Origin of the sequence: Robertkochia aurantiaca (genome assembly GCF_020166495.1) — a bacterium.
Lineage (GTDB): Bacteria > Bacteroidota > Bacteroidia > Flavobacteriales > Flavobacteriaceae > Robertkochia > Robertkochia aurantiaca.
On record NZ_JAINZS010000003.1, the window covers coordinates 1 to 57,671 of the forward strand.

Sequence of the window (57,671 nt, forward strand, 5' to 3'; positions counted from 1 at the left end):
ACGCACCCGTGCGCCGGTCTCAAGATTAGCAAGCTAATCTCTACCCCTCGACTTGCATGTGTTAGGCCTGCCGCTAGCGTTCATCCTGAGCCAGGATCAAACTCTTCATTGTTAATCTGTCAATATGTTTCAATCTCTAACTAACAATAACAAAAGAAATTGTACTCAAAATGAATTTGCTTAAATTTTTGTTTTGATTCTTTTCATCTCTGAAAAAAATCGCTGCTGTCAACAATATATCAATGAACTTGTTATTCTCTTTTTTCTAACCCGATCTTTCGACCGGCGCTTCGTTCTTAAAGCGGGTGCAAAAGTACACCCTTTTTTCAATTCCGCAAGTCTTTTTTGAAACTTTTTTTCAAACTTTCTTTCCAAGAAATCCGGTCATCTGTTTAAGAACTTTCGCTCCCCGTTTGTCCCCTGACTGCCCGTGACAGCTGTGGTGGAAAGCGGCTGCAAAACTACAACCATTTTTGATTCCTGCAAGTACTTTTTGAAAAAAAATTAAACCCTTTTATAAAGGCTCTTCTAACTCGCTATTTGAATGAACGTTCCGCTCTAAACCGCCGGCTCAAGGCCAGCCCTGTTGCTCAAAGCGGGTGCAAATATAGAACTTGTTTTTCGGTTTTTCCAAAGGGTTTTGAAACTTTTTTTCACCCACTTCTTCAAAGCGCTGGAAATGACCGATAAAGAGCGTTTGAAAAAATGAAATCCCAACCTGAAAGTCAAATCAGACAGAATTAGGGGTGTGCAGTCATATATATATTGTACACCAAAAGTCTTCCTATTATCTTTGCAAACCGAAAACCTTTAGAATAGATGATAAAGATAACCCTACCCGACGGCTCGGTAAAGGAGTTCGAGAAGAACACCACACCCATGGACGTGGCAAAAAGCATCAGTGAAGGCCTGGCCCGCAATGTGATCTCGGCCAGCTACAACGGTAAGAAAGTAGAAGCCTCCACTCCGCTGACCACCGACGGGAAACTCGTATTATATACATGGAGAGACGATGAAGGCAAAAAGGCCTTCTGGCACTCTACCTCTCACATAATGGCCCAGGCGCTCGAAGAATTGTACCCGGGCATCAAACTTACCATCGGTCCGGCTATCGATAATGGGTTTTATTACGACGTCGACTTCGGAGAACACAGCATATCTGAAAAAGACTTCCCGAAGATCGAAAACCGTATGCTCGAGATCGCACGGGAGAAACACGATTTCAATTTACGCCCTGTAAGCAAGGCCGACGCTCTGGCTTTATATAAGGAACAGAACAATCCTTATAAGGTAGAGCTCATCGAAAACCTCGAAGATGGTGATATTACCTTCTGTGATCACGCCACCTTTACTGACCTTTGCCGCGGCGGTCATATTCCGAACACCGGAATCGTAAAGGCCGTGAAGCTGCTTTCAGTAGCAGGCGCCTATTGGAGGGGTGATGAGAACAAACCACAACTTACCAGGGTCTATGGCATCTCCTTTCCGAAGCAAAAGGAATTAAAGGAATACCTCCATATGCTGGAGGAGGCCAAAAAAAGAGATCACCGAAAACTGGGGAAGGAACTGGATCTTTTCACTTTTTCAGCGAAGGTGGGACAAGGACTGCCGCTTTGGCTTCCAAAAGGAGCTGCCTTGCGCGAGCGACTTGAGAACTTCCTCAAAAAAGCTCAGCAAAAAGCCGGTTATGAACAGGTGGTCTCTCCACATATAGGACAAAAAGAACTGTATGTCACTTCAGGCCACTATGCAAAATATGGAGAAGACAGCTTTCAACCTATAAAGACACCTAAAGACGAAGAGGAGTTCCTGCTTAAGCCGATGAACTGCCCGCATCACTGTGAGATCTTCAACGCCAAACCGTGGAGTTACAAGGATCTTCCAAAACGATATGCAGAATTCGGTACGGTTTACCGCTACGAACAAAGCGGAGAGCTGCACGGACTGACAAGGGTACGCGGGTTTACACAAGACGACGCACACCTTTTCTGCACCCCTGACCAGCTTGATCAGGAATTTAAAAATGTGATCGACCTGGTTCTGTATGTATTCGGGTCACTCGGATTCGAGAATTTTACCGCTCAGGTTTCATTACGTGATCCTGACAACCCTGATAAATACATCGGAAGCACCGAAAACTGGGAGAAAGCAGAACAGGCCATTATCAATGCCGCCAACGAAAAAGGACTTAATTATGTAATTGAGACCGGAGAGGCTGCCTTCTATGGCCCTAAACTCGACTTCATGGTCAAAGATGCACTGGGCCGCAGCTGGCAGTTAGGAACCATACAGGTTGACTACAACCTGCCTGAACGTTTCGATCTGACCTATACCGGCAGTGATGATAAACAACACCGCCCGGTAATGATTCACAGGGCTCCGTTTGGCAGTATGGAACGCTTTGTCGCTATCCTTCTGGAACATACGGGTGGAAACTTCCCGCTCTGGCTTATGCCTGAGCAGGCTATCATATTGTCTATCAGTGAGAAATATGAGAATTACGCTCAAAAAGTTTTAAATTTATTGGAAAATAACGATATTCGCGCCCTTGTTGACAACCGTAGTGAAACCATCGGTAAAAAGATCAGGGATGCTGAGACCAGCAAAATTCCGTACATGCTTATCGTAGGTGAGAACGAGGAAGGCAACGAAACGGTGTCGGTCAGAAAGCATGGCGAAGGAGACATAGGCACCCTGACTGTTAAGGAGTTCAGCGATTTGATAAATTCAGAAATCAATCGTACCTTAAAAAGGTTTTAAATAAAGTTTAATTAAAATTCGTAAGCCATAGCAATTAGAAGATTTAATAAAAGAGTACAACGAGAGAACAAGAATCCCCATCGAATCAACACAGACATCAGAGTTCCGGAAGTACGACTCGTCGGTGACAATGTAGAGATGGATGTATACCCGACCAAGGTCGCCCAAAGCAAAGCCAACGAATTAGGGCTTGATCTGGTGGAGATCTCTCCGAATGCGAAACCTCCTGTTTGTAAGATCATGGACTATAAAAAGTTCCTGTACGAACAGAAGAAAAGAGACAAGGCCCTGAAGGCCAAAGCCTCAAAAGTGACTGTTAAAGAGATCCGTTTCGGACCAAACACAGACGATCACGACTACGAATTCAAGAAAAAACACGCTGAGAAGTTTCTTAAAGACGGCGCAAAGCTGAAAGCTTATGTGTTCTTTAAAGGAAGGTCGATCGTGTATAAAGATAAGGGAGAGATCTTGTTACTCCGCCTGGCTTCTGAACTGGAAGATCTTGGTAAGGTAGAACAGATGCCCAAACTGGAAGGAAAGCGTATGACCATGTTCATCGCTCCCAAGAAAACGAAATAAGCCTGCAGTTCACTGTAGCCGACAATAAAGCGGAATAAATATTTAATCTTAGGAATTATGCCTAAACAAAAAACGAAATCCAGTGCCAAGAAGCGTTTTAAGCTGACCGGTACCGGTAAAATCAAAAGAAAGCACGCTTATAAGAGTCACATTCTTACTAAGAAGTCTAAAAAGCGTAAGCTTAAGTTGACTCATACTACCTTAGTTGATAAGGCAGATGAGCAAAACATCAAAGAGCAATTGTGCCTTAAATAATTGCCTCTTTCGGTTCTTTAAAATTGTTAAACCCTGGAGTCAGGCTCAATAAAGTATCTTAAAAGATCGCCTGCTACAAAAAACATGTAAATTATGCCAAGATCAGTAAATTCAGTTGCTTCAAGAGCTCGTAGAAAAAGAGTGATGAAGCAAGCAAAAGGCTACTACGGTAGAAGAAAAAACGTTTGGACCGTTGCTAAGAACGCGGTTGAAAAAGCGATGCAGTACTCGTACAGAGACCGCAGAAACAAAAAACGCACCTTCCGCGCTCTGTGGATCACTCGTATCAATGCGGGTGCCCGTCTGCACGGCCTTTCTTATTCTCAGTTCATGGGGAAACTCAAAGCCAATGATATCGAACTGAACCGTAAGGTTCTGGCCGACCTGGCGATGAATCACCCTGACGCTTTCAAAGCGATCGTAGAAAAAGTAAAATAAACGTTTAATCATATATTCCGCTTTAAAAACCGGTTCTGAAAAGAACCGGTTTTTTTATATCTGATGAAATAACAAGGCCTTAACAGCAATCCCTTCTTCCATTGCTATCTTTGCCTGAAAACAATTGCCTATGAACCTGGAAAATGTAAAACTCGTTGTCAGCGATATGGACGGCACCCTGCTGAACAATCAGGGAGAAGTGAGTAAAGAATTCTTCGAACTCTTTCAAAGACTGGAAGACCGGGGCATTCATTTCGCGGCTGCCAGCGGACGGCAATATCACAGCATCGTTAATAAATTAAGCGCCATAAAAGACCGAATCACCGTGATCGCTGAAAACGGGGGGATCGCGCGCCAGGGAAATGAGGAATTGCTTATCACACCCCTCCCTTCACAGTATATCGCTGATGTGATTCCTGTACTTCGGAAAGTTGAGGGAGCTTTTCCGGTATTGTGTGGCAAAGATTCGGCATATATTGAAACCAGAGATGAAACCTTTATCAATATGTTTCGTGAGTATTACTCAGAATTTAAAGTTGTCGATGAACTGACCCGGGTCAATCATGACGAGTTTCTCAAGATCGCGGTATATCACTTTGACGGATCAGAACAACACCTCTACCCTCTTTTAAGCCATCTCGAAAAGGAATTACAGGTAAAGATCTCGGGAGCTCACTGGCTCGACCTGTCCCATCCAGATGCCAATAAAGGTTTTGCCCTGGAAAAGCTGCAGAACAAAATGGGATTGAGCAAAGAAGAAACCATGGTATTCGGCGACTACAATAACGATCTCGAAATGCTCGACCGGGCCTATTTCAGCTACGCCATGGAAAATGCTCACCCGAACGTCAAGAAACGCGCCCGCTTCAACACCGGCAGCAACGAACACCGCGGTGTGGAAAGCATTTTGGAAAAACTACTCAGATCCTAAAACCACCTACCGTTCACAGGTATTAGAAAATACCTCCGGACCTCCGCAATATTCTTTAGGATAAACACTCCGGACCGATAAGCTGATACCGGGACCTCTTTGAATTAGGGCTTCATCAGGGTTGGACTTTCCTTAAAAAAGATTATCTGTTAGATCTCCTTTTCTAAATTTTTATACAACTTGTCAATATGTTTAATAACATTTGTGAATCTTAGCACAGATCGATCATAAAGTAAAATGCCAGATGAGTTTATAATGATCACCTCTACAACACTACGTCTTACATGTTGCCCTCCAGGCATCAACTTCGTTGAAAAATAAAGAAGCATCAAATTCTTATCAGCCAAGTCTATAGCTCTCTTAACTGATGCAGGCATAAGGCTTTCACCGCTCTTAAACGCATCCAAAATGCGCTTCACATCTTTTGTAAATGAGGTATCTGCTGTAACAAATTTCCCGGCAATTCTGTATTTTTCACCTTCTACTTCAAAAAGGGAATCCAGACGGGCGCTTATAGTTTGCTCATATTTATTGCGCCTTAATTTCCTTTTCCATTCTTTATCGTAGATATACACAGGTTCGGTAAAAACGAAAGTGTCATCTGCATGTAATTGATTTGGAACAATCGCTTCATCATACGATTTACAGCTGCTTAAAACACAGCCAAAAAGAAGGAGAAAGAGTAATGATTTTTGCATAACGGGATTTGGAATGGTATTGCCCACTATCGATTTAAGATGATTTAGGTTCTCGATAAATTTATATGATTTTCTGACAAGCACAACATCTCCCACCTGCCATGAGAAATTCAACTGGATTTAACTTTCAACATATTCGCCCTGCAGAGTCAACACCAGATTCCTGGATCCCCCGTTATCGCGGTGTTCACACAAATAAATACCCTGCCATGTTCCCAGGTTCAAATTTCCGGAAGTGACCGGCAACAGTAGCGAGCTCCCCATTAAGGATGCTTTGATATGAGCCGGCATATCATCAGGACCTTCATAAGTATGCCGGTAATACGAGGCATTTTCAGGCACCATCACATTAAAATGTCGTTCAAAATCACCTCTTACGGTTGCATCTGCATTTTCATTAACCGTAAGACTCGCGGAAGTATGCTTGATAAAGATTTGCAATTGTCCGATTTTGACATCTCTTAATTCTGGCAGGGCTGAAACAACCTCATCGGTAATGAGATGAAAGCCTCTGCTTTGAGGTTTCAGTCTTATTTCCCTTTGAAAAATCTTCATTATCAAAAATTAAATAAGTTTTTAACCTGAAGAAGATCAGGTCTTCTGTTTTTTACGTTCCGCCGCAGGAAAGAGTACATTATTCAGAATCAGACGATAGCCGGGAGAGGTGGGGTGCAGTTCCAGTTCGGTTTTCGGGTCACCCACACGGTGCTGATAATCTTCAGGATCATGACCCCCGTAAAAAGTAAAAAATCCTTTCCCTTTGATACCGTGTATATACCTGGCTTCGCCATTTACTTTATTTTCGGCCAGTACCATTATCTGAGGTTTTAGAGTGTTCGGATCATAAGCGGTAGTCTGCCCCATAAACCCTTTCACCAGCGCCGTATGATTCTGACATAACATGGTAGGCACGGGATCCCATTTAGCAGAGAATTCCATAAGGGTAAAATAATCTGTATCGGGGGTGACCATTGGCCTTTTGGAAGTCATATCTATAGAGGAGAACTCGTAGGCCATCGGATTTCTTTCCAGGATATAGTCGGTAAAAGCAAACGTTCTGGAATAGTCGATCTTTGACTGATAGTTGGGATCAGCAGGATCACCATCGAACATAGGCTCGCATATATCAACACCTTCTGCAGAAAGTGCTATATCAAAACTGTCTGTGGCCGAACACATGGCAAACATAAAACCTCCGCCGATGACATAATCCCGAATCTTAAGCGCCACGGCCAGCTTTTCCTGTGAAACCTTCTCATATCCCAATTCTGCAGCCAGAGATTCGGCCTCCTTCTTATCGCGTATATACCAGGGCGTGGCACGATAGGCGCCGTAAAATTTCCCGAACTGACCGGTAAAATCCTCATGATGTAAATGCAGCCAGTCATACAGCAACAGTTCATCTCCAAGCACCTCCTTATCATATATGACCTCGTACGGGATCTCTGCATAGGTCAGTACCATGGTCACTGCGTCATCCCAGGGTTGATTGCCTTTTGGAGAATAAACGGCAATCTTGGGTGCCTTTTCCAGTACAACCGCATCCTGATTTTGTGACGGACTACTGATCTCCTGCAATAAGGCTTCGGTTTTTGCATCGCTCAGGACCTCAAAGGAAACTCCCCTGATCTGACATTCCCTTCTGATCAGTTCTGAATCTTCCATCAGGAAAGCGCCTCCCCTGTAATTTAGCAGCCATTTAACCTTTTGATTTTTATCAAGTACCCAGTAGGTGATACCATAGGCCTTGAGATGATTTTCCTGAGTCTCTGCATCCATCGGAAGGAGAATGTAAGAAGCTTTCGAAATCTGAGCAGCGAACAGAAGAAACAGGATGAACAACACAGACACCCTACTGTCACTCCAACCTGAAAACAGAAAACGCCACAACCTCCTGAGCGGAGATGTGGCGCTTTTATCATAAAATATCTTGTTTTTAAAAAGGTACGTCGTCGTCATTAAAATCATTGTTCATCGAACTGCCAAAAGCCTCATCTGCGCTTGGCAAATCCTTGGTGGTGAAAGGGTTCTCCTCACCGGCATTCATTTTTGACTGAAATTCGAACGGCGAGTCGAACTCATCTAAGTTATCAAATTTACCGAGTTGCCCAATGAATTTTAACCTAATATTCTCAAGTCCCCCGTTACGGTGTTTGGCCACGATAAATTCTGCCTGTCCGGCGGTAGGAGATCTTTCTTCATCATCCCATTCATCGATCTTGTAATATTCAGGCCTGTAAATAAACGATACAATATCGGCATCCTGTTCGATCGCCCCTGACTCCCTGAGGTCAGACAGCAATGGTCGCTTACTTCCGCCACGGGTCTCCACCGCCCTTGATAACTGGGAAAGGGCAATAACCGGAACGTTCAGCTCTTTAGCGAGAGCTTTCAGGTTTCTCGAAATGGTTGAAATCTCCTGCTCCCGGTTTCCTCCCTTTTGGGTACCCCCGGCGGTCATCAACTGAAGGTAATCGATCACGATCAGCCTGATTCCATGCTGGGAGGCAAGACGCCGGGCCTTTGCCCTGAGGTCAAAGATCGAAAGCGAAGGGGTATCATCTATAAACAGTGGAGCTGTTTCCAGGTTCTTCACCTTAACGTTCAATTGCTCCCATTCATGCTTTTCCAGCTTACCGGTTCTGAGCTTTTCAGAAGACAAGCCGGTTTCTGAGGAGATCAGACGAGTGATCAGCTGAACGGAGCTCATCTCCAGTGAAAAGAAGGCTACCGGAATATTTGAATTCACAGCAATATTCCTGGCCATCGAAAGCGTTAAAGCTGTCTTACCCATACCAGGACGAGCCGCAACGATGATCAGGTCACTGGGCTGCCATCCGGAGGTAAGCTTATCAAGCTTGTCAAAACCGGAAGGAATCCCGCTCAATCCTTCCTTATTGGAAATCTCTTCGATCTTTTTCTTGGCCTGCATTACCAGGCTCTGAGCTGTTTCAGAAGATTTTTTAATATTGCCCTGGGTTACCTCATACAATTTCGCTTCAGCATTATCCAGCAAATCGAATACGTCGGTGGTTTCATCATAAGCATCTTCAATGATCTCACTGGAGATCTTGATCAGGCTGCGCTGAATAAATTTCTGAAGAATAATTCGGGCATGGTATTCGATGTGTGCAGATGACGAAACCTTTTTGGTGAGTTGAATCAGGTAAAAATCACCCCCGGCCGCCTCGAGCTTCTGGTTCTTCTTCAGACGATCTGAAACCGTTAGCAGGTCGATAGGTTCTGAAGACTCGAACAACTGAATGATCGCCTCATATATATGCTTGTGCGATTCCTTATAAAACACATCGGGATGCAGAATGTCGATCACCTCATCAACACCCTTTTTATCGATCATCATTGCCCCTAATACCGCCTCTTCAAGATCCAGTGCCTGAGGTGGCACCTTCCCCTTCTCAAGGTGTATCAGGTTTGATTTATCGATCTTTAGTCCGGGTACAGGGTTTATACTTTTCATAGCTGCGAATCTAAGTAATTGTATACGAAGTCAATACATTACTTTGTTAACGTTGTTTCAACAAATACGATGTTGATAACTTTCGATATTTGTTAATAAAGGTAAAAAAAACCGAAGCATCAACTTCGGTTTTCATAAACTATTGATTTACAGAGCTCTTACTCACTGTATACGCCCATATCTGCGTATTTTTCCATACGGTTGGCAACGAGCTTTTCTGGTGATAACTTTTTAAGTTCCTCGTAAGTTTTCATGATCTCCTTCTCTACCGTTCTAAAGGTAAGTTCACGGTTGGCATGAGCACCTCCGAGAGGTTCTTTTACGATATCATCGACCAGGTGCAGCTTTTTCATATCCTTTGCAGTAAGCTTGAGCGCGTCTGCCGCCTGCTCCTTATATTCCCAGCTACGCCAGAGAATAGAAGAACAGGATTCAGGAGAGATCACAGAATACCAGGTATTCTCCAGCATCAAAACTTTATCACCCACTCCAATCCCGAGAGCTCCTCCTGAAGCACCTTCACCGATGATCAATACGATGATCGGCACTTTAAGGCGTGTCATTTCCAAAATATTACGGGCGATCGCTTCTCCTTGTCCGCGTTCCTCAGCCTCAATTCCGGGATAAGCACCGGGGGTATCGATCAGGGAAACTACAGGAATACCGAATTTTTCGGCCATTTTCATAAGACGTAAGGCCTTGCGATATCCTTCGGGATTTGCCATTCCGAAATTACGGTACTGACGGGTCTTGGTATTATATCCCTTTTGCTGCCCGATGAACATAAAGGTCTGATCGCCGATCTTTCCAAGTCCGCCGATCATGGCTTTGTCATCTTTCACGTTGCGGTCACCATGCAGTTCCAGCCAGCTGTCACCACAAATAGCCTTTATATAATCGAGGGTATAGGGACGTGAAGGGTGTCTTGATAGTTGCACCCGCTGCCAGGCAGTCAGGTTTTTATAGATTTCCTTTTTGGTCTTCTCCAATTTCTTTTCCAGTTGTTTACAGGTGTCGGTCACATCGACATCACTTTCTTTCCCAAGAACGACACACTTGTCTAACTGTTCTTCTAATTCTTTGATGGGTAACTCAAAATCCAGGTATTCCATGCGTTTGATTTTTGTTACTTAAACAGGCTACAAATATAAAATATTATACTAATCGACCCCTTTCAGAGCTCTTTTTCTTTTACCCCGGTTTTTTAATATCCCGTTACTTATCACCGTGGCAAAAATAACCAGCGCCCCAAGATAGAATTGCCCGTCCATCTGCTCCTTGTCACCAAGAATGATAAACGCCAGCATTATCCCGTAGACCGGCTCCATATTGATGGTGAGCATGACGGTGTAAGGACTGATATATTTCATGACCTTTACCGAGGCGATAAAGGCATAGGCCGTACAAAAGGTCGCCAGCAGTAAGAGGTAGGTCCAGTCTGAAGCAGAAATGCTGAAGAAGTCTCCTCCAAGCCCTCCGGTAAGCAGCAGGTAGATACTTAAAAAAATCACGCCTCCTCCCAATTCATATAAGGATATAACAGAAGGACGGTAGGCTTTTGCCAGTTTACCGTTTATAAGTGAGAAAACGGCCGACAGGAATGCTGATATCAGTGCCAGAATAATACCTTCGACATAGGCACGTTGCACATTAAAAATCATGTACAGCCCTGCGATCACGATCAAACCGAAGAATATCTCATACCAGATAACCTTTCGCTTATACCAGAAAGGCTCCAGCAAAGCCGTGAAAAATGCCCCCGTGGAAACGGTTGCAAGGGTAACCGATACATTAGACACCTTAATGGCTTTAAAAAAGGTGATCCAATGAAGAGCGATCACCACCCCGGCAAGCAGGAGGACAAAAAAAGTCTTCCTGGGCACCTTTACCCTGAACTTACTAATTCTGATATAGAAAGCAATAAAAATGGTAGCCAGGGCCATTCTGAACCATACCAGGGGAACTGCATCAACGGTGATCAGTGCACCCAGAACTGCCGTAAACCCCCAGATAAAAACTATGAAATGAAGATGGAGGTAATTTCTTAATTTATCGTTTGGCATTTTTCAACATATAAACCGCGATAAAACTGAAAATGATATTGGGTAACGATACTGCCAGTAATGGGGAAAAACTGGATCGGCTGGCGATAATAGCGAACACCTTGTCAAAAAAGATAAAGACAAAGGCAAGTGCGATACCCAGGGCGAGATTAACCCCCATGCCTCCTCGCCTTTTCATAGAGGAAACAGCAACAGCGATAATCGTGAGTATAAATGCAGAGATCGGAAGGCTCCACCTTTTATATTTCACAATCAGGTAACGGTTTATATTGGGAGAGCCTTTTTTGCGCTGTTCCTCGATAAAACGATTCAGCTCGAAAAGGTTCTTTGTTTCTGCCACATACGACACCGGCGTCAGGTCGTCGAGCTTGAATGGAAAAATGGTGTCATGTCTGCGTTTGGTGATCAGACTGTCATCATCTGTCCCCACGAATCGCTTGGTATAGGCCGCCATACGATACAGACTGTCTTCTTCCACCCATCGAATAGAACTGGCCGTTATCTTATACTCCAGTTCCGTTCCGTTAAAATGCTCCAAAGCAAAATTGAAACCCGTTTTCGTACTCGGGGTAAAACTGCTTACATAGATGTAATCATTGTCATTGATCTGAGTAAAGACCTTGTTGGTTTCCCGGTCCTTATCCCTTCCGCCCTTGAGATATTTAATCTTAAAATCATTATATCCCTCACTGGCTTCAGGTACGATGAACATTCCCATCACAAAGGTGAAGACCGCGATCAGCGAAGCACCGATCAAATAGGGCCTCAAAAAACGCCAGAAGGAAATACCCGAGCTCAGAATTGCTATGATCTCAGTATTATTAGCCAGCTTGGAGGTAAACCAGATAATGGAAAGAAAAAGGAATATCGGAAACAGAAGATTGGCAAAATAAAAGGTGAAATCTATATAGTATTGAAAGATCTCTGCCTGTGGAGCCTCATTCCTGATCATCTTATCGACCTTTTCAGAAACGTCGACCATGATCCCTATTGGAACGAAAAGCAGGATCATTGCAAAAAAAGTGATCAGATACTTCTTTAATATGTACAGGTCAATGATTTTCAACTTACAGCCTTTTATCCATTTGTTTTACCATGGTATTTTTCCATTGCAGGAAATCTCCTGCTAAGATATGTTTTCTTGCCTCCCGCACCAACCACAGGTAAAAGCCCAGGTTATGAATCGTAGCGATCTGCTTCCCCAGGTACTCATTCGCAGCGAACAAATGACGCAGATACGCTTTTGAATAATAGGTGTCTACAAAGGTGATTCCCATTTCATCGATGGGCGAAAAATCATCCTCCCATTTTTTATTCTTTATATTGATAGTACCTTCAGCCGTGAAAAGCATTCCGTTACGGGCATTCCGGGTAGGCATCACACAGTCGAACATATCAACCCCAAGTGCGATGTTCTCCAATATGTTAATCGGCGTACCCACCCCCATCAGGTACCTCGGCTTATCTTCCGGCAGAATCTCACACACAACCTCGGTCATACCGTACATCTCTTCAGCAGGCTCTCCGACAGAAAGTCCTCCGATCGCATTTCCTTCTGCCCCGGCATTGGCAATATATTCGGCAGACTGCCTTCTCAGATCTTTATAGGTAGACCCCTGTACGATCGGAAACAAGGTCTGCTCATAACCATATTTGGCCGGAGTATCAGCAAATCGCTTCATACAACGATCCAGCCATCTGTGGGTCATATGCATCGATCTTTTTGCATAGTTATAATCACAGGGGTAAGGGGTACATTCGTCAAAAGCCATGATAATATCGGCACCTATGGTACGCTGAATATCCATGACATTTTCAGGAGTAAAGACATGATACGAACCATCGATATGACTTTTGAATTTCACTCCTTCTTCCTTTATCTTCCTGTTGGCCGACAAAGAGTATACCTGATACCCTCCGCTGTCGGTGAGAATGTTGCGATCCCAGTTCATAAACTTGTGCAAACCGCCTGCGGCTTCAAGTATCTGGGTCTTGGGTCTCAGGTACAGGTGATAGGTATTCCCTAAAATAATATCGGGATTGATATCTTCTTTCAATTCGCGCTGATGCACCCCTTTTACCGAAGCTACCGTACCCACGGGCATAAAGATCGGAGTTTCAATAGCTCCGTGATCTGTGGTAATAGTACCCGCACGGGCTTTAGATAGAGGGTCACTGTGATGTAGGGTGAATTTCATCCTGCTGTTTTTCGGTTGGCAAATATAATCAACTTATGGTTGAACCCGGACCTACTATCTGATAAAACTATGGTCTGTCGCCACATAAAAAAGTCTGATTGAATGCTTTGCGGGAGAAGGCTAATCGTGTATTTTTGCCACGGATTTTAATTTTCTAAACACATGCCAGATACACAACAATTAAAAGACCTAACCGTTCAGGTTCGCCGTGACATTCTTCGAATGGTTCACGCTGTAAATTCAGGCCATCCTGGCGGTTCTCTGGGTTGTACCGAGTTTTTTGTAGCCATGTATAATGAGATCATGGAACTTAAGGATGAGTTCCATATGGATGGAAAAGACGAAGACGTCTTCATTCTTTCTAATGGTCACATCTCACCGGTATTTTACAGCGTACTAGCCCGTCGCGGATATTTCCCGGTCGAGGAACTCAAAACATTCAGAAAGATCAACTCCAGACTGCAGGGTCACCCCACCACTCACGAAGGTTTACCAGGTGTTCGAATCGCATCAGGATCTCTGGGTCAGGGAATGTCTGTGGCTCTTGGCATTGCTCTTGGAAAAAAACTGAATAATGACGATCATCTTGTTTACAGCCTTCATGGTGATGGCGAGCTGCAGGAAGGACAGAACTGGGAAGCCATCATGTTCGCAGCAGGAAACAAGGTCGATAATATAGTAGCCACGGTCGACTACAACGGTCAGCAGATCGATGGCTCAACCGATAATGTACTTCCTCTTGGAGATCTGAAAGCCAAATTCGAATCATTCGGATGGGATGTAATGGAGATCAAAGAAGGGAACGACCTCGGGGCGATCATCGAAGGAATGAAAGAAGCCAAGTCCCGAACAGGCAAAGGAAAGCCGGTGGCAGTTTTACTTCACACTGTCATGGGTAACGGAGTAGATTTCATGATGCACACTCATGCATGGCACGGAAAAGCTCCCAACGATGAACAGCTTGCAACAGCTCTGGAACAAAATCCCGAAACGCTCGGAGATTATTGATCATCGAACCCCTTTAAACCGAAAGTCACTCAGACTCCTTAAACAAAGAACATGAAGAAATACACATATACAGACAAAAAAGATACCCGTAGCGGTTTCGGAGCAGGTCTAACCGAACTTGGACGTAAAAACCCGAACGTGGTAGCCCTGTGTGCCGATCTGACCGGATCACTGAAAATGGATGAATTCGCTGAAGAGAATCCCGAAAGATTCTTCCAGGTGGGGATCGCAGAGGCCAATATGATGGGGCTTGCTGCCGGTTTAACCATAGGAGGCAAAATACCTTTCACAGGAACCTTCGCTAACTTTTCTACCGGAAGGGTATACGACCAGATCAGGCAATCGATCGCTTACTCAGACAAAAATGTAAAGATCTGCGCTTCGCATGCCGGACTCACCCTTGGGGAAGACGGAGCGACTCACCAGATACTGGAAGATATCGGGTTGATGAAGATGCTGCCGGGAATGACCGTTATCAACACCTGTGACTTCAACCAGACCAAAGCGGCAACCCTGGCCATCGCTGAGCATGAAGGGCCGGTATACCTGAGATTCGGGCGTCCTAAAGTACCTAACTTCACTCCGGAGAATCAGAACTTTGAGATTGGGAAAGCCATCATGCTTAATGAAGGTAAAGATGTGACTATCATCGCAACAGGTCACCTGGTATGGGAAGCTATCGAGGCCGGTGAGAAACTTGCCGAGCAAGGGATCGAGGCTGAGATCATTAACATTCACACCATCAAGCCGATCGACAGAGAAGCAATATTGACCTCTGCCGCAAAAACAGGATGTGTGGTTACTGCTGAAGAGCACAACTTCCTCGGTGGTCTTGGCGAAAGCGTTGCCCGCGTACTGGCAGAAGAAAGGCCCACTCCACAGGAGTTCATCGCTACTCAGGATACTTTCGGAGAAAGCGGAACCCCTGAACAACTGATGGAAAAGTATGGTCTGAACAGTGATAATATCGTAAAAGCGGCATTAAAAGCCATCGAAAGAAAATAATTCTGGCTTTTTGTTGTTTACCTTTACACGAAACAACATTAAAATCAGAATTATGAAACATTTCATCACGGCAGCCTTGCTGCTTTTCGGTTTTGCGGTTTCAGCCCAATCAGGCAGTGGCTTCGGAATTAAAGGCGGACTGAATTTCAGTTCCAACGGAACGGCCATTACCGATATAGGAGAGAACATAAGCGAAATCGGATCCGACACACAAACAGGCTTTCACCTGGGAGTTTTTGCCAAACTCGGGGGTGAGGGCCTTTTTTACTTCAGGCCGGAACTCATCTATACCAAGACCAATTCGAATTATGATTCGAACAATCTGAATGCTGATCTTTCGATCTCCAAGTTAGATGTACCTGCCCTTGTTGGTTTAAACCTGATCGGCCCTCTGCATATTTTTGCAGGTCCGAGTTTCCAGCTGATCCTGGACACCGATCTGGAAGACATTGAACTGGAAGACGCAGAGAACGATTTCACAGTAGGACTGCATTTCGGCGCAGGAGTCAATCTGGGGAAGTGGGGTGTTGACCTCAGGTATGAAAGAGGGCTCAGCAGTAATGAAGCTGAATTTGCAGGGCTTAATGAAGGAAGGGTAGACACCCGGCCGTCTCAGCTTATCCTGAGCGCAGCCTATAAATTCTTTTAATCTGCTGCGACAAACCTGAAGAATCAAAAAAGGCCCGGTGAAACACCGGGCCTTTTTTCATGTATTATTTCAGATCTATGAGGATCCGGGAACTTTCGGCCATTCAGGGTCAAGGTAATCAGGAGTACCGTCTCCGTTACTGTCGTCTACTACCCCATCACCATCTGCATCGTATTCAAATTCTGTGAGTATCCCATCACCATCGTCATCGGCATCTTCAAAATTCGCGAGTCCGTCATCATCGGTGTCATCATTTCTTGGGTTCCCGTCACCATCGACATCCTCCAGGTGCGACGGAATTCCGTCAGGTGCAGGTGTCTGGGTTGTGGGAGATGTTCTGATGAAATCCTGATCAACATCTTCCAGCGAAAAAAGAGAGGTTCGGAAGATCAGCGGACTATAGGAAGGAATACCCGGTCTGGCATCGCTGAAATAACCCAGGCCGGAAGGTATAAATACCGCACCGATCCCATAATCGTCATTCCAGTTTACGGTTCCGTCTGCATTTTCAGTAAAGCCACTGCTTACCCCCAGGTTGGGAAACAACTCTGCATAACCCCTGATTACCCCCAGGGTGGTGAAAAAGGTTTCAGTAACAGAACTGTCGAAAGAATTTCCGTTCAGCAGATTCCCAAAGTAGTTTACCACTACCCCATGACCTAACTGAGGCTTTTCTCCTATACCTTCACGGGCCACCAGAAAATACAGCGTATGATCAACACTGCGTCCATCACCGGTTCGAACCGGGATCACTTTTGTTGATACCTGCTCTATCATCGGTGTTTTACCGGCATTCGGGCCTGCTATGGTATCAAATACGATTTTATTGTCAAAATCTGCCGGGGGATTGGCAAATTCTTCATAGTTATAAAAGTGTGTACTCAGATAAGAGCGAATCTCGGCATCGTCTTCAAGGGCTACTTCAGCTGCATCTCTGATCTCGATCCTTTGCGTATCATCATCATTACTACAGGCTGTAAAAATCAGGGATCCCACTAAAATCACCCCTGCTTGCTTAAGGTTAATCATTACTCCAAATTTAAGTGCGCAAGATAGTATTTTCCTGTATTTTTGTTGGGACCCTTAACGTTTTTTTGAGTTGAACTATGCGAATAGACAAGTATTTATGGAGCGTACGTTATTACAAAACCCGAAGCAAAGCAACAGATGCCTGTAAGAAAGGTCATATCAAAGTCGGTGAACAGCCGGTAAAACCTTCGAGAGAGGTGTATCCGGGAGATCACATTCTCGTTCGAAAGAACCAGATCGATTACCAGCTGGAAGTACTCGACCTTCCTCCTAACAGGGTTGGTGCCAAACTGGTCGATATTTACAGGAAAGACAATACCCCTAAAGAAGCTTTCGAACATTCTGAACTATTAAAATACTCGAAAGAATACTACCGGAAGAAAGGTACCGGAAGACCTACCAAAAAAGACCGGAGAGATATTGACGATTACCTTGAAGACAGCGATACTCCATGAAGAATCTCAACGCTTCCTACTGGGAAAATCGCTACCAGGCACAGGATACTCCATGGGATATCGGATATGCCGCCACTCCCCTGGTGCATTTTATAGACGGCCTGCAAAACAAAGATATTAAGATCTTGATCCCGGGCGCCGGAAATGCCCATGAGGCTCTTTATTGCCGGGAAAGCGGTTTCAGGAAAACCTATGTACTTGATTTTGCATCCCGACCGCTGGAGAACCTCAAAGAAAAAGCGCCCGATTTTCCCGGGGAACAACTTATTCAAAAAGACTTTTTCGAACTTGAAGACCAATTTGACCTGATACTGGAACAAACCTTTTTCTGTGCCATCGACCCGGGAAAAAGATCGGCTTATGCTGAAAAAATGGCGTCACTGCTTACCCCGGGAGGTTGCCTGGCAGGACTGTTCTTCGAATTTCCACTTACCGAAACAGGTCCGCCATTCGGCGGTCACCGAACCGAATACGAACAATACTTCAAACCTTACTTTACCATAAAAAAGATGGAACGGTGTTATAATTCGATCGCCCCTAGAATGGGTAAGGAACTCTTTTTTATCTTTGAAAAAAAACAGGCATGACAGCTTCCAAGAATAAAATACTAGGCCACCGGGAAATAGAACATAAGATCAGGCGAATCGCCTATCAGATCTACGAGACTTTCGTAGAGGAAGATGAGATCATTATTGCCGGAATTCAGAAAGGCGGATTCGAACTGGCCAAGCAGATCATGGCTGCATTTAATGACATCTCCCCTATCAAAACCGTGTTATGCGAGGTAACCATGAATAAGGAAGATCTGTTACAAACCCCTGAGCTGTCTCTTGATGAATCTGCTTACAGAAACAAATCTGTGGTTCTGGTCGATGATGTTCTGAACTCAGGAGCTACGCTGATCTATGCCGTAAGACATTTCCTGGAAGTGCCGTTACACAAATTCAAAACAGCCGTACTTGTCGACAGAAATCATAAACGTTACCCTGTAAAGGCCGACTTTAAAGGCATTTCCCTTTCCACTTCCTTACGGGAACACGTTACTGTCGATTTCACAGAGAATGATTTTGCAGTGTACCTGAACTAATTAAGTATTTCGGTGATCTGTTGAGCTATGTCTTCGGGAGAACGCTGATCCACCCCGATCACATGAGGAGAACGCAGATAGAAAAAATTGCGTTCGAAAAGATGTTTGCGCACAAAATCGTCAAGTTCCTCCTCGCCGAGGTGACTGATCATAGGCCGCTGCTCTTTTTCATTAGCTAACCGAGCGGTCAGGGTCTCTACCGAAGCCTTCAGGTAAAAAACCTTATCGCTGTGACTCAGGATCTCTTCCATATTATTCCCAAAGCAGGGAGTTCCTCCTCCCAGCGCCAATACGATATCAGGATTATCATTCAGGGTTTTGGAAAGCACCTCCATTTCCTTTTTTCTGAACCAGATCTCACCATGGGCACTGAAGATCTCTGCAATCGAAAGTCCGGCATCTTTTTCAATGAGCGTATCGAGGTCCAGATATGCTTTTCCGGTTTTTGCGGCGATCAATTTCCCCACTGTCGATTTTCCGCTTCCCATATAACCTATTAATATCACCATGATAATTGAATCAAAATCTCTTTAATATCTTATTTTTAAGGAGGTACAAAAAAATGAAAAAAATCTATGAAAATCACCTTGAAATCTAAATAATTGGTTTTATATTTGCACCCGCCTACGAAGGGGTAGGCACTGTAAACAAAGCCCCTTCCAATGACTCGATAGCTCAGTTGGTAGAGCACAACACTTTTAATGTTGGGGTCCTGGGTTCGAGCCCCAGTCGGGTCACTAAAATATTTTCAAGCCCTATTTTATTAGGGTTTTTTCTTTATAAAGACTCGATAGCTCAGTTGGTAGAGCACAACACTTTTAATGTTGGGGTCCTGGGTTCGAGCCCCAGTCGGGTCACTGGAAGTTAAACCTGGTTTAACGCTCTTTTATAGTTTGGTATTTTGCTCACGTGGTGGAATTGGTAGACACGCCATCTTGAGGGGGTGGTGTCCGTATGGACGTGGAAGTTCGAATCTTCTCGTGAGCACAAGATCCCGGTTGCCGAAGGCAATCGGGATTTTTTGTTTCTGCCCGTCGGCAGCTTGCTGAGGTAAGGGGTGGAACAAAAAATCCCGGACAACCGCGCAGCGGTTGCGGGATCTTGGAAAGGCGAACCCTCCGATCACCGAGCAAGAATTCTGAAGGAATGCGCAGCGAGGCAATCTTTCCTTAGCAGGTTTCCGATACACCGCGCAGCGGTTGCGAAATGCAGATTGAGCTACCGGTGATCAGCTATCAGCGAACGGAAATATTTCGTTACCCAGAATTTAAATGAGGAGTCGTCTTCTCTCGCCAGCCAGATTCCACGCCTGAATCATCCGTGTCAGGATGACATCACTACTTTGACCCATTACCTAATAACCAATAACAAATCAACTAATCACTAGTTAACCGCAATACAGATTGAGCTACCGGCGATCAGCTATCAGCGAACGGAAATATTTCGTTACCCAGATTTTAAATGAGGAGTCGTCTTCTCTCGCCAGCCAGATTCCACGCCTGAATCATCCGTGTCAGGATAATATCACTACTTTGACCCGGCACCCCAATAACCAATAACCATTTAACTAATCACCAGTTAACCTTAATGCGGAGAAACCATTTCAGAAGCACCACCAATCATCTCTAAAACCGGAATACAGCTGCTCCAATACAAATAAAAAAAACCCAGACATTCAGCCCGGGTTTTTCAAATGATTCTATCTTTCCGCTTCAGGATACACTCACCTGCAGGTTCTTTAGAATATCTTCGGTCATCGCATCCAATCCGTAGTCAGGCTGCCAACCCCAGTCCAGCCTTGCAGTGGTATCATCAATACTGTCAGGCCATGAGTCGGCTATGTCCTGTCTGAAATCAGGCTTATACCGAATCTCAAAGTCGGGATGGTATTTTTTGATGCTCTCCGCGATTTCCTTGGGAGAAAAGCTGAGGGCCGCCACATTATATGAAGACCTGATACTGATATCAGCGGCCGGAGCCTGCATTAATTCCAGGGTTGCCTTTATCGCATCGGGCATATACATCATGGGTAAATACGTGTTTTCCTTTAAGAAGCATTCGAACACTTCACCTTTTAAAGCAGACCGGTAGATATCAACCGCATAGTCAGTGGTTCCTCCTCCTGCTGCCGATTTATATCCGATCAGCCCGGGATAACGCAGACTGCGCACATCCACTCCAAACTTTTTATTGTAGTATTCACACCAACGCTCTCCTGCAAGTTTGGAAATTCCGTAAACCGTGGTAGGGTCCATCACACAATGCTGCGGGGTATTCTCCATAGGTGTATGGGTCCCGAAAACCGCTATTGAGGAAGGCCAGTAGACTTTGTCCAGTTTTTTATTTTTGGCTAACTCCAGCACATTGAGCAAACTCTTCATGTTCAGATCCCAGGTAAGCAAAGGTTTTTGCTCCCCTGTAGCCGATAAGATGGCCGCTAAATGATAGATCTGGGTAATTTCGTAAGTCTCAGCAAGCTGCGCCATTTTTTCGGCATCCATTACATCGAGCACTTCAAAATTGAACCCTTCATACAGAGACGCTGCGTTTTCATTGATATCGGTAGGAATCACCTGATCATTTCCATAAAGCTCTGCCAATGCCGCAGTCAGTTCTCTACCCAATTGTCCGCCTGCACCTGTTACCAGTACCTTTGTCATTATTGTGCTAATTTGATTTTATGTTGAACCTCAATTTTTGGTATGCAAATATCCCTATTTTTTTTCAACCTGCAGAAATTTGCCGGTCCCATTCCGGCATAAACTGCTGTAATTTGCCATTTTAACCTTTCCTTGATTGTATATAATATTTAAATTGTTAATTTTGTTTAAATGTTATATGAAAAGAATGAACAATGTAAAGGTTAATTTTAGCATTAAAGACCTTGAGAATCTGACTGGTATCAAGGCTCATACCATACGAATCTGGGAAAAAAGATATAACCTTCTGTCGCCAAACCGAACAGATACGAACATTCGTTATTATTCGCTGAGCAGCCTGCAGAAATTGCTAAATATCACGCTTCTTTACAACAACGGGTATAAGATCTCCAAGATCGCAAAGATACCGGATGAAAAGATCCCGGTATTGGTCAGAGAAATCGTAGCTGAGAACAGCGTAAAAAATCACGCTATAAATGCCTTTAAACTGGCCATGATCAATTTCGATCAAAGCCTGTTCTTCAATACATATAACGGATTGTTGGCAGAAAGGTCATTCAGGGAGATTTTCTACGAAGTATTCATTCCCCTCCTGAATGAATTGGGGCTGTTATGGCAAACCGATACCATTTCACCTTCTCATGAACATTTTATTACCAGCCTGATCAAACAAAAGATCCTGATCAATACCGAAAAACTCCAGGCCGCAGAACCCACAAATCACGAGAAAAAATTTGTGTTGTTCCTGCCTGAAAACGAGATCCATGAAATTGGTTTGCTTTACCTGAATTACGAGATCATCCTCAGGGGTTATCATTCTATCTACCTGGGGCAAACCGTGCCTTTAGACAGCCTGGTAGATATCATCAAATATCATGATAAAATCACCTTCCTGTCTTATTTCACCGTAAGTCCTCCGGCTGAAGAAGTAGAGAGTTATATAGAAAATTTCAAGACTATGGTCAATAAGAACCATCAGAACGAACTCTGGATTCTAGGCAAGCAGGTGATTTCCAATGAGTTGAATAATCTGAATGGAGAAGTAAGGGTTTTCCAGTCCATCGAAGAGGTTGTTAAAGAATTATAAAAAAACCGCCTTCATAATTTTTTGTTTAACTTTTGACTATATTTGTTAAACGATGAACAAAAAAGTAATTATAATAGGCTCCGGTTTTTCTGCTCTTGCAGCTTCCTGCTATCTCGCACAACAGGGACATTCGGTACATATTTTTGAAAAGAATAATACTGTTGGAGGTCGGGCCCGGCAATTGAAAAAAGAAGGGTTCACATTCGATATCGGACCAACCTGGTACTGGATGCCTGATGTTTTTGAGCGATTTTTCGAAGACTTCGGCAAACACCCTTCAGACTACTATGCCCTTCAGAAACTGAATCCCGCCTACCAGGTATATTTTGGAAAGAACGATTCAGTTACCATAGGTGATACCCTAGATAAAATATGTGAGGCTTTTGAAGAGGAAGAAAAAGGAAGTGCTGTTAAACTGAGAAAATTCATCAGTGAAGCAGAAGACAATTACGAAATAGCCATCAAAGACCTTGTTTACAGGCCGGGGGTTTCTCCTCTTGAATTGGTTACCCCCCAAACCATCAAGAAGATCGGTGCATTTTTCAGCACAATTAAAAAGGAGGTGAGAAAAGAGTTTAACAATAAAAAACTCATTCACATCCTGGAGTTCCCAGTCTTATTTCTCGGCGCAAAACCGGGTGATACTCCTGCGTTTTACAACTTCATGAACTATGCTGACTTCGGAATGGGCACCTGGCACCCTGAAAACGGAATGTACAGCGTAGTTGAAGGCATTGCGGCCCTGGCAATAGACCTGGGCGTAAAAATCCATACGGATATGCCGGTGGAAAAAATACTCGTTGAGAACGGAAAGCTTACCGGCGTTAAAGTTAAGGGCGAAATACACCAGGCAGACATTGTCTTGAGCGGGGCCGATTATCATCATTCAGAAAGTTTGCTCGACAAGAAATACAGAGGATATTCAGAGTCTTACTGGGAAAGAAAAACCTTTGCTCCTTCTTCTCTGTTGTTTTATGTCGGATTTGATAAGAAACTTGAAAATGTAGCGCATCATACGCTCTTCTTTGATGTCGATTTTGATGCGCATGCCGAAGCGATCTATGACGATCCCAGGTGGCCTGAAGAACCTTTATTCTATGCCAGTTTCCCTTCGAAAACCGACAAAACCATCGCTCCGGAAGGTTGTGAGGCAGGAATTTTCCTGATCCCCCTGGCCCCCGGAATTACCGACACTCCCGAACTCAGAGAGCGATATTTCGAACTGATAATGAGTCGTTTTGAGAAACTAACCGAACAAAAAGTAAAAAATAACGTTATATTTAAAGAAAGCTTTTGCGTAAACGATTTCATAGAAGCCTATAATTCCTATAAAGGTAATGCCTACGGAATGGCGAATACACTACTGCAAACCGCTTTTTTACGACCAAAACTTAAAAGCAGGAAGGTAGACAACCTGTTTTTTACCGGTCAGCTTACCGTACCCGGACCAGGGGTACCACCATCACTCATTTCAGGAAAATTAGTGGCTGAGCTGATTAAAAAACATAATACCTGAACCATGAAAACTATTTTCGACCAAGTCTCTTACCAATGCAGCAGGAATGTTACCATCTCCTACAGCACCTCCTTTTCCCTTGCGGTAAAAATGCTGGCCCCTTCTATCAGGCAGGACATCTATAACATTTATGGCTTCGTTCGCTTCGCAGATGAAATAGTCGACACCTTTCACGACTTTGACAAAGCCAGCCTTTTCGACGATTTTGAGCGTCAGCTTCACGATGCGCTTGAAAACGGTATCAGTCTAAATCCGGTTTTAAACTCCTTTCAACATACGGTAAACCGCTATCAAATTGACCGTGACCTGATTGATTCCTTCATGAACAGCATGCGTCTGGATCTTAATAAAAAGGTTTATAGTACACACGAAGAATATAAGGAATATATCTACGGTTCGGCCGATGTGGTAGGCTTGATGTGCCTGCAGGTATTTGTCAAAGCCGATAAGGAAAAATACGAAGCATTGAAAGCGCCTGCCATGGCACTTGGCTCTGCTTTTCAAAAGGTGAATTTTCTCAGAGACCTGAAGGCCGATTATGATGAATTAAACAGGACTTATTTTCCCGGCACCAACCTGGATAAACTTGATGAAGCATCGAAGATCAAAATCGTAAAAGAAATCGAAGATGATTTTGCAAAGGGTTATGCCGGTATAAAGGAACTGCCTGTTGAAGCCCGTTTCGGGGTATATACGGCATACCGTTATTACAGCAAACTGCTTCAAAAACTCAAGAACACCCCTCCTTTGGAAATCAAAAATGCTCGTATAAGAGTTCCCAACTATCAAAAATTTGGACTCTTAGCAAGATCTTATGTAAATTACCGCCTGAATCTTCTGTAAGAAACCCGTAGGATGAATGCACTGCTTTGGATACTGATATTTATTATCACCTTTTGTTTCATGGAAGGCATGGCCTGGTTCACCCATAAATACATCATGCACGGATTCTTGTGGAAGCTGCACAAAGATCATCACCATAAAGACCATGATTCCTGGTTCGAACGCAATGATCTGTTTTTCATCTTCTATGCGGTAGTCAGTATGAGTCTTATCATGACCGCCTCGAATACCGGTTTCTGGTATGGTTATCCCATGGGCTTTGGTATTATGGCCTATGGCGCTGCCTATTTCATCGTTCATGATATCTTCATCCATCAACGCTTCAAATGGTTGCGCAACATCGACAATCGATATGCACGGGGCGTAAGAAGGGCTCATAAAATTCACCACAAACACTTAGGCAAGGAAGAGGGCGAAAATTTCGGGATGCTTTTCGTTCCGTTCAAGTACTTCAAAAAGTAAGTATGCCAAAAGCCGTAGTTGTAGGATCAGGAATAGCCGGAATCGCTTCCGCCTTAAGACTGAGAAAAAAAGGGTATCAGGTGATCGTATATGAGGCTAATGACTACCCCGGAGGTAAGTTACACGTACTGCATAACGGACCCTACCGATTTGACCTGGGTCCTTCGCTATTTACCTTGCCTAAGCTGGTCGATGAGCTTTTCTCACTATTCGGTAAAGACCCGAGAGATCATTTCAACTATATACGAAAAGAAACGGTTTGTCAATATTTCTGGGAAGATGGCACCACTTTTTCAGCTGCAGCAAATCCTGAAGAATTCGTCAGATCGGCAGCTGATACTTTTAATGAACAACCAGAGCACATACAAGAATACCTGGAAAGGAATCGGGAAAAGTATCGCCTCACAGCCCCATTGTTTCTTGAGCAATCTTTACACCGTCTAAACACCTATCTCAGTCTTGAGACCCTGGAAGCAATCCTTAAAATATCCCGTCTTGATATTGGAAAAAGCCTGAATCAGGTGAATGCTGAATATTTCAGCAATCCCAAACTCATACAATTATTTAACCGGTATGCCACTTATAACGGGAGTTCTCCATTCATAACACCCGGGATCATGTCTATGATACCCCATCTCGAAATGGACCTCGGCACCTACTTTCCACTCGGCGGTATGCATGAAATTACCATGAGCCTGTACAGGCTTGCTGTAGATGAAGGAGTTGAATTCCGGTTTAACAAAAAAGTTCAGCGTATTCTGCTTAATAAAAACAATTCGCAGGTTACCGGGGTGATCTCAGGAGAGGAAACCGAACCTGCAGATGTGGTGGTCAGCAATATGGATATCGTACCGACCTACAGAAAGTTATTACCTGAACTGCCATCACCTGAAAAAACCCTTCAGCAGGAACGGTCGAGTTCTGCCCTGATCTTCTATTGGGGCATTAGCCGCAGTTTTCCCGAGCTGGATCTTCACAACATTCTCTTTTCAGAAAATTACAGGGAAGAGTTTGATCATATCTTTACAAAGAAATCCCTGTATCATGACCCCACAGTATATATCAATATCAGCTCGAAAAACGAACCGGGCGATGCTCCGGAAGGTCATGAAAACTGGTTTGTTATGATCAATGCCCCGGGAGATTACGGTCAGGACTGGGATAAGATGATCGCCAATGCCAGGCAGCATGTCATTTCAAAGATCAATCGCATATTAAAGGTTTCTATTGAAGATCACATAACAAGCTCCTATACACTTGACCCCAGAGGGATTGAAAAAAATACAGCCTCCTTCCGGGGTGCTCTATACGGTGCTGCGAGTAATGATAAATTTGCTGCCTTTCTGAGACATCCTAATTTCAAGTCTTCAGTGAAAGGCTTATATTTCTGTGGTGGAAGCGTGCACCCCGGAGGCGGTATTCCCCTGAGCCTGCTCTCTGCCAAAATCGTTAATGATCTCGTACCTGAATTATGAACCTGAACCTGTTCTCCACTCTTCACAACAACAAACTGGCGATTTCTGTATTCCTGATCTGGTTGTTCCATGTTTCGGCTATCATTGGAATTCTTTCAACGCCATACATGGAATGGTTCGTAAGTCAGACCCCGGTAAATCTGGGACTGGCAACCGTTTTGTTATTCTGGTGTTTCCCTGTAAAAAACAAAAAAGAAGTACTGGTTTTTCTGTTCTGTTTTACCCTGGGAATGACCGCTGAAATATTGGGGGTCAACCTGGGTTGGTTCTTTGGCTCATATGCCTATGGCGAAAATCTCGGCCCCAAGATACTGGGAGTTCCATGGCTTATCGGTCTCAACTGGGCTATTCTAAGTTTTATTTCAGGGGTAATGGCTCAGTGGCTGAATAAATCCACCATATTAAAGATCATCACAGGTGGCATTCTTATGCTGATACTGGATCTTTTCCTGGAAGGTATTGCTCCGGTTTTTGATTACTGGCAATTCGCCGGGGGAGAACCGCCATTAAAAAATTATGTTGCCTGGCTGGTTTTAGCGATTATCATGCAATCTGTCTATCATATCAAAAATATCAGAGGTAACAGAACCTTCAGCCTGAACCTGTACCTGGCACAGTTACTTTTTTTCGTTATTTTTTTTGCGGTATATGGCCTCTAGAAAGGCAAAGGTTGGCCTCTCAGAGTTCCTTTTGAGCGGTAGGGTTGAAACCGGGAGAACAATTCCTCTTTATACCAGTCTAACTTGCGGGTATACCCAATGGCTTTCACATGTTCATGACTTTTATAAGCGAATGATCGCAAAGCGTCTTCATCAGTCCATATGCTGAAGGTTGCCATCTGAGTAACCGGCACTTCCCCAATACCCATGGTATAAAGCAATCCTTCGGCATCTACGAGGGGTTTTTGAGAGGTCGGCACATAATTCCAGAATCTTCTCAGGTACCTCTTTTTGATAGTTGCACGCGTAATAGCAGCGATATAAGGATTATCCGGACTTATATCAGCATGCGGTTTAAAGGGTATTTCTCCGTCCCATAATCCTTTTGCTTTAACATTTTTCATGTAGATGACCCCGATCTCTGCAGCTTGTTTACGATACTTTTTCATGAGAGAGGCATAATCAAAGAAAACATCTGCATACCGCTCATCATCCCAAACCTGTAACAAGGCGTAGGTATTCCAGTCAGGCCATGGATTGAAATTCTTCTTTCCGCTACCCATGAGTTTATAGAATGTACAACCGGGAACCTGCCGCAGGGAAGTATGTGCAAACTGCATCATCAAAAACGCCCATAATTTTGAAGAAGCAGAAGTGTAACTAAAAACAGTGAGGGTTGTGACCTGTTTCATCATCGTTGATTTACCAAACTGTCGAGCAAATGCTTTACCGATTCTGAATCCCATTTAGCTGAACCGGTCTTTTCAATCACAATATTTCCCTTCCTGTCGACCAGATAAGTCGCAGGTATACTTCTGGAATACAATTGACCGGGAATCTCTGTTCTGCTGAAGTAAACAGGGAGGTCGTAAGAATTATCATTCATGAAACGGCTCACCTTCTCCCTTTCATCATTGGCTACAAAAAGAAACTGCACCTTATCACCGAACTCGTTGTATAAATTCTGCAGGGCAGGCATTTCAGCGATACAAGGCGGACACCAGGTGGCCCAAAGGTTGATTAATATCACTTCCCCCTTGAGATCATGAAACTCCTGTTTTGTTCCTTCGAGCCCCACTAAAGACCACTCATAATTATTCAGCTTCTCTTGTTCTTCCGGCGATTCAACTCCGGGACTAAACGCGATAAGACGGTTTACATATACCTTAATCGTAGTACCCAGGGGGGTAAACAAAATAATGATAAGAAGGGCGATCAATGCTAGATTACCCAGTTTATCCCATTTTTTTTTCTGCATAAAAAAAGTGCATTTCCTCTTACGAAAATACACTTTTTTAGCGTGGTTCCCTGCTTTCAAACGGGGATACCTTTCGCAACCACAAGATCTTATCTAAGGCTCAATACGATTTACTGTTATCGAATTCGACAGATCAAAACAACCTTGCAGATCAGCAGCATTCATACCTGCTTCAGCACCGCTAAGCCCATCTTCAAATCGCAGATACCAGATCAGACAGACACCGGGACCGGCCTCATCAAAATTAACCCCTTCGACCGCTTCAAGTGTCGGTGGCAAACCCAGTATGTTTCCCTGATCATCAGTGATCACCCAGGTACTGTTTGATCCTGAGATCTCAGAATCGTCAAGGGTAATTCCGCTCACAAAATCAGCTTCACCATCAACGAAAAACTCAAAAGGACCGCCGGAGATTGTTCCGGCCTCGGGTTGATTTCGCTGTACATCGATCGAATTGGAAAGATCAAAGTTTCCTTCAATGTCATTCGCATTCATACCAACTTCCGCTCCACTTATCTCTCCTTCATATCTCAGATACCAAATGAGACAAAGGCCGGGGCCGGCATCGTCGAAATTCACTGCCTCCAATGCCTCCATGGTCGGGGGCAAACCCAGAATACTGCCCTGGTCATCAGTGATTACCCAGGTCGCATTCATCCCCATGGCATCAGAGCTGTTGACAGAAATTCCATTAACAAAATCCGGATCCCCATCTATACAAAAAGAAAACGGACCTCCGCTTATCGTACCGGCATTGGCAATTATATCGGTTGAATCGTCATCATTATCACAGGCCTGCAACAGGCCGAGGCACATAAGTATACCCAATGATTTTAAAAGTGTGGTTTTCATCGCTGTTTTGGTTTTAAAAGATTACAGGGGTAAATTACCTCAGCGATTTATAATTAAATGTCAGCTAGTTTACATTAAGCGGAGATTTCAGCAACCGAATTTCCTGTCTTGAAAAATCTATCATTCCCGCCTCCCTCAATTCATTCATAAGGGTGTTCAAAGTCTGACGGGAAGTTCCTATCAGTGAGGCGATATCTTTCTGGGTATAGGGATGCCTGATAAGGCGGATTCCATCATTTTCGTTTCCGTACTCTTTGAACAACTCGTCGATAAATTCCAATAAACGCGTTCTTGTATCTTTGAAAAGCAACAGCCTGAGTCTGCGCTCCAGCTTCCGGTAACGGTACCCGATAAATTTATAGATCTTCAGACTGAAGCTTTCGTCATCTCTCATCATCTGCTGCAAAGATTCAACTGAAACACTGCAAATGCGGGTATTTTTGGTTACCGATTGCGCAAACTCGTTCCTGGCTTCTCCATCCAGCAACGCCTTTTCCCCAAAAATTTCACCTCGGGTAAGTATGGCTTTCACGATCTCTTCTCCCTCCTCGGTATAATACCCGATCCTGATCTTGCCGCTTTCAACAAGATAAACCGTTCTGGCGAGATCCTTTTCAAAATAGATATAGTCGTTCTTCGAACAATCAATCATCTTGTGGCATTCACGAAAAGCGGTGTATTTATGCGGACATAGAATCTGGAAGAGGTCTACTTCCTGAAAAAACCACAGAGCACTCATTTGGAAGAATTTTTGGTTGATCGATCAGGCATTTGGTCGCGATCTGCTCCTGGCACTTACAAAAAAACTCCCGCTATTGCGGGAGTTTTTGATATATATTCAACTGACTATGAGATAGATCAGGCGTTCTGTCTCTTGATCAGGTTCAGGGCAGAACCGGCCTTAAACCAGGCTATCTGACCTTCATTGTAGGAATGATTTACCTTGATGGTATCTTTGCTTCCGTCTGCATGAACCAATTCGATGGTCAATGGTTTATCAGGAGCAAATGACTCCAGGTCAACGAAGTTAAAAGTATCATCTTCCTGAATCTTGTCATAATCTGCCTCATTGGCGAATGTTAACGCGAGCATTCCCTGCTTCTTCAGGTTGGTCTCGTGAATACGTGCAAAAGATTTAACCAGCACAGCCTTCACACCCAGGTGTCGGGGCTGCATTGCTGCATGCTCCCTTGAAGAACCTTCACCGTAATTATGGTCACCCACAACTACCGTAGGAATACCTTTGGCTTTATACTCCCTTTGAACATCCGGCACACCTCCGTATTCACCTGTAAGCTGGCTCTTTACGAAGTTGGTCTTCTGATTAAATGCATTTACAGCACCGATCAGGGTATTGTTGGCAATATTATCGAGGTGACCTCTGAATCTCAGCCACGGACCAGCCATTGAAATGTGGTCAGTTGTACACTTACCATCAGCTTTGATCAGCAGCTTTGCCCCTGTAATGTTCTTACCATCCCATGGCTCAAAAGGTTCGAGCAATTGCAAACGCTCTGAATCTTCAGCTACGATTACATCTACCCCACTACCGTCTTTGGCCGGAGCAACATAGCCGGCATCTTCAACGGCAAATCCTTCCGGTGGTAATTCATAACCTCTTGGTTCGTCAAGCATCACTTCTTCTCCGTCTTCGTTGATCAGCTTATCTGTAAGCGGATTGAAATCAAGTCGTCCGGCAATGGCAATAGCCGTAACCAGTTCAGGAGATCCCACGAACGCCAGGGTATTCGGGTTACCGTCTGCACGCTTGGCGAAATTTCGGTTAAAAGAGTGTACGATAGTATTTCGGTCCTGCTCTTTGGCATCACCTCCGTAACGATCCCACATTCCTATACACGGTCCGCACGCGTTAGCGAAAACAGTAGCCCCGATATTATTGAAGGTATCGATAAACCCATCACGCTCTATGGTAAAGCGAACCTGCTCAGACCCCGGAGTGATGGTGAAATTTGATTTTGTCTTTAACTTCTTGTCTGCAACCTGTTGTGCCAGTGATGCAGCACGCGAGATATCTTCGTACGAGGAGTTCGTACATGAACCGATCAGTCCGTACTCAACTTTCAGCGGCCAGTCGTTTTCTTTGGCAGCCTCTCCCATTTTCGAGATCGGGGTAGCCAGGTCTGGCGTAAAAGGTCCGTTCAGGTGAGGCTCCAGCTCTGAAAGATTGATCTCGATTACCTCATCGAAATATTGCTTCGGATTCGCATACACCTCAGGATCTGCTGTAAGATATTCTTTTACTTCATTAGCTGCGTCAGCCACATCTGCACGGTCGGTGGCTCTCAGATAACGATCCATCGATTCGTCGTAACCAAAAGTAGAAGTGGTAGCTCCCACTTCTGCTCCCATATTACAGATCGTTCCTTTACCGGTACATGACATAGATCGGGCACCTTCACCAAAGTATTCAATAATAGCTCCGGTTCCACCTTTTACGGTAAGAATACCGGCCACTTTCAGAATCACATCTTTAGGAGCGGTCCATCCCGATAGCTTTCCGGTAAGTTTCACACCGATAAGCTTAGGAAACTTAAGTTCCCAGGGCATTCCGGCCATCACATCAACCGCATCAGCACCACCTACACCGATAGCAACCATTCCAAGTCCTCCTGCATTTACCGTATGAGAGTCGGTACCGATCATCATTCCTCCCGGGAAGGCATAATTCTCGAGTACTACCTGGTGAATAATTCCTGCTCCGGGCTTCCAGAATCCTATGCCATATTTGTTTGATACTGATTCCAAAAAGTCGAATACCTCATTACTGGTTTCATTAGCACGCTTCAGATCGGCATCAGCACCGACTTTAGCCTGAATGAGGTGATCACAATGTACTGTAGTTGGTACAGCTACCTTTGGTTTCCCGGCATGCATGAACTGCAGCAGTGCCATCTGAGCGGTAGCATCCTGACACGCGATACGGTCAGGCGTGAATTCAACGTAGTCTTTACCCCTGGTATAAGCTTCTGTAGGCATACCATCCCACAAATGCGAATACAATATTTTTTCGGATAAAGTCAAAGGCTTTCCAGTAAGCTCACGTGCCTTGTCAACACGTTCGGCCATACGGGAATACACCCCTTTTATCATATCAATATCAAAAGCCATATTAACTGTTTATTAGATTTTTTTAGAAGTCCTGCGAAAATACGAAAATCCAAACAGTTATTAAAGTTTTTGACAAAACAATGGGTATGGACCGGATTATTGAAAAGAAAGAAAAATCAGGCAATATAAATTAGCAATTCAGCAAAACTGAACAGATAATATTTATAAAAACATCAATTATTATACCCGGGATCTATTTTTCAGAAAGTGAACTGAGCGTCAGAAAAGATCCTCGACCAGCTGATCGACCGTCACTCCTTCTGCTTCAGCCTTGTAGTTCTTAATGACCCGGTGTCTGAGAACTCCCTTGGCCACCTGCTGCACATCTTCATTATCGGGTGAGTACTTTCCGCGAACCAGTGCATTAGCCTTGGCTGCCAGTATCAGATTCTGTGAAGCTCTCGGTCCTGCGCCCCAATCCACGTAATTATTGATCGTATCGGTAGCCATCTCAGTGCCGGGCCGTGTTTTGGCCACCAGAGATACTGCATAATTCACCACATTGTCGGCTACGGGCACCCTTCTTACCAGGTGTTGTATGCTTACTATCTCATCGGCTGTGAAAAGCGGCGACACCTTGTTTTCTATATCATCGGTAGTGGCTTTCACCACAGCCACTTCCTCTTCAAAGCTCGGATAACTCAGTTCGATAGCAAACATGAACCGGTCAAGCTGAGCTTCGGGTAACGGGTAGGTTCCCTCCTGCTCGATAGGGTTCTGTGTAGCCAGTACGAAATAGGGAAGGCTCAACCTGTAGTGCTGACCTGCTACGGTCACGGCACGCTCCTGCATGGCCTCCAGCAAAGCAGCCTGGGTTTTGGGAGGCGTACGGTTGATCTCATCTGCCAGGATGATATTTGAAAAGACCGGCCCCTTGATAAATTTAAAATTACGGTTCTGATCCAGGATCTCACTACCCAATATATCAGAAGGCATCAGGTCAGGGGTGAACTGAATGCGTTTAAAGTCAAGACCCAGCGCCTGAGCGATGGTATTCACCATAAGGGTCTTGGCCAGGCCGGGCACACCTATGAGAAGGGAATGCCCGCCTGAATAAATAGAAAGCAGGATCTGGTCTATGACCCGATCCTGCCCAATAATTACTTTTGCGATTTCTTTTTTTAGCGCCTGATGTTTTTCAACCAGATTTTTTACTGCAGCTACATCTGACATTAAGTCCTATTTTTTAAGCCAGTTGTTTTTAAAGTCACAATCCCGGCTGTCTGAATTTACGCTAATATAAGTATCTTTTATGTTTTCGTCCATCCATTTGGCTATTTCCCTGAACTGCTTTTCTTTCAAAGCAAGTTCTTTGATCTTCACATAATCCTGAACATAGTCTGCCTGGTGGGCATCGTAGCGGTTGTTCACCTTGATAAGCTTGTACACCACTCCGGTACGCGTCTCTTCAACCAGAGGCTGAGATATCTCATCACCTTTCAGGTTCGATACCTGGCTGTAAAGTACAGGGTCCATTTTAGTCAATTCAAAACGGGTGTCCATATTATCAGGATTTCTCAGCACCCCTCCGTCGAAACGGGTTTCTTTCTGGTCAGAAAAATTACGGGCTGCCTGTGAAAATGTAAACTCACCTTCAATCACCTTGGTGCGAATACTGTCAAGTTCAGCTTTTGCTTCATTCAGAGATTCCTGAGAGATCTCGGGGCGCAACAAAATGTGACGCACGTCACGCTCTTGTCCGCGTATACGTTCTACAGTTAGAATATGATATCCGAATTCTGATTTAAAGGGTTTGGAAACTTCTCCCTCCTTCAGGGAAAAAGCTACATCTTTAAATTCCTGTACAAAGTTTGAATTCTTGTTGATAGAATAAACACCATTGTTCTGGTTTTTACCCGGGTCTTCTGAATACAATGTCTGCTTGATGGCAAAACTTGAACCGTTCTCAATGATATCACTTCTGTAGGCATTCAGCTTATCGATGGTCTTTTGAATCTCCTCTTCGGTAGGCTTGGGCTCCTTTACGATCTGTGCGATCTCAACCTCATCACCGAAATAGGGTTTTTCTTCATCATCCAGCTTGTTGTACCACTGGCGCACTTCCTCAGGGGTGATCTCTACTGCCTCAACGATCTTGGCCTGCATACGCTCAGCCAGCATACGCTCTTTAATGATCTCATTGAGCTCTTCCCGGAATTCCTTCTCGTCATCCTTCTTGTAATATTGGAGAAGCTTTTCCATAGATCCTACCTGATTAACCAGGAAAGCGATCTGCCTCTCTACATATGATGTCACTTCGGCATCGGCCACCTCCACACTATCCTGAATGGCCATGTGTGCATACAGTTTGTCTTCCATCAATTTACCCAATAACTGGCAACGCGATATATTCGCGGTTGATACTCCCTGGGTCTTCAGGTCGATGAACTGCTTATCGATATCAGATTCGAGTATGACATAATCTCCTACTACCGCAGCGACCCCGTCTACTTTGATCTTCTTAAAGGTGCCGGCAGAATCGGCCTTTTGCACCTTCTCAGCCATGCTGTCTTCAGACATCAGCGTATCGGGTGTATTCTCAGCAGAGCTGAGCATGGCAGTTTCCTGTTGGGCATGTACAAGCCCCGCCGTCATCATTAAAATCGTGGTTAAAGCGTAAAAAAATCTCTTCATTAAGCTCTGTTGTTTTTATTTAGCTGCATTGCTGCAATAACTATTCCTTTCTATTTTTTTGGATCATAAACCTGGAAATCATTATTCCGGGTTGCTTCGTCGAGCAATTCCTTCTCAAGGGTTCTCAGGAATTCCAACTTCCTCTTATTGAGAATGATCTTTCTTACCGTCGGTTCAACATACGACAAGGGAGCTGTATTATTCCTGCTAAGCACTTCATTAACAGCGACCAAATATACCCCTAAAGAATCGGATAGCTCAAAAAATTGTGATTTTTTTAAATACTCATCCTTGTTATCGGTATTGATCACGGGGATCTTTTGTATCACTTCAGAGGTGCGTACCCAGACCGAGTCGTTAAAGGAATAAAACTTGAATTTAAGAGCCATTTCCCGCAAAGCCTCCTGGTCTTCAGGTGAAAAATTCCTGAATCGCTCCCTTACGGTCTGCAGGTTCGTAAAGTCAGGACTCACACTGAGATAGCGAAGTTTCACCAGATCTTCATTCAGCTTGAAGTTCTCTTTGTTCTCTTCGTAAAAACGCTCAAGCTCTTCCTGTGCGATGGCGGTATCCATCGACCGGGCCACCAGCGCCTCCTTATAAGCATTTATATAAAGGTCTGCACGGTACTGAGCCACCAGCTCTTCGAATTGCTGTTGTTTGTTTTCAGAGAGATTGATCCTGGCCCGATCCAGCAACAATTGCTTGCGTGCCCAGTCGTTGATATAATTGTTTACCAGTACGGCACTGTCACCACTGCTTATCCCTCCATTCAACAATTTATCGATCTCTTCTTTTACGAGATAATTCTCGCCTACCCTTGCTACCGGGTCTTTTATTTCCTGCTGATTAAAGTAACTGCAAGAGCTAAAAGAAATTACAATCAGTAAGCATATAAGGAATTTAAAAGATCGCATTCTCATTACGTATGGTATCATCATAATCCTGGCCTTACCGGCATTCGGGCAAAAATAACAAATAAGAGCATATTTTCAAGCCAACAACCGTTAAAGGCAATAACGAACAATCGCTGTTTATATTTTTCGTAAATTCTGCATTAACAAACAGATACTTATGAAGTATACAGCAGAGGTGATCATCAGGGCTCCACGGGCAGAAGTGATCGAAAAACTTGACAACACAGACAACCTGAAACACTGGCAGCCCGGCTTCAAAAAGTACACCCTCCTATCGGGAAAGCCGGGAGAAACCGGGGCCGAAGCCATGATCGAACTCAAAATGGGCGGGAAGGATATGAAAATGAAGGAAACCATCATCTATAAGAATCTGCCGGAAGCGATTCACGCAACCTACGAGACCAATGATGTTATCAATACACAGGAGAACTTCTTTAAGGAGATCGACAAGGAAACAACCCACTGGCTTGCTGTGAATGAATTCAGGTTTAATTCCCTGCTGATGAAATTGGTCGGGTTTCTTTTCCCGGGAAGCTTTAAAAAGCAAAGCCTTTCATTTATGACTCACTTCAAGGATTTTGTGGAGAAGGGACATTCCCTTGCTGATAAGACATAAAAAAACACCGCGAAAGCGGTGTTTTTGCATTTATTGATTTTTGTGTGATTATGGCATTACCACCTGATCAATAGCATGTATTACCCCGTTAGAAGCATCAACATCGGTCATGATCACCGTTGAACTGTTCCCGTTAGCATCGGTAAGAATAACATTTCCGTTTTCGATTGAAGCGGTAAGCTGATCTCCCTGAACAGTGGTTATGGTAAATTTCCCATTATTGCTGTTTATTGCATCCAGGACGTCGCTGGCCATGAATTCTCCTGATACCACGTGGTAGGTAAGAATAGAAGTCAATTTATCTTTATTCTCCGGTTTTACCAGATCGTCCAGCGTTCCAGCAGGTAATTTGTTAAAAGCATCATTGGTCGGCGCAAATACCGTAAAAGGTCCCTCACTGTTAAGCGTTTCAACAAGGCCGGCAGCCTTTACTGCGGTAACCAACGTACTGAAGTTGTCATTACCTGCGGCCACTCCGACAATAGTGGGTTCCTGAATTGATTCAACATTTTCTGAAATGTTGTCATTTTTCTGGCTTTCGAAGGCATAGATACCGAGTACCAGCACTGCCAAAGCAGTAAATTTGAATAGATTCTTGATTTTCATAGTTTTTTAATTTTAAATAAATGTATGAAAATCAATCTGTTAAAAATTATTATTTTGTTTAAACTTTAGTTAAAAAAACTAAACAAAAATAATCAAGTCATTAAAAAAGCCCCAGGTCGGGGCTTTGTATCTATTTCAAATAATTATCGGCTATAGTTCGGAGCTTCCTTGGTAATGGTCACATCGTGCGGATGACTTTCGTGGATTCCGCTCGAAGTGATCTTCACGAACCGGCCGTTCTCTTTCAGGTCAGCGATATCTTTTGCTCCGCAGTATCCCATCCCGGCCCGGAGACCTCCGATGAACTGGTGCATACTTTCATAAAGCTCTCCTTTGTACGGCACTCTTCCTACGATCCCTTCCGGAACCAGCTTTTTAATATCATCTTCCACATCCTGGAAATATCTGTCTTTGCTTCCTTTCTTCATTGCTTCTACAGATCCCATTCCGCGGTAAGATTTATATTTTCTACCGTCATATATTATAGTCTCACCGGGAGATTCTTTGGTACCCGCCAGAAGGGAGCCCAGCATGACCGTATCGGCCCCCGCTGCAATAGCCTTAGGGATATCACCGGTATACCTGATCCCGCCATCGGCGATGACCGGCACCCCGGATCCTTTAATAGCTGCCGCTACCTCCAACACCGCAGAGAATTGCGGAAATCCTACTCCGGCAACGACCCTTGTGGTACAGATGGAGCCCGGACCAATACCCACCTTAACGGCGTCTGCTCCGTTTTCAACCAGGTATTTCGCGGCTTCTGCGGTAGCGATATTACCCACTACCACTTCCAGTTCCGGAAAAGCCTTTTTTACTTCCTTAAGTACCCTTACCACTCCCTGGGTATGACCGTGAGCTGTATCGATGATCACAGCATCTACGCCGGCCTTTACCAACGCCTCGGCACGCTCAACCGCATCTCCGGTAACTCCCAGCGCTGCAGCAACCCGAAGTCTTCCGTAAGAATCTTTATTAGCGATAGGCTTCTGAGTAAGTTTGGTTATGTCACGGAAGGTAATAAGTCCGATCAATTTATTATGATCATCTACCACGGGTAGTTTTTCGATCTTATTCTCCTGAAGTATGTCTTCGGCATCTGCCAGAGAGGTACCCTCTGCTGCGGTCACCAGGTTTTCGCTGGTCATGACTTCTGAAATCGATCTGGCGTCATTCTTTTCGAATCGCAGATCTCTGTTGGTAACGATTCCCTTGAGATAGCCCTTCTCGTCAACGATCGGGATCCCGCCGATACTGTGCTCACGCATATTGTTCTTGGCATCGATCACTTTGGCCGTTAACGGCAGGGTAACCGGATCGATGATCATGCCGCTTTCAGCACGCTTCACCTTTCTTACCTGCAGGGCCTGCTCTTCAATAGTCATATTCTTATGAAGTACGCCTATACCACCTTCACGCGCCATGGCTATAGCCATACTGCTTTCGGTAACGGTATCCATAGCAGCTGATACTATAGGAACGTTGATCGTGATGTTACGGGTAAATTTTGTTTGGATATTCACTTCTCTGGGAAGTACTTCCGAATAGTTCGGAACCAAGAGCACATCGTCGTAAGTAAGACCTTCGCCGATGATTTTTCCTTCGTGAGCTTTCATACTGCAACTTCTAATTTAGTTGCACGCAAATATAATGCATTTTAGTCAGTTATAATTCCTTCCCTCCATATTTAAACAAACCTTAACCACAAAAGGTATGACCTGATGATTCTGCAGGAATTCGACCTTTTTGATCAGGTAATGGCAACTTTCTCTTTCAGGGCTTTAAAACCTGATAATTATTTAGAAACAATCCAATTATAAATTACTGATTTTTAACACTTTATAACAATTATCAACTGGCATGTTTGTGTAAATTAAAGAAAAAAATCATGGCAATACGACTGGCAAATAATTGTACGAACTGCGTAAACTTCAAAGATGACAACATGTGTGCTCAGCATCATATCCCTGTGAGCGCGAGACACACCTGCGACAGTTTTACCATGCGCGCTGACATCAAGAACATCATGCAATGCTCTACCTGCTCGCGTTACGGAAAATCGGACTGCACCCACCCAAAACAGGCTTCACCTGAAATGCTTTGTTCAGACTGGGCTCCGGAAGCAGTGGCGTAGATCCAGGGTATTTCACCCGACTGATGAAGTAAGCCTCAGATCTTGATCTGTAAGGTAGCATACCAGTTCCTTGGTGCCGACGGAATAATCCCGGGACCGGGATATCCTGTGGCCCGCCGGGTAAAGTATTTCTTATCCAGCAGGTTGTTTATACCCGTCTCCAATCTGAATCTCCCGTAAGAATAAGACAAAGAAACGTCCAGTATGTCGTAAGCTGGTATTTGACCGATCACTCCACTGATGTTCGACTCCACAGAATTAGTGGCGTCTGTGAATTGTCTGGAAAGATAGGTGTACTGAACATTGGCCATCAGATTGCGGAAACCAAACCGCATTCCTGTTTTGATATTGAACTCAGGTACGAATTCCACCTCGTTACCTTCGATACCGGGCTGATCAGACTCTACGTATTCTGAGCGGATATAAGCCAGGTTCAAAAAATAATTCCAACTGAACTCATTATTCAGATCAATCAATTCAACCAAATTAATGTCAGTGAGAGATTCAAGGCCATACATCACTGCATCTCCCACATTGCCGCGTTCACTGATCACCCGACCATCGCCCAGCTCCTTTTGCACAAAACCAATTCTACCATTATAGAATAAGCCAAAAACCCCCAAATCATAGGAGATAAGATCCCGGTAACTTCCTCTCAGACCAAGGTCGGCTGTATAGCCCTTCTCATCTGTGATATCAGGACTCACCGCAAAAGCAGGATTGCTAATATTGATATCTGAGAAGGTTACAGACCGGTAATTCTGTGAAACATTTGCGTACAGTTCTGCTCCCTCAACCGGCTTATAACTCAGACCAACACCCAACAGCATAAAGGCACGCTCGAAATCACGATTATCTTCAACCGTTTCCTCAAATATTACGTTGCCCGCAGCATCTGTATTGATGCGCTTAAAGAAACCATCGCTCTGAGTTCTTATGTATTCAAGCCTGAAGCCGGGAGTTATCGACAGCTTATCAGAGAGATAGAAAATATTTTCACCAAACCACGCCAGGTTCAGGTTGGGAAGCTCAAATTCTGACTGGTCCGGATAATTCGGGAATTCATCGGTATAGAATCTGAAATCGGGACCTGCCTCATCACTCCCCGGCCCCTGTTTTTGAAAATTGTCTGCATCGTAAAATTTAAATCCTGTAAGAAAGGTGGCATCCTGTTCCCCGAATTTATATTCATGAAGCAAGCGGGTTTCGAAACCGTAGTTTTTAAAATCACCCTGAATCAGGTCACGTTCGGTAAGCGGATCTACCTGGTCTACGCGGTTCGAACGAAAGCCCAGAGCAAGTCGGGAAGCATTCAGACCAAAAAAATTAAAGGTGAAATTAGTACGCTCTGAAAAACGGTGCGAGAATTTCAGGTTATACAAAAACCAATCTACCTCAAACCAGTTTCTGCTTCGGTTGCTTTGAAAAGGATCTTCTTCGAACATCGAATCGGTCAGGCCACCGGCCTGCTGTGCCAGATATCTCAGGTAGGTGACCTCAGCCCTTAAAGAGGTGTTCTCATTGAAGGCGTACCCCAGGTTGGCAAAAACGTTTTTTGATTCGAACTCTGAATTGGGTCTGAAACCGTCTCCTTTCTTATAATTGAAATATGAATAATAGCTCCACTTACCGACCGTACCGCTAACGCTGGTGAAATTCGTATACAGACCAAAACTACCCGCGGTATTTCGTGTGATCAGTTCAAATGGCTTATTCCTGATTGGTTCTTTCATTTTGAAATTTATGAGTCCGCCGAACTGTGTTCCGTATTGCAGGGAGGCTGCCCCCCTAATAACCTGTATCTCCTTAAGCCCTTCGGCAGCAGGAGAATAATAGCTTTCCGGATAGCCCAGTACATCAGCACTGATGTCATAGCCATTCTGCCGTGTATTGAAATTAGCGGTACGGTTTGGATCCAGCCCACGCCCTCCCACATTCAACTGCAGGCCGGCATCGTCGTTCTGATAGATATTGAGTCCGGCCACCTGACTGTAGATCTGCCTGGCATTATTGGTCGCCAGGTTGGCCATAGACTGATCGACCAGTACCACCTCATTTTTTTTACCGGCATAAATCGCAGTTTCTTCCACGTCTTTCAAACGAGATAATTCAAAAACCTTCGCTCTCCTGGCTGTGACTTCAACCTCGGTCAGAGATACCGATATGGGGCTTAATGCTATGTTCAGGGTTTCAGAGCCGTCAACACTCACCCGCTCTTCCTTCAGCTCATGTTCATATGAGAAGAACAAAAGATTCAGGAGCGTCTTTTCTGTGGAGAAAGAAAATTTGCCATCGGCATCAGAGGTGTCCAACAAACCCTTTTCCTTATCATAGATCTCTACAAAAGGGAGCGGTTCTCCGGTTGAAGCATCAGTAATAATGCCGCTTACGGTTCCCTGTGCCATCGCAAACACGCCCGAAAAGAGGGCAAAAAGCAGTTTAAAGTCCTTTAATCTCATCATTAAATGGTAAAATCCAGTTTTTAGGCTTAAAAGATTCCTTTTCGCGGTAAAGGTTGACCGTATCATTGATAAAGGGCTGACTCAACCTGCCGTTGAGCGCAACATAACTCCTAGCATATACTTCCACATTCTCATGCCCCTGAGCACTGAAGTGATCTCCGAGGTAGTGCGCATACTCCAGAATAAAATCAGGCTGAAAACTCATTTGCTTTTCCTGAAAAGGCGTAAGAAAATCGCTGTTGTCAACCTCAAAACTCTTTCCGGTTTCTCCATTTCTTATCAGATAGGTTGTATACCCCACCTTATCCATGAGCATCACACGCCAGGAAAACCGAAATCCCTCTTCGCTCCAGAACAACTCCCCGGGATAGAAGAGATACCTGAACGGAATCAGCAGCTGAAAGGCAAAAAAACCAATCAGCATTACCTTGATCCATTTACTTCCTGTTGGGATCAAATTCTCATAAAAAGTGACAGAGGCTCCTCTACCGATCCATCCTGAAAATCGATCGGTCAGCTTGTCAATAAATGAAAGTATTTTGTGATGAAATCCGGCATCAAAGAAGATAAGGGTTGAGACGATCATGATGAAAGGAAACATCCCTATCGGAAACAAGACTCTCGTAAAAACATGGAAGAACACAACCAGGCCAAAAGCCAGTAGACGCGTCTTCCGGTATAACAGTAAAAAAGGAATTGCCAGGTCATAGAGCATTCCGGCCCAGCTCATGGAGAAATGAAACCATTCCTGCTGCATGAAACTTCCCCCGACAAGCGGAAGATCATATTTCGAAGGAAGCCAGATCTTCAGCGGCATTGCCCGCAACAACCAATCTGAGTTCAGCTTGGCCAGGCCTGCATAGAAATATACGATGGCCAGCATGAGCTTAATACTGTCTATGGTCCAGCATGGTACTTTCCTGTAGCTCTTTTTGAGACGGAAGGTATCAAGGGAATAATAAGCAGAGGCAGGCAGAAAAATCATCAGGAAACCTACCAGGCTTATAAAATAATAATGGTTAAGATAGGTTGTCTTATCCATTAATTCGATATAGGTGAAGCTGAGAAAAAAGACACTAGCTGAGATTCTGTATCTGTAACCCAGTGCGATGCCAACAGCCGATAATCCACAAACAGCAAAAAGAACATAGGTCCAGGAACCTAATGGTTTCACCCATTCGAAACCATAATAGGAGAAATGAAAGGAAGGTTCAAGATATAGCTTTTCGATCCAACCGTTATACCAGAATCTGATGATACTGAAACACATCATCACCCCGAAGAGGATGCGGAACACGGCCAGAGGGGCCGCATCGGTGAAACGATTCAAATAGCTTGTTAAACCTGAATGCATAAAAAAAAGGATTCCCTCTTCAGGGAATCCGTCATTGTTATTTATTTTTATTAATCGCCGTCGGCATCGACATAATCAATACTCACATTAAAGGCCTGTACCATATCGACCTTCAGCAACACCACCGCCTTTTGCAGTTCATCGTACGCTTGTGTCATCATGGTATTATCTGTTGCTATCTGTTGAGAAAAACTCGGGTTCAAACCAGAGATGGCATCACCTGCTGTATTGAATTGCGCATTGATCAGGGCATTCAGATCTTCACCGGCGTTCAACTCATTCAGGTAGTTCAGATAATCGGCAAAACCATTAGTACTCGGATTCGAATTATAGGAGACGCCATTGAAGAAATCTTTCACTGCGTCCAGAGCTGTCATGGCCAGTTCCCTGGAAACCTCACCATTGTAATACGCCTCAACACGATCAGGAAGCGGTTCAGCTGAAAAAACTCCTGCAGGTATTCCGATCTTATTGGCTCTGAGGCCTTTTTCATAATAATAGATATAATCATTGGTGATCTTACTTACCGAACCGGTGGCAGAGGTCCCTGTATTTTTTACAAACGAGTCTCTGTAAAGGCTTTGCCAGTCTGTAAGCACTTCAGAAGTAAGCGCTTTCATACGATCAGAAACATCAGACAAATATTGCAGGTACGCCGCTCCGTTTTCTCCGTTGTAAACCGCCAGTATATCGGTATCGGTTTCACCGACGCCATACAGCAGGTAATCGAGGGCCGGAAATCCTACAGCATCATTATTATTGACATGTGACAGATCGTAAGAACCAGCAGCTATATTGTTCTCTACATCGGTAACCGAGGTCGGATAAACATTCATCTGGAAATTATAATCGATCTCTTCAGCCTTACCGATATTGAACATCTCTGCATATTGCCATGTCTTGTACGCCTCTAACCAGGCCGTACGCAACGCCAAAAGATTCGTCTGGTCGGGTTGAGAGACAAAAGCGTTCTTAGCAGCCACAAGGCCATCCAGTTTTGCATCAAGGTCGGCATATACCGGGATAATGATATTATCGGCCATATGGGCCAGCATTGCCTGCCTGTCAAAATCGTCTGCAGAGCCTCCCGGACCCATGCCTGAATCATCTGAGCCGCTGCAGGCTGCAAAGAATACCGCGATAATTGCTATCGATATATTTCTAATCCACATAATGAAAAAATTTATTTAAAACAGCCGGCAGGGAATATTTCCCTGCTCCGGCTTTCTATTTCTTTTAAAGTGTTTCCTCGACCACCAGGCCAAATCGGTCTGCGATCTCCTGAGAAATCGTATCCAGGGTTTCGGCAGAAACATCCCAGAATCCATCACCTGCCAAAAGCTGAGCGATGTAATCATTCACCTCAGCATTGCTGAAGTAAGGCGAAACAGTTCCCGGCTGGCGGGTAAACTGAAGGCTGTAAATAAAACCGAATCCTTCAGACAGGTCGTGAAAAGCGGCAGCATAATCACCCTGCTCCAGCATATTCTTACCGGTTTGCAGATAATAAACCGCACGAATCGCGATCACCTTAGAGATCAATTCCCTGATGATCTCAGCCTGCTCATCTCTGAGAGCATAATCTTTTTCAACGATAGCAGCACGACCCAGTGCAAAAGCGTTGAAAACATCTGCCGCGATACCTGCGTAGTCTTCATCATTCTCTACCCTTGCCAGGTATTTATTCAGGTAGCTGTCTGCCCCAAGAGCCGGCATGGAAGGATCGCTCTCCAGTCCGTAAAGGTAGCCGTAAGCCTCATCCCATTTGTGCTCCATAACGGTGTAAGATTTACCTTCTGCAGTAACCCCGTTGTTATTGTCTTCAACATTGGTCGATTCATCAAGTACCGAACTGCTTAAATAATTATTGAGCATCTGGTCTACCATCAGACCACCGATCAGCGATTTGATAAATGCCTGGTTCAATTCAAGTCCTTTGCCATTTACATAGCGTACAGAACCTCCACCAGATTCCTGGATCTGTCCGGCCACTCCGGCAGCCGCAGTTTGCTCCCAGTTCGGGAATACCAGATTAGCCTGATCTGCCAGCCATGAGCTGAAATCAGCCTTGATCTCATTTGAAAGGGTGGTGTTGGCAGAAAAGAAATCTCTTGACGCAGCGGTTTTGCTGTATATATTCTTCCCTGAAGCATTCAGTGAAGCATCTTCAAAATCATTACCCCCTTCAGCATGTGTAAACATCCCTTCAAGACTTTCTGCTGTCTGAGTGGGATCTAAAAGTGCTGAAGCCAGTTCTTCAGCCATAAGTATACGGGTGGTCTGCCCATTAAAATCTACCGTTGAATTCCCCTCACGGCTAAAGTCATAGGTCAGGGGTGTTTCAATAGTTCCCGAATCAATATTGTCGTCATCGTTTGAACAAGAAGCCATCACCATGGCAAGAGTCAGGACACTTAATAAACCTCGTTTCATGTACGTCTTTTTATTTAGATTAAGTTTAAATAACGTTGTTGATCGGAAGCAAAAATAAGTATCATTTAAAGACTCTGAAAATTTATTTAGATTAATTTTAAATAATATTTTCCAATGAAAACCCGGGCCACAATAAACTCTGTTAATGGTATTTGGTGAAGATTTTGAGCGCTTCGTTATAGGCGCTTTCGAAGCTCATCGCCCGAACCCCTGTTTCGGCATGACGCTTGTTCATATAGGACAGCAGTTTTTCGGTAGGCATATTTCCCGTGAGCTCATCCTTAGCCATAGGACAACCGCCAAAGCCCTGAATAGCTCCGTCAAACCTTCGGCAACCGGAATTATAAGCCGCCTCTACTTTTTCATACCAGGAAGTTGGTGTGGTATGTAAATGTGCTCCAAGTTCAATTTCGGGGTACTGCGGGATCAGGTCGCTAAAGAGGTATTCAATCACTTCTGGTGTCGAACTGCCTACGGTATCTGACAGGGAAATGATCTCCACACCCATTCCCGCAAGCTTTTCGGTCCACCGTGAAACAATATCCACATTCCAAGGGTCTCCATAGGGATTACCAAAACCCATGGAAAGATAAGCCACCACCTTTTTATCATTCGAGCGGGCTATAGACAGAATCTCCTGTAAGATTTCGATACTTTGTGCTATGGTTTTATGCGTATTACGCATCTGAAAGTTTTCTGAGATCGAGAAGGGATACCCCAGGTAATCGATCTCCTCATAGACCGATGCATCTGAGGCACCTCGCACGTTGGCTACAATAGCCAGCAGTTTACTGGAGGTAGCCGAAAGATCGAGACCTTTCAGCACATCTGCCGTGTCGGCCATTTGAGGAATAGCTTTTGGAGAGACAAAACTTCCGAAATCAATGGTATCGAACCCGCATCGCAGTAATGCCTGAATGTAGTCGATCTTCATTTCTGTGGGAATAAAATCGCGAATGCCCTGCATGGCATCTCTCGGACATTCGATAAGTTTTACTTTCTCGCCCATTTATAATGATTTGATCGTTTCAGCATGTAACTCACGCATGGAAGCTATTAACAGGTCTGCTTCAGAAAGATCCTGGTTCCCTGAATTCGGATTCACAAACCCTACACAGCTCATCCCGGCTGCTTTGGCGGCCGAAACACCGTGTTTGCTATCTTCTATGACCACAAATCCGGAGGGAGCTACATCATATAAACTCGCCACCTTCAGGAAAATGTCAGGAGCAGGCTTGCTTCTTTCTATATTTTCTCCGCTTACCAGATGATCAAAATACCTGGTGAAACCTAAGATTTCCATAAATGCATCGATAACCTTTTCAGGGGAGGAAGAAGCCAGAGACAGACGAAAGCCTTTCTCATTTAGCTCTTCAAGCACGTCTTGCACACCGGGAACCGCCTGCACCTTATCCTTGTGAAGCATTTGAAAAAAGAGTTCTTTATGAACAGCAATCAATTTTTCCAAAGGCTTCTCCAGAGAAAAATCAGCTTTGACACGTTCCCACATAGGCCTGTTCGCAGTACCCACCAGCGAATTGTAATATTCATCAGAGAGTTCATGACCCAGATCTTCCAGACACACCGACAATACCTCACGATGATATGGCTCGCTGTCTACAAGCACTCCGTCCATATCGAATATCACATGTTTTCTGATCATCACGGTTTTAAGCGTATCAAATATAATTAACCTGAAAGGGCTGAACAATTATTTTATCCAAGAAGAAGGAAAACCGCTATCCCGCAAAAAACCACTACCTGCAGCCAGCTGAAGAAAACACCGGCGTTTTTATGCCGGTTAAGGTAAAATGCGATCTTGTCGGCCAACAACGCTATGAGGGTGAAAATAAAAAAGGAGACAACAATGAAAAGACCTCCAAGAATAAAGAATTGATATACTGCACTCAAAGAGTCGCTAAACAGGAATCCCGGAAAAAAAGCCAGGAAAAACACCGAGACCTTCGGGTTGAGAACGTTCATCATAAAACCCTGCCCAAACAGCGCAGCAAGACCCTTTCTGGGAACATGTGACTGAGCTATGCTTATGCGCTCCCTGCTCTTAAATACACGATATGCCAGAAACAAAAGGTAAGCAGCCCCCACCGTTTTAATTCCTGTAAACAACAATTCACTTTCCCTGATTAGGGCTGAAACCCCAAAAGCAACCAATGCCGTATGTATAATGCATCCGCTCATCAGACCTGCAATTGTCGCCAAAGCGTACCGAAAGCCATGAGCCATACTTTGCATCATAACAAAAATATTATCAGGCCCGGGCGATATCGCCAGCAAAGCAGAAGAAACCACAAAGGCATATAAGATCTCAGGATTCATGATCGATCAAGGAGTGCTTTGTTTATCGATTTGATGAGAGCGGGGCCCTCATATATAAATCCTGTATACAACTGGACAAGACTGGCTCCCGCATCGAGCTTTTCCAGAGCATCTTCCGCAGAATGTATCCCTCCTACCCCAATAATCGGAAAAGAACCGCCACTTTCACGATGCAGGAAACGAATAACTTCGGTAGATCTCTCTTTCAGCGGTTTTCCGCTTAGCCCTCCGGTTTCAGTCTTATTATCATCTTGCAATCCTTCACGGGAAATAGTGGTATTGGTAGCGATCACACCGGCGATTCCCGTATCACGAACGATATCTACTATGTCTTTCAGCTGACTGTCGGTGAGATCGGGAGCAATTTTAAGCAGTACCGGTCTGGGTTCAGGCTTCTCCTTATTAAGCTTCTGAAGCCTGTTCAACAAACGCGTAAGAGGCTCTTTATCCTGTAGGGCCCTGAGATTTGGCGTGTTTGGAGAACTCACGTTAACCACAAAATAGTCTACCACCTCATAAAGCGCTTCAAAACATGCCTCATAATCATCGATGGCCTGCTCGTTAGGAGTTACTTTATTCTTTCCGATATTTCCACCGATCAATACGCCGTTCTTCTTCTCCAGTCTCAGGCGGGCCTCACTCACTCCGCCATTATTGAATCCCATACGATTGATGATCGCCTGATCTTCCTTTAGACGAAACAACCGCTTTTTCGGATTCCCGGGCTGAGCCTTTGGAGTAAGGGTTCCCACTTCGATAAACCCAAAGCCATAATCAGACAGTTCCCTGAATAAGACCGCGTCTTTATCAAATCCCGCAGCCAGACCCACAGGATTCCTGAAGGTAAGTCCAAAGACCTCCCGCTCCAGACGGGGGTCATCAACCACAAAGTTCTTTCGAACCAGGGCGGCATAACCGGGTATCCCGTGTAGAAAGCGTATCAGCCTGAAAGTGAAATAATGAACCTGTTCCGGATCAAAACGAAAAAGTAGCGGACGTAGCAGTGCCTTGTACATAGTTTTCAGGATTTTGGCAAAAATAGCACTAAAGGCAGTAACCCTGAAGCAAAAGCAAGCTTAAAATTTCAGGTATTATTCTTAAATAGTAATTTTGAAAAAAATCACTCATGAAAAAACGAATCACCGATCGCTTTATAAGTTATATCACCATCGACACTCAGTCTGACCCCGAATCAAGCACAACACCAAGTACTGAAAAACAGTGGGTATTGGCCAGAAAACTGGCCGCAGAACTCAAGGATATCGGCATGGAAGATGTCGAGATCGATAAACACGCTTATGTAATGGCAACTTTGCCTTCGAATGTGGAACATCAGGTTCCTGTGATCGGATTTGTCGCCCATTTCGACACCACTCCTGACTATACCGGGAAAAATGTGAACCCGCAGATCATCGAAAATTACGATGGTGGTAAAATTGTTCTGAACCATGAAAAAAACATGGTTTTGTCGCCCGAATATTTTGAAGACCTGTTGCTCTATAAAGGGCAGACGCTCATCACGACAGACGGGACCACCTTACTGGGAGCAGATGATAAAGCCGGAATCACCGAAATAGTGACCGCCATGGAACACCTTATTAACAATCCCGACATCAAACACGGTAAGATCAGGATCGCCTTTACGCCTGATGAAGAGATCGGAAGAGGTGCCCATAAGTTCGATGTGAAAAAATTCGGTGCGGTATGGGCCTATACCATGGACGGATCACAGATCGGAGAACTCGAATACGAAAACTTCAACGCGGCCGGGGTGGAGATCGAATTTTCCGGGAAGAGCGTTCATCCGGGGTATGCTAAAGACAAAATGGTCAATTCGGTATTGCACGCCAATGAATTTTTGAGCTTGCTGCCCAAAAAAGAAGTACCACAGCATACAGCAAACCGGGAAGGATTCTTTCATTTTTACGAGATCGAGGGTCATGTTGAGAAAACAATTCTTAAAGGTATCATCAGAGATCATGACCGAACAAAGTTCGAGGCCAGAAAAGAGCTGCTGCATAAGATTATAAAAGACATGAACGAACGTTATGGTGAGGTGGGAAGTATTTCGATAGAAGATCAGTATTACAACATGAAGGAGAAGGTGGAACCCGTAATGCATATCGTTAACATAGCTGAAAAAGCCATGAGGTCACTGGAGATTATCCCCATTATTAAACCCATCAGAGGAGGAACCGACGGCTCACAGTTATCTTATATGGGCCTCCCCTGCCCCAATATCTTCGCAGGGGGTCATAATTTTCATGGACCCTATGAATATGTCCCCGTTGAAAGCATGATAAAAGCCACCGAAGTTATTGTAAAGATAGCATCTCTTACAGCAGAAAAGTACCAGCCCGAATGACTCCTGAGGATCAAATAGAAAACTTTTTCAATAAGCATCCCAAATGGCAGGTGCCGATGAAGGAGATAAGAAATTATCTTCTGAGTCTGGAACTTGAGGAAACCTTCAAATGGGGAGCTCCGGTTTATGTTTACAAAACGATTAACCTGATCGGACTGAATGGTTTTAAAAATCATTTCGGCTTATGGTTTTTCAGAGGAGACCTGATAGACGACTCCCACAACGTTCTTTCGAACGCCCAAAAAGGAAAGACCCGATATATGAGGCAGTGGAAGATGACCTCGGGCAAAGATTGGGATTCAGAAATTCTACACCTCTATCTGCATCAGCTAATGAACAGGAATGAAGAGGAGCTTAGACTGCCAAAAACCGAAAAAACCGGCGAATCTACCGATTTACCTGAAGAGTTAAAGGCTGTTCTGGCCCAGGACAGCAGTTTGAAAGAATCGTTCTTTCGCCTGTCGCCATACAAACAGAAAGAATTCATCACCTATCTGGCTTCTGCCAAAAGAGAGGCCACCCGTCAAAACAGAATGACAAAGATCCTGCCGATGATAAAAGAAGGTATCGGTCTGAACGATAAGTACCGTTAATAAAAAAGCACCGGTCTGACCGGTGCTTTTTTATTGTTTGAAAAATTTACAGCCTTATTTCTTCTTAGCTGGCGGATTGTTCAACTTTTGAGACATTTCAAGAGAAAGTGCAGATCTTTCGAACTTCATCTTTCCTGCCATGGTCTCAATGATACAGGTGTCATCATCTCCAAGATCGATGATCTTTCCATGAAGCCCGCTTTTTGTAACAATCCGGTCTCCTCTCTTTAATTCCTGTGCAAATTTCTTCTCCTGTTTCTGCCGTTTCATCTGCGGACGAATCATAAAGAAATAAAATACCGCAAAAATTAATATAAAAGGAGCTAACTGATTAACAATTTCCATGCTGTAATTATGCTTTTGTGTTTTCAGCACCTGCATCTTTAGGCTCTACGAAAGCCTTGATCTTAAGGTACTCTGTTCCGTTTGCGGTATTGGTCATAAGGGTAACGGTCTTCTGAACCTGGTTACGCCCTGAACCGTTGAATTTCACAAGAATCTCTGCACTTTCACCGGGGGCGATAGGCGTATCTTTTGGATAATCAGGAACGGTACAACCGCAAGAGCTTTTGGCATTGGTGATGATCAAAGGAGCCTCTCCGGTATTGGTCAGGGTAAAAGTGGTTTCTACGGGAGTTCCCTGAGTGATGTTACCGAAATCGTGCTCGGTCTTGTCGAAAGAGATCGCTGCAAATTTATCGTTCGCCTGGTCTCTTTCCTGAGCCATTTCAACGTTCTCTGATTTTACTTTGTTGCTGGCTTTATCCTTGCAGGAAGTAAAGCTTACCATAGCGGCACAAGCAACTAAAAGAAAAGTCTTTTTCATTTTTATGTTATTTAGGGTTATATGAATTTTTAACGGCTAATGAACTGAGACATTAGCTGATTGCGGTCAAAAATAAGAATATTTTTTTTACATCAGACCCCTGCCTGATTTGTTCAGGGTATTGTTCTCCTGATATTCCTTTACCAGTTTATCAAGAATACCGTTTATAAAGATGCTGCTTTTCGGCGTGGAATATTCCTTAGCTATCTCCAGATACTCATTAATGGTCACCTTTACCGGTATGGAAGGAAAACGCAAGAACTCACAGATGGCCATTCTTAAAAGTATCGCATCGATACCGGCTATTCTCTCAGTATCCCAATTCGGAGTTTTCCCTTCGATCTCTTTCATGATCTTTTCGTTATTCAGAATGGTCTTTCTGAAAAGTTGGGTAGCGTACTCCCTGTCGTCGTCATCTTTAAATAGTTCAGGATGGAAATAATCTGATTCTGCAACCGGCTTGATTTTTTTTAGCATTTTGAGAATCAGGGTATTGACCAGAGGCAGATCATCGGTCCAGGTAAGTTGCTTATCTTCCAGGTACTCATAGAGTTTTTCGTCGGGTGCGATCACATCCTGAAAAAGAGCTGCAAGAAACTCCTTATCGGCTTTAAAGCTGTCATTTTCAGAGACCATATAACGTTGGTAGATATCGCTTTCCACCATTTTCTTGTAGAGAATCTTGACGTATTCCTCTTCGAGTTCCCAACTGAGTCCGCGTTTCTTCAGCTTTTCATTCAGGGCCTCATCGTCGGCAAGTCTTCTTAAAACACGGTTGTTGACAAATCGCCTGTTGGGGTTTCGCTCTTCACTGGTAGCCAGGTATTTTTTCTGGGAGAGTTCCAGCTGCTCCTCTGCCATTTTGTGAATCTCTACAAAGAGATCCAAAAGATGCAGATACAGACCATACATATTTTCCATACTGCTCTTCAGGAATTTCTCCTCCTTTTCCAGCTTTCCCTCTTCAGCCTGTATAAATGCATATATCGATTGCATTACTTTAACCCTGATGTGTCTCCTTGTCAGCATATTCAAAAGAACTTATGTCAATAAAAAAGGGCGAAAGCCTTTGCTTTCGCCCTGCAAAAATAAAACTTAAATTATAAAATGCGATTTATTTACCGGCTAATTTCCTTTCTGCTATACGTTGTTCTGCCAGGCGCAATGCCGACTGATGCGTGGTACAATCGTGCTTGTCTGCATGACCGAATATTTCAAGTGTAGTATGGTAAATATTCTCGGTTTTTTTACGAATCTCGTCTTTACCATAACCTTCCAGTTCAGCATACACATTGATGATCCCACCGGCGTTGATCAGAAAGTCAGGTGCATAAGCGATATTACGGGCCTTAAGCTGGCTGCCGTTTCGGTTCTCGTCTGCGAGCTGATTATTTGCAGCTCCGGCAACTACCGAGGCACTCAGTCTGGCGATCGAGTCATCGTTCAGGGTAGCCCCCAGGGCACATGGCGCATAAATATCCATATCCTGATCAAAAATATCTGCCGGAGCAATGATCTCTGCTCCGTATTGTTCCCGCAGCTGCTCAAGTCTGCCTTGATTGATATCTGAAATCTTAAGCACAGCTCCTTCAGCACTGACCAGATCAACAAGGGTAGCACCCACGTGACCTACACCTTGTACCAGAATGGTCTTACCTTGCAGGTTATCGCTACCAAAACGGTATTTCGCAGCAGCCTTCATTCCCATATATACCCCGTAGGCTGTAACGGGTGAAGGATTTCCGGCACCTCCCTTTTCTTCTGAGATACCCGTGACATAAGGCGTCACCTCTCTTACAAGGTCCATATCGGAAGTCTCCATTCCTACATCTTCGGCAGTGATATACTTTCCGCTCAGCGAGTGTACAAATTCGCCGAATCTGCGCATAAGCTCAGGTGTTTTTTCTGTGGCAGCGTCGCCGATGATCACTGCTTTTCCTCCCCCCAGGTTCAAGCCTGTAATGGCAGACTTATAGGTCATCCCCCTGGAAAGACGCAAAACATCATTGAGTGCTTCCCATTCATTCTCGTAGGCCCACATGCGGGTTCCGCCCAGGGCCGGACCCAAAACGGTATTATGGATCCCGATTATTGCCTTTAATCCCGTATCTTTGTCGTGACAAAAAACGATCTGTTCATGATCATTAAATGAAAGTTGACCAAATACCGGGTCAACTTTTTTGAGTTCGGCTGGTGTTAATACGTCTGATATCATAATTCTGATAAAGGTTGTTTTTTTGTTCTATTTTCCTAAATCGTTAAAAATACAAGGCAAAAATAACAGATATTTCAATATGCAGTATTTGAGAGGGGCTTATTTTAACGATTTATCAATTAAACCGATTTAGCTGATTTTTGATGAAAGAACTGCTGTATATTAACAAATTCTTTAAACGCTATAAGTGGAAATTGGCCATTGGCCTTGTCATTACGATAATAGCACGCGTCTTTTCACTGGTTCTTCCTGAGTATATCCAGTACTCTGTAGATGCTGTGGAGCAATTTATATTGGAAGATAACTTCACCGAGGAAGAGGTACGCTCTAAACTGCTGAATTACATCCTTATCATAGTGGGATCAGCCATCCTTTCGGCTCTTTTCACTTTTCTGATGAGGCAGACCGTGATCAACGTTTCCCGCTATATCGAATTCGATCTAAAGAACGAAGTGTTCAGACATTATGAGCGGTTAACCCTGAACTTCTACAAGAACAACCGTACCGGAGACCTGATGAACCGGGTAAGCGAAGATGTGAGCCAGGTAAGAATGTATGCCGGTCCCGCACTGATGTACAGTATACAAACCATTACGCTGTTCGCCTGTGTGATCCCGCTGATGTTCTATACAGCCCCAAAACTGGCCCTTTACACACTGATCCCGCTACCCATATTGTCTGTTCTCATATATAAGATAAGCCGCATCATTCATGAGCGAAGTACGGCTGTACAGGAATTCCTTTCCAGACTTTCAACCTTCACCCAGGAATCATTTTCGGGTATTTCGGTGATCAAGGCATACGGAATTGAACCCCGCATCAACGAAGAAGTGTATCACCTTGCGCATGAAGGAAAAAAAACCAGTATGGACCTGGCCAAAGTCAATGCCTGGTTCTTTCCGCTTATGATTCTCCTGATCGGCATCAGCAACCTGTTCGTTATTTATGTGGGAGGCCTGCAATATATCAGCGGTGAGATCGCCACCACGGGAATCATTTTAAAATTCATCATCTATGTCAACATGCTCACCTGGCCGGTGGCGACAGTAGGATGGGTTACTTCGATCGTACAACGGGCTGAAGCTTCGCAAAAAAGAATCAATGAATTTCTCGATATCGATCCTGAGATCAGTTCTCCCACCGAAGAAAACACCCCGGTTAAGGGTGAGATCACATTCGAAAACGTTAGTTTCACCTATGATGACACGAACATCACAGCCCTGAAAAACATATCTTTTACTGTAAAACATGGGGAAACCCTTGCCATTATAGGTAAAACAGGCTCAGGAAAAAGCACCATACTGGATCTGGTAGCCAGGCTCTATGACACTACCGAAGGAACCATCCTGGTCGACGGAAGACCTATCACCGAACTCAATCTCAACGACCTGAGAAACAGCATCGGAGCGGTTCCGCAGGAGGCTTTTCTATTTTCAGACACCATTAGAAACAACATCAGGTTCGGGAAAGAAGATGCTACCGAAGAGGAAATCACCGAAGCAGCCAAAAAAGCAGCAGTACACGACAACATCGTCGGTTTTGCCAAAGGATACAATACCATACTCGGAGAAAGGGGAATTACCCTTAGCGGTGGTCAGAAACAACGGGTCTCCATAGCCAGAGCTCTTATCAAAGATCCACAGATCTATCTTTTTGATGACTGCCTTTCGGCTGTTGATACCGAAACCGAGGAAGAGATTCTCAACAACCTGAAAAAGGTTTCGCAAAAAAATACAACCATCATCGTTAGCCACAGGATCTCTTCAGCAAAAAATGCTGATAAAATATTGGTATTAGATGAAGGACGAGTCACCCAGCAAGGCACTCATAATCAATTGATAAACGAAAAAGGCTACTATCAAGAACTGTTCCTGAACCAGCTCTCAGAGAAAGAAAACTAATGAAACAGTTGGTATATTTCATTTTTTTTTACATTTTTGATTTTGTTAACAATTTAGAAAATCACCTAACGAAAGACTATGAGCGATAAAGGATTTGACGATAAAGATGAGATCTTTTCGAAGGTTCTGAGAGCTGGAAGAAGAACCTATTTTTTCGATGTGAGAAGTACCCGGGCAGGAGATTACTACCTGACCGTCACAGAAAGCAAAAAGTTCACTCACGACGACGGCTCTTACCACTACAAGAAACACAAAATCTACCTTTACAAAGAAGACTTTGAAGCCTTCAGAGAAATCCTTGGAGAAATGACCGATTTCATCATCGATGAAAAGGGTGAAGAGGTGATCTCAGAAAGACATCAGAAAGATTTTAAGAAGCAGTCTGATGACGAAGAAAACTATGAGGAACACGAAGAAAAAGTTCCCACCGAAAAGTTTACCGATATTAGTTTCGAAGACATCTGAAATCGTTAAAACTATTTTAAAACATCAGCCGTCTCCCGCTCAGGAGGCGGTTTTTTTTATCTTTAAAATCAAAACTAAACTAATCATGAAAAACACTATCCTATTACTATTCCTGTGCGGTACATCGCTGCTCTTCGGGCAGCAGCCCGTAGGTCTGGATTATTATCTGCCCGATGATGTTACTTACAATTCTGAGATCCCCACCCCCGAAAGTATTATCGGCCATGAGGTTGGAGAATGGCATGTGACTCACGACAAGCTGGTGAACTATATGAAAACCCTGGCCGACGCCTCTCCACGAATAAGCATCACCGATCGCGGGAGTACTTTTGAGAACCGGCCCTTGCTGCTGCTTACCATTACTTCACCTAAAAATCATGAAAGACTGGAAGAAATCCGCACCAATCACCTGGCGATAGCCAATGCCGATGAGAATATCGATGTAAGCGATCAGCCTATAGTGGTTTACCAGGGATTTTCCATTCACGGTAACGAACCCAGTGGCTCAAACGCAGCACTGGCACTGGCTTATCACCTTGCAGCTGCAGAAGGCAGCGCTATAGAATCCCTGCTCGATGAGGTGGTCATCTTATTTGACCCGAGCTTCAATCCCGACGGATTGCAACGCTTTGCCTATTGGGCCAACATTCATAAGAGCCAACAACTCAACCCTGACGGCAATGACAGGGAGTATCATGAAGTATGGCCCGGAGGAAGAACCAATCATTACTGGTTCGACATGAACAGAGACTGGCTTCCCGTACAGCTTCCTGAAAGCCGGGCAAGGATCAGTAGCTTTTATCAGTGGATTCCCAATATACTCACAGACCACCACGAAATGGGAACCAATTCCACCTTCTTTTTCCAACCCGGAGAACCTAAGCGTGTTCACCCATTAACCCCCGGCATCAACCAGGAACTCACCAAAGCCATTGGAAAATTCCATGCCGAGGCCCTCGACGACATAGGCTCACTGTATTATTCTGAAGAAAACTACGACGATTATTACTACGGAAAGGGATCAACCTTTCCCGATGTAAGCGGAAGCATCGGTATACTTTTCGAACAGGGAAGCTCCCGGGGCCATATTCAGGAAAGCGACAACGGAATACTCACCTTTCCTTTCACCATCAGAAATCAGTTCACTACCGGTTTGTCAACTCTCAAGGCCGCACAAGCGCTGCGGGAAGATATCCTGAATTATCAGAAAGAATATTACAGACAGATCAGTGAAGAAGG

Annotated in this window: 57 protein-coding genes, 3 tRNA genes and 1 rRNA gene (1 of these 61 running past the window's edge); 27 read left to right on the forward strand and 34 right to left on the reverse strand. The window is 44.3% G+C overall.

The genetic code is table 11. From position 1 onward, the window contains the following. Positions 1–112, reverse strand: a 16S ribosomal RNA gene (locus K7R10_RS05275); the annotation flags it as partial. A gap of 707 nt (positions 113–819) precedes the next feature. Here K7R10_RS05275 and thrS point away from each other — a divergent pair. The 5 genes from thrS (at position 820) to K7R10_RS05300 (ending at position 4,963) form a co-directional block, all read left to right on the forward strand. Further along, the gene (thrS, locus tag K7R10_RS05280; RefSeq protein WP_224483650.1) at positions 820–2,760 is read left to right on the forward strand and encodes a threonine--tRNA ligase; all 1,941 of its coding nucleotides are present in this window, start codon (positions 820–822) and stop codon (positions 2,758–2,760) included. A 33-nt stretch (positions 2,761–2,793) separates the two neighbouring features. Beyond that, positions 2,794–3,339: a translation initiation factor IF-3 gene (gene infC / locus K7R10_RS05285; RefSeq protein ID WP_370631297.1), complete on the forward strand. Its 546-nt coding sequence runs from the start codon at positions 2,794–2,796 to the stop codon at positions 3,337–3,339. Positions 3,340–3,396: 57 nt separating this feature from the next. Next, the gene (rpmI, locus tag K7R10_RS05290) at positions 3,397–3,594 is read left to right on the forward strand and encodes a 50S ribosomal protein L35 (protein ID WP_224483651.1); all 198 of its coding nucleotides are present in this window, start codon (positions 3,397–3,399) and stop codon (positions 3,592–3,594) included. 93 nt (positions 3,595–3,687) lie between these two features. Next, positions 3,688–4,032: a 50S ribosomal protein L20 gene (gene rplT / locus K7R10_RS05295; RefSeq protein WP_224483652.1), complete on the forward strand. Its 345-nt coding sequence runs from the start codon at positions 3,688–3,690 to the stop codon at positions 4,030–4,032. A gap of 130 nt (positions 4,033–4,162) precedes the next feature. Next, on the forward strand, positions 4,163–4,963 hold the full coding sequence (locus K7R10_RS05300) for an HAD family hydrolase (protein ID WP_224483653.1): 801 nt from the start codon (positions 4,163–4,165) through the stop codon (positions 4,961–4,963). A gap of 149 nt (positions 4,964–5,112) precedes the next feature. Here K7R10_RS05300 and K7R10_RS05305 read toward each other — a convergent pair whose 3' ends face one another. The 8 genes from K7R10_RS05305 to tgt all read right to left on the reverse strand — a co-directional run bounded on the left by K7R10_RS05305 (position 5,113) and on the right by tgt (position 13,400). Continuing rightward, positions 5,113–5,661 carry a hypothetical protein gene (locus K7R10_RS05305; RefSeq protein ID WP_224483654.1) on the reverse strand — a complete coding sequence of 183 codons (549 nt, stop codon included), beginning with the start codon at positions 5,659–5,661 and terminating at the stop codon, positions 5,113–5,115. Between the two features lie 120 nt (positions 5,662–5,781). Further along, complete coding sequence (locus tag K7R10_RS05310; RefSeq protein WP_224483655.1) at positions 5,782–6,216, reverse strand: secondary thiamine-phosphate synthase enzyme YjbQ; 435 nt, start codon at positions 6,214–6,216, stop codon at positions 5,782–5,784. Between the two features lie 36 nt (positions 6,217–6,252). Next, a complete protein-coding gene (locus tag K7R10_RS05315; RefSeq protein WP_224483656.1) occupies positions 6,253–7,620 on the reverse strand; it encodes an asparagine synthetase B in 1,368 nt (455 codons plus the stop codon). After that, positions 7,598–9,139 (reverse strand): replicative DNA helicase, encoded by a 1,542-nt coding sequence (gene dnaB, locus K7R10_RS05320; RefSeq protein ID WP_224483657.1) that lies wholly within the window; start codon positions 9,137–9,139, stop codon positions 7,598–7,600. Before dnaB ends, K7R10_RS05315 begins: the two co-directional genes overlap by 23 nt. Before the next feature lie 158 nt (positions 9,140–9,297). Then, a complete protein-coding gene (locus K7R10_RS05325) occupies positions 9,298–10,251 on the reverse strand; it encodes an acetyl-CoA carboxylase carboxyltransferase subunit alpha (RefSeq protein ID WP_224483658.1) in 954 nt (317 codons plus the stop codon). A 48-nt stretch (positions 10,252–10,299) separates the two neighbouring features. Then, on the reverse strand, positions 10,300–11,202 hold the full coding sequence (locus K7R10_RS05330; protein ID WP_224483659.1) for a DMT family transporter: 903 nt from the start codon (positions 11,200–11,202) through the stop codon (positions 10,300–10,302). After that, positions 11,189–12,268 carry an LptF/LptG family permease gene (locus K7R10_RS05335; protein WP_224483660.1) on the reverse strand — a complete coding sequence of 360 codons (1,080 nt, stop codon included), beginning with the start codon at positions 12,266–12,268 and terminating at the stop codon, positions 11,189–11,191. Before K7R10_RS05335 ends, K7R10_RS05330 begins: the two co-directional genes overlap by 14 nt. Before the next feature lies 1 nt (position 12,269). Further along, a complete protein-coding gene (tgt, locus tag K7R10_RS05340; protein ID WP_224483661.1) occupies positions 12,270–13,400 on the reverse strand; it encodes a tRNA guanosine(34) transglycosylase Tgt in 1,131 nt (376 codons plus the stop codon). A gap of 162 nt (positions 13,401–13,562) precedes the next feature. Here tgt and K7R10_RS05345 point away from each other — a divergent pair, with 162 nt between their 5' ends. From K7R10_RS05345 to K7R10_RS05355, 3 genes are read left to right on the forward strand one after another with little or no spacing between them, the layout of a single operon-like run. Next, the gene (locus tag K7R10_RS05345; RefSeq protein WP_224483662.1) at positions 13,563–14,408 is read left to right on the forward strand and encodes a transketolase; all 846 of its coding nucleotides are present in this window, start codon (positions 13,563–13,565) and stop codon (positions 14,406–14,408) included. Between the two features lie 51 nt (positions 14,409–14,459). Beyond that, positions 14,460–15,413, forward strand: coding sequence for a transketolase family protein (locus tag K7R10_RS05350; protein WP_224483663.1), 954 nt, complete (start codon positions 14,460–14,462; stop codon positions 15,411–15,413). Between the two features lie 52 nt (positions 15,414–15,465). Then, positions 15,466–16,062, forward strand: coding sequence for an outer membrane beta-barrel protein (locus tag K7R10_RS05355; RefSeq protein ID WP_224483664.1), 597 nt, complete (start codon positions 15,466–15,468; stop codon positions 16,060–16,062). 75 nt (positions 16,063–16,137) lie between these two features. Here the strand turns inward: K7R10_RS05355 and K7R10_RS05360 are convergent, their stop codons facing one another. Beyond that, on the reverse strand, positions 16,138–17,091 hold the full coding sequence (locus K7R10_RS05360; RefSeq protein ID WP_224483665.1) for an FKBP-type peptidyl-prolyl cis-trans isomerase: 954 nt from the start codon (positions 17,089–17,091) through the stop codon (positions 16,138–16,140). Between the two features lie 77 nt (positions 17,092–17,168). Between K7R10_RS05360 and K7R10_RS05365 the strand changes: the two genes are divergently transcribed. The 3 genes from K7R10_RS05365 to K7R10_RS05375 are packed head-to-tail and all read left to right on the forward strand — an operon-like array spanning position 17,169 to position 18,633. Continuing rightward, positions 17,169–17,546, forward strand: a complete 378-nt coding sequence (locus K7R10_RS05365) for an RNA-binding S4 domain-containing protein (protein ID WP_224483666.1) — start codon at positions 17,169–17,171, stop codon at positions 17,544–17,546. Further along, positions 17,543–18,133, forward strand: a complete 591-nt coding sequence (locus K7R10_RS05370) for a methyltransferase domain-containing protein (RefSeq protein WP_224483667.1) — start codon at positions 17,543–17,545, stop codon at positions 18,131–18,133. The genes K7R10_RS05365 and K7R10_RS05370 overlap by 4 nt, the downstream gene beginning before the upstream one ends. Next, positions 18,130–18,633, forward strand: coding sequence for a phosphoribosyltransferase family protein (locus K7R10_RS05375; RefSeq protein ID WP_224483668.1), 504 nt, complete (start codon positions 18,130–18,132; stop codon positions 18,631–18,633). Before K7R10_RS05370 ends, K7R10_RS05375 begins: the two co-directional genes overlap by 4 nt. Here K7R10_RS05375 and K7R10_RS05380 read toward each other — a convergent pair. After that, positions 18,630–19,142, reverse strand: coding sequence for a shikimate kinase (locus K7R10_RS05380; RefSeq protein WP_255610464.1), 513 nt, complete (start codon positions 19,140–19,142; stop codon positions 18,630–18,632). The genes K7R10_RS05375 and K7R10_RS05380 overlap by 4 nt on opposite strands. 155 nt (positions 19,143–19,297) lie before the next feature. Here K7R10_RS05380 and K7R10_RS05385 point away from each other — a divergent pair. The 3 genes from K7R10_RS05385 (at position 19,298) to K7R10_RS05395 (ending at position 19,620) form a co-directional block, all read left to right on the forward strand. Beyond that, a tRNA-Lys gene (locus K7R10_RS05385) sits at positions 19,298–19,370 on the forward strand. A 47-nt stretch (positions 19,371–19,417) separates the two neighbouring features. Continuing rightward, a tRNA-Lys gene (locus tag K7R10_RS05390) sits at positions 19,418–19,490 on the forward strand. 46 nt (positions 19,491–19,536) lie between these two features. After that, a tRNA-Leu gene (locus tag K7R10_RS05395) sits at positions 19,537–19,620 on the forward strand. A gap of 725 nt (positions 19,621–20,345) precedes the next feature. On the opposite strand, the gene K7R10_RS05400 is transcribed toward K7R10_RS05395, so the two are convergent. Then, entirely contained in the window at positions 20,346–21,293 is a 948-nt protein-coding gene (locus K7R10_RS05400; RefSeq protein WP_224483669.1) for an NAD-dependent epimerase/dehydratase family protein, read from the reverse strand. A 187-nt stretch (positions 21,294–21,480) separates the two neighbouring features. Here K7R10_RS05400 and K7R10_RS05405 point away from each other — a divergent pair, with 187 nt between their 5' ends. From K7R10_RS05405 to K7R10_RS05430, 6 genes are read left to right on the forward strand one after another with little or no spacing between them, the layout of a single operon-like run. After that, complete coding sequence (locus K7R10_RS05405) at positions 21,481–22,380, forward strand: MerR family transcriptional regulator (RefSeq protein WP_224483670.1); 900 nt, start codon at positions 21,481–21,483, stop codon at positions 22,378–22,380. A 52-nt stretch (positions 22,381–22,432) separates the two neighbouring features. Then, positions 22,433–23,896 carry a bifunctional phytoene desaturase/3,4-desaturase gene (gene crtID, locus K7R10_RS05410; protein WP_224483671.1) on the forward strand — a complete coding sequence of 488 codons (1,464 nt, stop codon included), beginning with the start codon at positions 22,433–22,435 and terminating at the stop codon, positions 23,894–23,896. Between the two features lie 3 nt (positions 23,897–23,899). After that, positions 23,900–24,739 (forward strand): phytoene/squalene synthase family protein, encoded by an 840-nt coding sequence (locus tag K7R10_RS05415; RefSeq protein ID WP_224483672.1) that lies wholly within the window; start codon positions 23,900–23,902, stop codon positions 24,737–24,739. Positions 24,740–24,751: 12 nt separating this feature from the next. Continuing rightward, entirely contained in the window at positions 24,752–25,201 is a 450-nt protein-coding gene (locus K7R10_RS05420) for a sterol desaturase family protein (RefSeq protein ID WP_224483673.1), read from the forward strand. A gap of 2 nt (positions 25,202–25,203) precedes the next feature. Beyond that, a complete protein-coding gene (gene crtD / locus K7R10_RS05425) occupies positions 25,204–26,676 on the forward strand; it encodes a 1-hydroxycarotenoid 3,4-desaturase CrtD (protein WP_224483674.1) in 1,473 nt (490 codons plus the stop codon). Then, positions 26,673–27,335 (forward strand): carotenoid biosynthesis protein, encoded by a 663-nt coding sequence (locus tag K7R10_RS05430; protein WP_224483675.1) that lies wholly within the window; start codon positions 26,673–26,675, stop codon positions 27,333–27,335. The genes crtD and K7R10_RS05430 overlap by 4 nt, the downstream gene beginning before the upstream one ends. On the opposite strand, the gene K7R10_RS05435 is transcribed toward K7R10_RS05430, so the two are convergent. From K7R10_RS05435 to K7R10_RS05470, 8 genes are all read right to left on the reverse strand, one after another. Next, positions 27,332–28,030, reverse strand: coding sequence for a DUF3291 domain-containing protein (locus K7R10_RS05435; protein ID WP_224483676.1), 699 nt, complete (start codon positions 28,028–28,030; stop codon positions 27,332–27,334). The genes K7R10_RS05430 and K7R10_RS05435 overlap by 4 nt on opposite strands. After that, a complete protein-coding gene (locus tag K7R10_RS05440; protein WP_224483677.1) occupies positions 28,027–28,593 on the reverse strand; it encodes a TlpA family protein disulfide reductase in 567 nt (188 codons plus the stop codon). Before K7R10_RS05440 ends, K7R10_RS05435 begins: the two co-directional genes overlap by 4 nt. 93 nt (positions 28,594–28,686) lie before the next feature. After that, positions 28,687–29,445 carry a hypothetical protein gene (locus tag K7R10_RS05445; RefSeq protein ID WP_224483678.1) on the reverse strand — a complete coding sequence of 253 codons (759 nt, stop codon included), beginning with the start codon at positions 29,443–29,445 and terminating at the stop codon, positions 28,687–28,689. A gap of 64 nt (positions 29,446–29,509) precedes the next feature. After that, positions 29,510–30,184: a Crp/Fnr family transcriptional regulator gene (locus tag K7R10_RS05450; protein WP_224483679.1), complete on the reverse strand. Its 675-nt coding sequence runs from the start codon at positions 30,182–30,184 to the stop codon at positions 29,510–29,512. Between the two features lie 119 nt (positions 30,185–30,303). Continuing rightward, a complete protein-coding gene (locus K7R10_RS05455) occupies positions 30,304–32,574 on the reverse strand; it encodes an aconitate hydratase (RefSeq protein ID WP_224483680.1) in 2,271 nt (756 codons plus the stop codon). 219 nt (positions 32,575–32,793) lie between these two features. Beyond that, complete coding sequence (locus K7R10_RS05460; protein WP_224483681.1) at positions 32,794–33,747, reverse strand: AAA family ATPase; 954 nt, start codon at positions 33,745–33,747, stop codon at positions 32,794–32,796. A gap of 6 nt (positions 33,748–33,753) precedes the next feature. Next, the gene (locus K7R10_RS05465) at positions 33,754–35,208 is read right to left on the reverse strand and encodes a peptidylprolyl isomerase (RefSeq protein WP_224483682.1); all 1,455 of its coding nucleotides are present in this window, start codon (positions 35,206–35,208) and stop codon (positions 33,754–33,756) included. 50 nt (positions 35,209–35,258) lie between these two features. Then, on the reverse strand, positions 35,259–36,149 hold the full coding sequence (locus K7R10_RS05470; protein WP_224483683.1) for a peptidyl-prolyl cis-trans isomerase: 891 nt from the start codon (positions 36,147–36,149) through the stop codon (positions 35,259–35,261). A 133-nt stretch (positions 36,150–36,282) separates the two neighbouring features. On the opposite strand from K7R10_RS05470, the gene K7R10_RS05475 reads away from it, so the two are divergent. Then, positions 36,283–36,741, forward strand: coding sequence for an SRPBCC family protein (locus tag K7R10_RS05475; RefSeq protein WP_224483684.1), 459 nt, complete (start codon positions 36,283–36,285; stop codon positions 36,739–36,741). 48 nt (positions 36,742–36,789) lie between these two features. Here K7R10_RS05475 and K7R10_RS05480 read toward each other — a convergent pair whose 3' ends face one another. Both K7R10_RS05480 and guaB read right to left on the reverse strand, forming a co-directional pair. Continuing rightward, positions 36,790–37,347 carry a fasciclin domain-containing protein gene (locus K7R10_RS05480; protein ID WP_224483685.1) on the reverse strand — a complete coding sequence of 186 codons (558 nt, stop codon included), beginning with the start codon at positions 37,345–37,347 and terminating at the stop codon, positions 36,790–36,792. A gap of 143 nt (positions 37,348–37,490) precedes the next feature. Further along, positions 37,491–38,963 carry an IMP dehydrogenase gene (gene guaB / locus K7R10_RS05485; RefSeq protein ID WP_224483686.1) on the reverse strand — a complete coding sequence of 491 codons (1,473 nt, stop codon included), beginning with the start codon at positions 38,961–38,963 and terminating at the stop codon, positions 37,491–37,493. A 272-nt stretch (positions 38,964–39,235) separates the two neighbouring features. Here guaB and K7R10_RS05490 point away from each other — a divergent pair, with 272 nt between their 5' ends. Next, complete coding sequence (locus K7R10_RS05490) at positions 39,236–39,481, forward strand: hypothetical protein (RefSeq protein WP_224483687.1); 246 nt, start codon at positions 39,236–39,238, stop codon at positions 39,479–39,481. Between the two features lie 35 nt (positions 39,482–39,516). Here the strand turns inward: K7R10_RS05490 and K7R10_RS05495 are convergent, their stop codons facing one another. The 8 genes from K7R10_RS05495 to K7R10_RS05530 all read right to left on the reverse strand — a co-directional run bounded on the left by K7R10_RS05495 (position 39,517) and on the right by K7R10_RS05530 (position 49,083). Then, on the reverse strand, positions 39,517–41,943 hold the full coding sequence (locus tag K7R10_RS05495) for a TonB-dependent receptor domain-containing protein (protein ID WP_441295792.1): 2,427 nt from the start codon (positions 41,941–41,943) through the stop codon (positions 39,517–39,519). Beyond that, positions 41,921–43,297 (reverse strand): HTTM domain-containing protein, encoded by a 1,377-nt coding sequence (locus K7R10_RS05500; protein WP_224483688.1) that lies wholly within the window; start codon positions 43,295–43,297, stop codon positions 41,921–41,923. Before K7R10_RS05500 ends, K7R10_RS05495 begins: the two co-directional genes overlap by 23 nt. A 50-nt stretch (positions 43,298–43,347) precedes the next feature. Then, positions 43,348–44,469, reverse strand: a complete 1,122-nt coding sequence (locus K7R10_RS05505; protein WP_224483689.1) for an imelysin family protein — start codon at positions 44,467–44,469, stop codon at positions 43,348–43,350. A 64-nt stretch (positions 44,470–44,533) separates the two neighbouring features. Beyond that, a complete protein-coding gene (locus K7R10_RS05510; protein WP_224483690.1) occupies positions 44,534–45,730 on the reverse strand; it encodes a DUF4856 domain-containing protein in 1,197 nt (398 codons plus the stop codon). A 142-nt stretch (positions 45,731–45,872) separates the two neighbouring features. Beyond that, positions 45,873–46,739, reverse strand: a complete 867-nt coding sequence (locus tag K7R10_RS05515; RefSeq protein ID WP_224483691.1) for a hydroxymethylglutaryl-CoA lyase — start codon at positions 46,737–46,739, stop codon at positions 45,873–45,875. Then, positions 46,740–47,393 carry an HAD family hydrolase gene (locus K7R10_RS05520; protein ID WP_224483692.1) on the reverse strand — a complete coding sequence of 218 codons (654 nt, stop codon included), beginning with the start codon at positions 47,391–47,393 and terminating at the stop codon, positions 46,740–46,742. It lies immediately after the preceding gene. A gap of 53 nt (positions 47,394–47,446) precedes the next feature. Continuing rightward, a complete protein-coding gene (locus K7R10_RS05525; protein ID WP_224483693.1) occupies positions 47,447–48,067 on the reverse strand; it encodes a LysE family translocator in 621 nt (206 codons plus the stop codon). After that, positions 48,064–49,083, reverse strand: coding sequence for a quinone-dependent dihydroorotate dehydrogenase (locus K7R10_RS05530; protein ID WP_224483694.1), 1,020 nt, complete (start codon positions 49,081–49,083; stop codon positions 48,064–48,066). Before K7R10_RS05530 ends, K7R10_RS05525 begins: the two co-directional genes overlap by 4 nt. Positions 49,084–49,193: 110 nt before the next feature. Here K7R10_RS05530 and pepT point away from each other — a divergent pair, with 110 nt between their 5' ends. Continuing rightward, positions 49,194–50,432: a peptidase T gene (gene pepT / locus K7R10_RS05535; RefSeq protein WP_224483695.1), complete on the forward strand. Its 1,239-nt coding sequence runs from the start codon at positions 49,194–49,196 to the stop codon at positions 50,430–50,432. Beyond that, positions 50,429–51,025, forward strand: coding sequence for a YdeI/OmpD-associated family protein (locus K7R10_RS05540; protein WP_224483696.1), 597 nt, complete (start codon positions 50,429–50,431; stop codon positions 51,023–51,025). The genes pepT and K7R10_RS05540 overlap by 4 nt, the downstream gene beginning before the upstream one ends. A 54-nt stretch (positions 51,026–51,079) precedes the next feature. Here K7R10_RS05540 and yajC read toward each other — a convergent pair whose 3' ends face one another. The 4 genes from yajC to K7R10_RS05560 form a co-directional block, all read right to left on the reverse strand. Beyond that, positions 51,080–51,370: a preprotein translocase subunit YajC gene (gene yajC, locus K7R10_RS05545; protein ID WP_224483697.1), complete on the reverse strand. Its 291-nt coding sequence runs from the start codon at positions 51,368–51,370 to the stop codon at positions 51,080–51,082. A gap of 7 nt (positions 51,371–51,377) precedes the next feature. Further along, positions 51,378–51,851 carry a DUF1573 domain-containing protein gene (locus K7R10_RS05550; protein ID WP_224483698.1) on the reverse strand — a complete coding sequence of 158 codons (474 nt, stop codon included), beginning with the start codon at positions 51,849–51,851 and terminating at the stop codon, positions 51,378–51,380. A gap of 87 nt (positions 51,852–51,938) precedes the next feature. Continuing rightward, positions 51,939–52,847 (reverse strand): transcription antitermination factor NusB, encoded by a 909-nt coding sequence (gene nusB, locus K7R10_RS05555; protein ID WP_224483699.1) that lies wholly within the window; start codon positions 52,845–52,847, stop codon positions 51,939–51,941. Between the two features lie 118 nt (positions 52,848–52,965). After that, complete coding sequence (locus K7R10_RS05560) at positions 52,966–54,066, reverse strand: Glu/Leu/Phe/Val dehydrogenase dimerization domain-containing protein (RefSeq protein WP_224483700.1); 1,101 nt, start codon at positions 54,064–54,066, stop codon at positions 52,966–52,968. Positions 54,067–54,209: 143 nt separating this feature from the next. On the opposite strand from K7R10_RS05560, the gene K7R10_RS05565 reads away from it, so the two are divergent. From K7R10_RS05565 to K7R10_RS05575, 3 genes are all read left to right on the forward strand, one after another. Continuing rightward, the gene (locus tag K7R10_RS05565; protein ID WP_224483727.1) at positions 54,210–55,967 is read left to right on the forward strand and encodes an ABC transporter ATP-binding protein; all 1,758 of its coding nucleotides are present in this window, start codon (positions 54,210–54,212) and stop codon (positions 55,965–55,967) included. 78 nt (positions 55,968–56,045) lie between these two features. Then, complete coding sequence (locus tag K7R10_RS05570) at positions 56,046–56,432, forward strand: PUR family DNA/RNA-binding protein (protein WP_224483701.1); 387 nt, start codon at positions 56,046–56,048, stop codon at positions 56,430–56,432. Positions 56,433–56,517: 85 nt separating this feature from the next. Then, positions 56,518–57,671 carry the beginning of a M14 family zinc carboxypeptidase gene (locus K7R10_RS05575; RefSeq protein WP_224483702.1) on the forward strand. 1,372 nt of this gene lie beyond the right edge of the window, so only the first 1,154 of its 2,526 coding nucleotides appear in the window; it begins with the start codon at positions 56,518–56,520; its stop codon lies beyond the right edge, outside the window.

Bases quoted from the DNA above. Each gene is read 5' to 3' on its own strand.
- thrS (WP_224483650.1), top strand. From the start codon at position 820: ATGATAAAGATAACCCTACCCGACGGCTCGGTAAAGGAGTTCGAGAAG.
- rpmI (WP_224483651.1), top strand. From the start codon at position 3,397: ATGCCTAAACAAAAAACGAAATCCAGTGCCAAGAAGCGTTTTAAGCTG.
- rplT (WP_224483652.1), top strand. From the start codon at position 3,688: ATGCCAAGATCAGTAAATTCAGTTGCTTCAAGAGCTCGTAGAAAAAGA.
- K7R10_RS05300 (WP_224483653.1), top strand. From the start codon at position 4,163: ATGAACCTGGAAAATGTAAAACTCGTTGTCAGCGATATGGACGGCACC.
- K7R10_RS05305 (WP_224483654.1), bottom strand. From the start codon at position 5,661: ATGCAAAAATCATTACTCTTTCTCCTTCTTTTTGGCTGTGTTTTAAGC.
- K7R10_RS05310 (WP_224483655.1), bottom strand. From the start codon at position 6,216: ATGAAGATTTTTCAAAGGGAAATAAGACTGAAACCTCAAAGCAGAGGC.
- K7R10_RS05315 (WP_224483656.1), bottom strand. From the start codon at position 7,620: ATGACGACGACGTACCTTTTTAAAAACAAGATATTTTATGATAAAAGC.
- dnaB (WP_224483657.1), bottom strand. From the start codon at position 9,139: ATGAAAAGTATAAACCCTGTACCCGGACTAAAGATCGATAAATCAAAC.
- K7R10_RS05325 (WP_224483658.1), bottom strand. From the start codon at position 10,251: ATGGAATACCTGGATTTTGAGTTACCCATCAAAGAATTAGAAGAACAG.
- K7R10_RS05330 (WP_224483659.1), bottom strand. From the start codon at position 11,202: ATGCCAAACGATAAATTAAGAAATTACCTCCATCTTCATTTCATAGTT.
- tgt (WP_224483661.1), bottom strand. From the start codon at position 13,400: ATGAAATTCACCCTACATCACAGTGACCCTCTATCTAAAGCCCGTGCG.
- K7R10_RS05345 (WP_224483662.1), top strand. From the start codon at position 13,563: ATGCCAGATACACAACAATTAAAAGACCTAACCGTTCAGGTTCGCCGT.
- K7R10_RS05350 (WP_224483663.1), top strand. From the start codon at position 14,460: ATGAAGAAATACACATATACAGACAAAAAAGATACCCGTAGCGGTTTC.
- K7R10_RS05355 (WP_224483664.1), top strand. From the start codon at position 15,466: ATGAAACATTTCATCACGGCAGCCTTGCTGCTTTTCGGTTTTGCGGTT.
- K7R10_RS05360 (WP_224483665.1), bottom strand. From the start codon at position 17,091: ATGATTAACCTTAAGCAAGCAGGGGTGATTTTAGTGGGATCCCTGATT.
- K7R10_RS05365 (WP_224483666.1), top strand. From the start codon at position 17,169: ATGCGAATAGACAAGTATTTATGGAGCGTACGTTATTACAAAACCCGA.
- K7R10_RS05370 (WP_224483667.1), top strand. From the start codon at position 17,543: ATGAAGAATCTCAACGCTTCCTACTGGGAAAATCGCTACCAGGCACAG.
- K7R10_RS05375 (WP_224483668.1), top strand. From the start codon at position 18,130: ATGACAGCTTCCAAGAATAAAATACTAGGCCACCGGGAAATAGAACAT.
- K7R10_RS05380 (WP_255610464.1), bottom strand. From the start codon at position 19,142: ATGGTGATATTAATAGGTTATATGGGAAGCGGAAAATCGACAGTGGGG.
- K7R10_RS05400 (WP_224483669.1), bottom strand. From the start codon at position 21,293: ATGACAAAGGTACTGGTAACAGGTGCAGGCGGACAATTGGGTAGAGAA.
- K7R10_RS05405 (WP_224483670.1), top strand. From the start codon at position 21,481: ATGAACAATGTAAAGGTTAATTTTAGCATTAAAGACCTTGAGAATCTG.
- crtID (WP_224483671.1), top strand. From the start codon at position 22,433: ATGAACAAAAAAGTAATTATAATAGGCTCCGGTTTTTCTGCTCTTGCA.
- K7R10_RS05415 (WP_224483672.1), top strand. From the start codon at position 23,900: ATGAAAACTATTTTCGACCAAGTCTCTTACCAATGCAGCAGGAATGTT.
- K7R10_RS05420 (WP_224483673.1), top strand. From the start codon at position 24,752: ATGAATGCACTGCTTTGGATACTGATATTTATTATCACCTTTTGTTTC.
- crtD (WP_224483674.1), top strand. From the start codon at position 25,204: ATGCCAAAAGCCGTAGTTGTAGGATCAGGAATAGCCGGAATCGCTTCC.
- K7R10_RS05430 (WP_224483675.1), top strand. From the start codon at position 26,673: ATGAACCTGAACCTGTTCTCCACTCTTCACAACAACAAACTGGCGATT.
- K7R10_RS05435 (WP_224483676.1), bottom strand. From the start codon at position 28,030: ATGATGAAACAGGTCACAACCCTCACTGTTTTTAGTTACACTTCTGCT.
- K7R10_RS05440 (WP_224483677.1), bottom strand. From the start codon at position 28,593: ATGCAGAAAAAAAAATGGGATAAACTGGGTAATCTAGCATTGATCGCC.
- K7R10_RS05445 (WP_224483678.1), bottom strand. From the start codon at position 29,445: ATGAAAACCACACTTTTAAAATCATTGGGTATACTTATGTGCCTCGGC.
- K7R10_RS05450 (WP_224483679.1), bottom strand. From the start codon at position 30,184: ATGAGTGCTCTGTGGTTTTTTCAGGAAGTAGACCTCTTCCAGATTCTA.
- K7R10_RS05455 (WP_224483680.1), bottom strand. From the start codon at position 32,574: ATGGCTTTTGATATTGATATGATAAAAGGGGTGTATTCCCGTATGGCC.
- K7R10_RS05460 (WP_224483681.1), bottom strand. From the start codon at position 33,747: ATGTCAGATGTAGCTGCAGTAAAAAATCTGGTTGAAAAACATCAGGCG.
- K7R10_RS05465 (WP_224483682.1), bottom strand. From the start codon at position 35,208: ATGAAGAGATTTTTTTACGCTTTAACCACGATTTTAATGATGACGGCG.
- K7R10_RS05470 (WP_224483683.1), bottom strand. From the start codon at position 36,149: ATGATGATACCATACGTAATGAGAATGCGATCTTTTAAATTCCTTATA.
- K7R10_RS05475 (WP_224483684.1), top strand. From the start codon at position 36,283: ATGAAGTATACAGCAGAGGTGATCATCAGGGCTCCACGGGCAGAAGTG.
- K7R10_RS05480 (WP_224483685.1), bottom strand. From the start codon at position 37,347: ATGAAAATCAAGAATCTATTCAAATTTACTGCTTTGGCAGTGCTGGTA.
- guaB (WP_224483686.1), bottom strand. From the start codon at position 38,963: ATGAAAGCTCACGAAGGAAAAATCATCGGCGAAGGTCTTACTTACGAC.
- K7R10_RS05490 (WP_224483687.1), top strand. From the start codon at position 39,236: ATGGCAATACGACTGGCAAATAATTGTACGAACTGCGTAAACTTCAAA.
- K7R10_RS05495 (WP_441295792.1), bottom strand. From the start codon at position 41,943: ATGATGAGATTAAAGGACTTTAAACTGCTTTTTGCCCTCTTTTCGGGC.
- K7R10_RS05500 (WP_224483688.1), bottom strand. From the start codon at position 43,297: ATGCATTCAGGTTTAACAAGCTATTTGAATCGTTTCACCGATGCGGCC.
- K7R10_RS05505 (WP_224483689.1), bottom strand. From the start codon at position 44,469: ATGTGGATTAGAAATATATCGATAGCAATTATCGCGGTATTCTTTGCA.
- K7R10_RS05510 (WP_224483690.1), bottom strand. From the start codon at position 45,730: ATGAAACGAGGTTTATTAAGTGTCCTGACTCTTGCCATGGTGATGGCT.
- K7R10_RS05515 (WP_224483691.1), bottom strand. From the start codon at position 46,739: ATGGGCGAGAAAGTAAAACTTATCGAATGTCCGAGAGATGCCATGCAG.
- K7R10_RS05520 (WP_224483692.1), bottom strand. From the start codon at position 47,393: ATGATCAGAAAACATGTGATATTCGATATGGACGGAGTGCTTGTAGAC.
- K7R10_RS05525 (WP_224483693.1), bottom strand. From the start codon at position 48,067: ATGAATCCTGAGATCTTATATGCCTTTGTGGTTTCTTCTGCTTTGCTG.
- K7R10_RS05530 (WP_224483694.1), bottom strand. From the start codon at position 49,083: ATGTACAAGGCACTGCTACGTCCGCTACTTTTTCGTTTTGATCCGGAA.
- pepT (WP_224483695.1), top strand. From the start codon at position 49,194: ATGAAAAAACGAATCACCGATCGCTTTATAAGTTATATCACCATCGAC.
- K7R10_RS05540 (WP_224483696.1), top strand. From the start codon at position 50,429: ATGACTCCTGAGGATCAAATAGAAAACTTTTTCAATAAGCATCCCAAA.
- yajC (WP_224483697.1), bottom strand. From the start codon at position 51,370: ATGGAAATTGTTAATCAGTTAGCTCCTTTTATATTAATTTTTGCGGTA.
- K7R10_RS05550 (WP_224483698.1), bottom strand. From the start codon at position 51,851: ATGAAAAAGACTTTTCTTTTAGTTGCTTGTGCCGCTATGGTAAGCTTT.
- nusB (WP_224483699.1), bottom strand. From the start codon at position 52,847: ATGCAATCGATATATGCATTTATACAGGCTGAAGAGGGAAAGCTGGAA.
- K7R10_RS05560 (WP_224483700.1), bottom strand. From the start codon at position 54,066: ATGATATCAGACGTATTAACACCAGCCGAACTCAAAAAAGTTGACCCG.
- K7R10_RS05565 (WP_224483727.1), top strand. From the start codon at position 54,210: ATGAAAGAACTGCTGTATATTAACAAATTCTTTAAACGCTATAAGTGG.
- K7R10_RS05570 (WP_224483701.1), top strand. From the start codon at position 56,046: ATGAGCGATAAAGGATTTGACGATAAAGATGAGATCTTTTCGAAGGTT.